The organism is Frigoribacterium sp. CFBP 13729 (assembly GCF_014841875.1).
Lineage (GTDB): Bacteria > Actinomycetota > Actinomycetes > Actinomycetales > Microbacteriaceae > Frigoribacterium.
In genome coordinates, this window is the sequence record NZ_JACYUR010000002.1 from 652947 (window position 1) to 710617 (window position 57671).

The 57671-nt window shown below is 72.2% G+C and carries 49 protein-coding genes and 2 tRNA genes (2 of these 51 cut by a window edge); 33 read left to right on the forward strand and 18 right to left on the reverse strand.

All coding sequences use genetic code 11. The features are described from left to right. The 4 genes from IFT77_RS09455 to IFT77_RS09470 form a co-directional block, all read left to right on the forward strand. Positions 1-74, forward strand: the final stretch of a protein-coding gene (locus IFT77_RS09455; protein ID WP_192169824.1) for a single-stranded DNA-binding protein. Its footprint begins 511 nt before the window's first position; 74 of the gene's 585 nt are visible here — the last part of the coding sequence; its start codon lies off the left edge, out of view; its stop codon occupies positions 72-74. 84 nt (positions 75-158) lie between these two features. Continuing rightward, positions 159-620, forward strand: coding sequence for a hypothetical protein (locus IFT77_RS09460; protein WP_192169825.1), 462 nt, complete (start codon positions 159-161; stop codon positions 618-620). A gap of 27 nt (positions 621-647) precedes the next feature. Then, positions 648-2333, forward strand: a complete 1686-nt coding sequence (gene ettA, locus IFT77_RS09465; RefSeq protein WP_192169826.1) for an energy-dependent translational throttle protein EttA — start codon at positions 648-650, stop codon at positions 2331-2333. Between the two features lies 1 nt (position 2334). After that, positions 2335-2808 carry a thioesterase family protein gene (locus IFT77_RS09470; RefSeq protein WP_192041228.1) on the forward strand — a complete coding sequence of 158 codons (474 nt, stop codon included), beginning with the start codon at positions 2335-2337 and terminating at the stop codon, positions 2806-2808. A gap of 48 nt (positions 2809-2856) precedes the next feature. On the opposite strand, the gene IFT77_RS09475 is transcribed toward IFT77_RS09470, so the two are convergent. Continuing rightward, a complete protein-coding gene (locus IFT77_RS09475) occupies positions 2857-3729 on the reverse strand; it encodes an acyl-CoA thioesterase II (protein WP_192041229.1) in 873 nt (290 codons plus the stop codon). A 21-nt stretch (positions 3730-3750) separates the two neighbouring features. On the opposite strand from IFT77_RS09475, the gene IFT77_RS09480 reads away from it, so the two are divergent. Next, the gene (locus IFT77_RS09480; RefSeq protein WP_192169827.1) at positions 3751-4416 is read left to right on the forward strand and encodes a hypothetical protein; all 666 of its coding nucleotides are present in this window, start codon (positions 3751-3753) and stop codon (positions 4414-4416) included. Here the strand turns inward: IFT77_RS09480 and IFT77_RS09485 are convergent. The 3 genes from IFT77_RS09485 to pepN form a co-directional block, all read right to left on the reverse strand. Then, a complete protein-coding gene (locus tag IFT77_RS09485; protein ID WP_123548365.1) occupies positions 4397-4804 on the reverse strand; it encodes a globin in 408 nt (135 codons plus the stop codon). The two genes, IFT77_RS09480 and IFT77_RS09485, sit on opposite strands and share 20 nt — an antisense overlap. Positions 4805-4854: 50 nt before the next feature. Then, on the reverse strand, positions 4855-5868 hold the full coding sequence (locus IFT77_RS09490) for a mechanosensitive ion channel family protein (RefSeq protein WP_244638617.1): 1014 nt from the start codon (positions 5866-5868) through the stop codon (positions 4855-4857). A gap of 141 nt (positions 5869-6009) precedes the next feature. Next, entirely contained in the window at positions 6010-8550 is a 2541-nt protein-coding gene (gene pepN / locus IFT77_RS09495; RefSeq protein WP_192169828.1) for an aminopeptidase N, read from the reverse strand. Between the two features lie 94 nt (positions 8551-8644). On the opposite strand from pepN, the gene IFT77_RS09500 reads away from it, so the two are divergent. The 12 genes from IFT77_RS09500 (at position 8645) to IFT77_RS09555 (ending at position 22029) form a co-directional block, all read left to right on the forward strand. Beyond that, on the forward strand, positions 8645-9271 hold the full coding sequence (locus IFT77_RS09500) for a DsbA family protein (protein WP_192041232.1): 627 nt from the start codon (positions 8645-8647) through the stop codon (positions 9269-9271). Positions 9272-9309: 38 nt separating this feature from the next. After that, positions 9310-9795 (forward strand): ribose-5-phosphate isomerase, encoded by a 486-nt coding sequence (locus IFT77_RS09505; protein ID WP_192041233.1) that lies wholly within the window; start codon positions 9310-9312, stop codon positions 9793-9795. Positions 9796-9895: 100 nt separating this feature from the next. After that, positions 9896-10870, forward strand: coding sequence for an Fpg/Nei family DNA glycosylase (locus IFT77_RS09510; protein ID WP_192041234.1), 975 nt, complete (start codon positions 9896-9898; stop codon positions 10868-10870). Positions 10871-10938: 68 nt separating this feature from the next. After that, positions 10939-11562: an FMN-binding negative transcriptional regulator gene (locus IFT77_RS09515; RefSeq protein WP_192169829.1), complete on the forward strand. Its 624-nt coding sequence runs from the start codon at positions 10939-10941 to the stop codon at positions 11560-11562. After that, complete coding sequence (locus IFT77_RS09520) at positions 11559-13106, forward strand: amidohydrolase (RefSeq protein WP_371741004.1); 1548 nt, start codon at positions 11559-11561, stop codon at positions 13104-13106. The genes IFT77_RS09515 and IFT77_RS09520 overlap by 4 nt, the downstream gene beginning before the upstream one ends. A gap of 178 nt (positions 13107-13284) precedes the next feature. Continuing rightward, positions 13285-14877 carry an ABC transporter substrate-binding protein gene (locus IFT77_RS09525; RefSeq protein ID WP_192041236.1) on the forward strand — a complete coding sequence of 531 codons (1593 nt, stop codon included), beginning with the start codon at positions 13285-13287 and terminating at the stop codon, positions 14875-14877. Then, complete coding sequence (locus tag IFT77_RS09530) at positions 14874-16394, forward strand: M14 family zinc carboxypeptidase (protein WP_371741005.1); 1521 nt, start codon at positions 14874-14876, stop codon at positions 16392-16394. The genes IFT77_RS09525 and IFT77_RS09530 overlap by 4 nt, the downstream gene beginning before the upstream one ends. Continuing rightward, positions 16391-17320, forward strand: coding sequence for an ABC transporter permease (locus tag IFT77_RS09535; protein WP_192041237.1), 930 nt, complete (start codon positions 16391-16393; stop codon positions 17318-17320). The genes IFT77_RS09530 and IFT77_RS09535 overlap by 4 nt, the downstream gene beginning before the upstream one ends. Continuing rightward, on the forward strand, positions 17317-18210 hold the full coding sequence (locus IFT77_RS09540) for an ABC transporter permease (protein WP_192041238.1): 894 nt from the start codon (positions 17317-17319) through the stop codon (positions 18208-18210). Before IFT77_RS09535 ends, IFT77_RS09540 begins: the two co-directional genes overlap by 4 nt. A 20-nt stretch (positions 18211-18230) precedes the next feature. Beyond that, positions 18231-19664: a serine hydrolase gene (locus IFT77_RS09545; protein ID WP_192169830.1), complete on the forward strand. Its 1434-nt coding sequence runs from the start codon at positions 18231-18233 to the stop codon at positions 19662-19664. Between the two features lie 80 nt (positions 19665-19744). Further along, the gene (locus IFT77_RS09550) at positions 19745-20332 is read left to right on the forward strand and encodes a GbsR/MarR family transcriptional regulator (protein WP_192169831.1); all 588 of its coding nucleotides are present in this window, start codon (positions 19745-19747) and stop codon (positions 20330-20332) included. After that, positions 20329-22029: an ABC transporter ATP-binding protein gene (locus tag IFT77_RS09555; protein WP_192169832.1), complete on the forward strand. Its 1701-nt coding sequence runs from the start codon at positions 20329-20331 to the stop codon at positions 22027-22029. The genes IFT77_RS09550 and IFT77_RS09555 overlap by 4 nt, the downstream gene beginning before the upstream one ends. A 112-nt stretch (positions 22030-22141) precedes the next feature. On the opposite strand, the gene IFT77_RS09560 is transcribed toward IFT77_RS09555, so the two are convergent. Continuing rightward, a complete protein-coding gene (locus IFT77_RS09560) occupies positions 22142-22633 on the reverse strand; it encodes a Dps family protein (protein WP_192169833.1) in 492 nt (163 codons plus the stop codon). 182 nt (positions 22634-22815) lie between these two features. Here IFT77_RS09560 and IFT77_RS09565 point away from each other — a divergent pair, with 182 nt between their 5' ends. Next, a complete protein-coding gene (locus IFT77_RS09565; RefSeq protein WP_192169834.1) occupies positions 22816-24240 on the forward strand; it encodes a sensor histidine kinase in 1425 nt (474 codons plus the stop codon). A gap of 36 nt (positions 24241-24276) precedes the next feature. Beyond that, complete coding sequence (locus IFT77_RS09570) at positions 24277-24915, forward strand: response regulator transcription factor (protein WP_192041457.1); 639 nt, start codon at positions 24277-24279, stop codon at positions 24913-24915. Positions 24916-24937: 22 nt separating this feature from the next. Here the strand turns inward: IFT77_RS09570 and IFT77_RS09575 are convergent, their stop codons facing one another. Both IFT77_RS09575 and IFT77_RS09580 read right to left on the reverse strand, forming a co-directional pair. Next, positions 24938-25741 (reverse strand): SGNH/GDSL hydrolase family protein, encoded by an 804-nt coding sequence (locus IFT77_RS09575; protein ID WP_192169835.1) that lies wholly within the window; start codon positions 25739-25741, stop codon positions 24938-24940. A gap of 167 nt (positions 25742-25908) precedes the next feature. Continuing rightward, a tRNA-Gly gene (locus IFT77_RS09580) sits at positions 25909-25979 on the reverse strand. A 152-nt stretch (positions 25980-26131) separates the two neighbouring features. Here IFT77_RS09580 and IFT77_RS09585 point away from each other — a divergent pair. The 5 genes from IFT77_RS09585 to clpX all read left to right on the forward strand — a co-directional run bounded on the left by IFT77_RS09585 (position 26132) and on the right by clpX (position 30539). Next, positions 26132-26204 (forward strand) — tRNA-Pro (locus IFT77_RS09585). 62 nt (positions 26205-26266) lie between these two features. After that, positions 26267-27589, forward strand: coding sequence for a trigger factor (gene tig / locus IFT77_RS09590; protein WP_123548228.1), 1323 nt, complete (start codon positions 26267-26269; stop codon positions 27587-27589). A gap of 217 nt (positions 27590-27806) precedes the next feature. Then, positions 27807-28394 carry an ATP-dependent Clp protease proteolytic subunit gene (locus tag IFT77_RS09595; protein WP_123548229.1) on the forward strand — a complete coding sequence of 196 codons (588 nt, stop codon included), beginning with the start codon at positions 27807-27809 and terminating at the stop codon, positions 28392-28394. A 40-nt stretch (positions 28395-28434) separates the two neighbouring features. Then, positions 28435-29097 carry an ATP-dependent Clp protease proteolytic subunit gene (locus IFT77_RS09600; RefSeq protein ID WP_123548230.1) on the forward strand — a complete coding sequence of 221 codons (663 nt, stop codon included), beginning with the start codon at positions 28435-28437 and terminating at the stop codon, positions 29095-29097. Between the two features lie 161 nt (positions 29098-29258). Beyond that, positions 29259-30539: an ATP-dependent Clp protease ATP-binding subunit ClpX gene (clpX, locus tag IFT77_RS09605; RefSeq protein WP_123548231.1), complete on the forward strand. Its 1281-nt coding sequence runs from the start codon at positions 29259-29261 to the stop codon at positions 30537-30539. 87 nt (positions 30540-30626) lie between these two features. Here the strand turns inward: clpX and IFT77_RS09610 are convergent, their stop codons facing one another. Then, a complete protein-coding gene (locus IFT77_RS09610; RefSeq protein WP_192169836.1) occupies positions 30627-32699 on the reverse strand; it encodes a M3 family metallopeptidase in 2073 nt (690 codons plus the stop codon). A 35-nt stretch (positions 32700-32734) separates the two neighbouring features. On the opposite strand from IFT77_RS09610, the gene IFT77_RS09615 reads away from it, so the two are divergent. Further along, the gene (locus IFT77_RS09615) at positions 32735-33589 is read left to right on the forward strand and encodes a methyltransferase domain-containing protein (protein WP_192169837.1); all 855 of its coding nucleotides are present in this window, start codon (positions 32735-32737) and stop codon (positions 33587-33589) included. 49 nt (positions 33590-33638) lie between these two features. Here the strand turns inward: IFT77_RS09615 and IFT77_RS09620 are convergent, their stop codons facing one another. Both IFT77_RS09620 and valS read right to left on the reverse strand, forming a co-directional pair. After that, entirely contained in the window at positions 33639-33893 is a 255-nt protein-coding gene (locus tag IFT77_RS09620) for a hypothetical protein (protein ID WP_192169838.1), read from the reverse strand. After that, positions 33893-36517, reverse strand: a complete 2625-nt coding sequence (gene valS / locus IFT77_RS09625) for a valine--tRNA ligase (protein ID WP_244638618.1) — start codon at positions 36515-36517, stop codon at positions 33893-33895. The genes IFT77_RS09620 and valS overlap by 1 nt, the downstream gene beginning before the upstream one ends. A gap of 270 nt (positions 36518-36787) precedes the next feature. On the opposite strand from valS, the gene proP reads away from it, so the two are divergent. Then, positions 36788-38317, forward strand: coding sequence for a glycine betaine/L-proline transporter ProP (proP, locus tag IFT77_RS09630; RefSeq protein ID WP_192041247.1), 1530 nt, complete (start codon positions 36788-36790; stop codon positions 38315-38317). A 145-nt stretch (positions 38318-38462) separates the two neighbouring features. Here the strand turns inward: proP and IFT77_RS09635 are convergent, their stop codons facing one another. From IFT77_RS09635 to IFT77_RS09650, 4 genes are read right to left on the reverse strand one after another with little or no spacing between them, the layout of a single operon-like run. After that, the gene (locus tag IFT77_RS09635) at positions 38463-40094 is read right to left on the reverse strand and encodes a dipeptide ABC transporter ATP-binding protein (RefSeq protein WP_192041248.1); all 1632 of its coding nucleotides are present in this window, start codon (positions 40092-40094) and stop codon (positions 38463-38465) included. Then, positions 40091-40960, reverse strand: a complete 870-nt coding sequence (locus tag IFT77_RS09640) for an ABC transporter permease (protein WP_371741012.1) — start codon at positions 40958-40960, stop codon at positions 40091-40093. Before IFT77_RS09640 ends, IFT77_RS09635 begins: the two co-directional genes overlap by 4 nt. Before the next feature lie 5 nt (positions 40961-40965). Further along, positions 40966-42033: an ABC transporter permease gene (locus tag IFT77_RS09645; protein ID WP_192169839.1), complete on the reverse strand. Its 1068-nt coding sequence runs from the start codon at positions 42031-42033 to the stop codon at positions 40966-40968. Next, positions 42011-43648 carry an ABC transporter substrate-binding protein gene (locus tag IFT77_RS09650; protein WP_192169840.1) on the reverse strand — a complete coding sequence of 546 codons (1638 nt, stop codon included), beginning with the start codon at positions 43646-43648 and terminating at the stop codon, positions 42011-42013. The genes IFT77_RS09645 and IFT77_RS09650 overlap by 23 nt, the downstream gene beginning before the upstream one ends. 89 nt (positions 43649-43737) lie before the next feature. Between IFT77_RS09650 and IFT77_RS09655 the strand changes: the two genes are divergently transcribed. Continuing rightward, positions 43738-44370, forward strand: a complete 633-nt coding sequence (locus IFT77_RS09655; protein WP_192041252.1) for a TetR/AcrR family transcriptional regulator — start codon at positions 43738-43740, stop codon at positions 44368-44370. Here IFT77_RS09655 and IFT77_RS09660 read toward each other — a convergent pair. Beyond that, positions 44367-44867 carry a GtrA family protein gene (locus IFT77_RS09660; protein ID WP_123548367.1) on the reverse strand — a complete coding sequence of 167 codons (501 nt, stop codon included), beginning with the start codon at positions 44865-44867 and terminating at the stop codon, positions 44367-44369. The genes IFT77_RS09655 and IFT77_RS09660 overlap by 4 nt on opposite strands. A gap of 266 nt (positions 44868-45133) precedes the next feature. Between IFT77_RS09660 and IFT77_RS09665 the strand changes: the two genes are divergently transcribed. Then, on the forward strand, positions 45134-46387 hold the full coding sequence (locus IFT77_RS09665; RefSeq protein WP_192169841.1) for an LPXTG cell wall anchor domain-containing protein: 1254 nt from the start codon (positions 45134-45136) through the stop codon (positions 46385-46387). 67 nt (positions 46388-46454) lie between these two features. Here the strand turns inward: IFT77_RS09665 and IFT77_RS09670 are convergent, their stop codons facing one another. Beyond that, a complete protein-coding gene (locus IFT77_RS09670) occupies positions 46455-47459 on the reverse strand; it encodes a cation diffusion facilitator family transporter (protein WP_192169842.1) in 1005 nt (334 codons plus the stop codon). Between the two features lie 281 nt (positions 47460-47740). Here IFT77_RS09670 and ileS point away from each other — a divergent pair, with 281 nt between their 5' ends. From ileS to ndk, 4 genes are all read left to right on the forward strand, one after another. Then, positions 47741-51022: an isoleucine--tRNA ligase gene (gene ileS, locus IFT77_RS09675; protein WP_192169843.1), complete on the forward strand. Its 3282-nt coding sequence runs from the start codon at positions 47741-47743 to the stop codon at positions 51020-51022. Then, positions 51019-52422 carry a glutamate ligase domain-containing protein gene (locus IFT77_RS09680; protein ID WP_192041256.1) on the forward strand — a complete coding sequence of 468 codons (1404 nt, stop codon included), beginning with the start codon at positions 51019-51021 and terminating at the stop codon, positions 52420-52422. Before ileS ends, IFT77_RS09680 begins: the two co-directional genes overlap by 4 nt. Then, a complete protein-coding gene (locus tag IFT77_RS09685) occupies positions 52419-52829 on the forward strand; it encodes a DUF4233 domain-containing protein (RefSeq protein WP_192041257.1) in 411 nt (136 codons plus the stop codon). Before IFT77_RS09680 ends, IFT77_RS09685 begins: the two co-directional genes overlap by 4 nt. A gap of 76 nt (positions 52830-52905) precedes the next feature. Continuing rightward, positions 52906-53322: a nucleoside-diphosphate kinase gene (ndk, locus tag IFT77_RS09690; protein ID WP_123548247.1), complete on the forward strand. Its 417-nt coding sequence runs from the start codon at positions 52906-52908 to the stop codon at positions 53320-53322. Positions 53323-53409: 87 nt separating this feature from the next. Here the strand turns inward: ndk and IFT77_RS09695 are convergent, their stop codons facing one another. Beyond that, positions 53410-54333, reverse strand: coding sequence for a thioredoxin domain-containing protein (locus IFT77_RS09695; protein ID WP_192169844.1), 924 nt, complete (start codon positions 54331-54333; stop codon positions 53410-53412). Positions 54334-54403: 70 nt separating this feature from the next. Then, positions 54404-55036, reverse strand: coding sequence for a vitamin K epoxide reductase family protein (locus IFT77_RS09700; RefSeq protein WP_371741006.1), 633 nt, complete (start codon positions 55034-55036; stop codon positions 54404-54406). Between the two features lie 442 nt (positions 55037-55478). Here IFT77_RS09700 and IFT77_RS09705 point away from each other — a divergent pair, with 442 nt between their 5' ends. Then, positions 55479-57671, forward strand: the 5' portion of a protein-coding gene (locus IFT77_RS09705; protein WP_192169845.1) for an Rne/Rng family ribonuclease. The gene runs 723 nt beyond the window's last position; only the first 2193 of its 2916 coding nucleotides appear in the window; it begins with the start codon at positions 55479-55481; its stop codon lies beyond the right edge, outside the window.

A 57671-nucleotide genomic window follows, 5' to 3' on the forward strand; every position in this document is an offset into this window, starting at 1 on the left:
CCGGCACCACCGGGGAGGCCGCCCGCCACGAACCCGCCGACGCCGTCGACCGGGTGGGCGTGCCGCCCTTCTGACCCGCCGGGGGCGTCGGCATCCGACCCCGGCCCGCGTCGTAGGATCGTCACGGCCCTGACCGGGCCCGCCGAGGAAGGCCCCCCGTGACCCGTCTCCCACTCGTCGCCCTGCGCGCGGGCGCCGTCGTGCTCGTCGCCGTCGCGCTCGCCGGCTGCACGTCGGGCGAGACCGCCCCGAGCCCCGCGCCGACCACGGACGGCGCGACGCCCGCGCCCGACCCGACGCTCACGGCCGACTCCACGACCGACGAGGCGAAGGCGTTCTTCGACATGACGGTGTCGCGCCACCTCGACGGCGGCGGAGCCGGCGACGGCCGCACGATCGTCGACACGCTCACGGCGGCGGGCTTCGACAAGGCGGCCATGCAGGTGACCCCGGACTCGACGTCGATCGGGCGCGCGGCCGACACCGTGCAGTTCTCGGTGCTGTGGGGCAGCGACTGCCTCGTGGGCCAGACCGGGGCGACCGGGTTCGCCAGCGAGGTCGCGCCCGTCCTCGGCACCGGGTCCTGCCTGGTCGGCACCACCCGCACGATCGACTGGTGACGGCGCCCCACCGATAGACTGGTGGGCATGGCCGAATACATCTACTCCATGGTCCGTGCCCGCAAGGCGGTCGGCGACAAGCTGATCCTCGACGACGTGACCATGTCGTTCATCCCCGGCGCCAAGATCGGCGTCGTCGGCCCCAACGGTGCCGGCAAGTCCACGATCCTCAAGATCATGGCCGGGCTCGACACCCCCAGCAACGGCGAGGCCAAGCTCTCGCCCGGCTACACCGTCGGCATCCTCATGCAAGAACCGGAGCTCGACGAGACGAAGAGCGTCCTCGAGAACGTGCAGGAGGGCGTCGGCCCGATCAAGCAGAAGCTCGACCGCTTCAACGAGGTGTCGGCCGCGATGGCCGAGCCCGACGCCGACTTCGACTCGCTGCTCGCCGAGATGGGCACCCTGCAGGAGGAGATCGACGCGGCCGACGCGTGGGATCTCGACTCCCAGCTCGAGCAGGCCATGTCGGCCCTGCGGACGCCTCCGGGCGACGCCGAGGTCGCGAACCTCTCGGGCGGCGAGAAGCGCCGCGTCGCGCTCTGCAAGCTGCTGCTGCAGAAGCCCGACCTGCTGCTCCTCGACGAGCCCACCAACCACCTCGACGCCGAGAGCGTGCTCTGGCTCGAGCAGCACCTCAGCAAGTACCCCGGCGCCGTCCTCGCCGTGACGCACGACCGGTACTTCCTCGACCACGTCGCCGAGTGGATCGCCGAGGTCGACCGTGGTCGCCTCTACCCCTACGAGGGCAACTACTCGACCTACCTCGAGAAGAAGGGCGAGCGCCTCCAGGTGCAGGGCAAGAAGGACGCGAAGCTCGCCAAGCGCCTCTCGTCCGAGCTCGAGTGGGTGCGCAGCAACGCCAAGGGCCGCCAGGCCAAGTCGAAGGCGCGTCTCGCCCGCTACGAGGAGATGGCGACCGAGGCCGAGCGCACGAGGGTCCTCGACTTCGAGGAGATCGTGATCCCCGTCGGGCCGCGTCTCGGCTCGCAGGTCATCGACGCGAAGAAGCTGCGCAAGCAGTTCGGCGAGCGGGTGCTGATCGACGACCTCACCTTCACGCTGCCCCGCAACGGCATCGTCGGGGTCATCGGCCCGAACGGCGTCGGCAAGACCACGCTCTTCAAGACGATCGTCGGCCTCGAGCCCCTCGACGGCGGCGACCTGCGGGTCGGCGAGACGGTCGACATCTCGTACGTCGACCAGAGCCGCGGCGGCATCGACGCGAACAAGAACCTGTGGGAGGTCGTGTCCGAGGGCCACGACTACATCACGGTCGGCAAGACGGAGATCCCCTCGCGGGCCTACGTCTCGCAGTTCGGCTTCAAGGGCCCGGACCAGCAGAAGAAGGCCGGGGTGCTCTCCGGCGGTGAGCGCAACCGCCTCAACCTGGCCCTGACCCTCAAGCAGGGCGGCAACCTCCTCCTGCTCGACGAGCCCACCAACGATCTCGACGTCGAGACCCTGGGCAGTCTCGAGAACGCGCTGCTCGAGTTCCCCGGCTGTGCCGTGGTCATCACCCACGACCGGTGGTTCCTCGACCGGATCGCGACGCACATCCTCTCGTGGGAGGGCCTGAACGACGACGGCACCCCCAACTGGTACTGGTTCGAGGGCAACTTCGAGTCCTACGAGGAGAACAAGATCGAGCGTCTCGGCGCCGACGCGGCGAAGCCCAGCTCCGCCACGTACCGCAAGCTGACGCGCGACTGAGATGACCCGACTGCACGTGCCGACCCGGGTCCGCTGGAGCGACCTGGACGCGTACCGGCACGTGAACAACGCGTCGATGCTGCGCCTCCTGGAGGAGGCGCGCATCGACGCGTTCTGGGTGTCGGACGGCACGGTCGGCGAGACGTCGGGCGCCGCCGTGCTCGACGGCCGGCCGGACGCCGCCACGATGACCCTCATCGCGCGACAGGAGCTCGAGTACCTGGTACCGGTGCCGTACCTCCGCGCGCCCCTCGACGTGCAGATCTGGATCGGCCGTCTCGGCGGTGCCAGCCTCGAGGTCTGCTACGAGGTCTGGTCGCCCGCGGCGGTCGAGCCCGCCGTGCTCTACACGAAGGCGTCGACCTCGATCGTCCTCGTCGACACGGCGTCGGGGACGCCGCGACGCATCACGGACGACGAGCGCGCCGCCTGGACGCCGTTCGTCGAGGACCCGCTGACGTTCCGACGTCGCTGATCCGGGCCGTGAGCCGCTGATCGTTGCCGTCGGCCGCGCTCGGCCGGGTCAGGCGCGGGGGACCCGCACCATCCCCTCCTGGGCGACGCTCGCGACGAGCGTCCCCGAGCGGTCGTAGATGCGCCCGAGGGAGAGCCCGCGGCCGCCCACGGCTGTCGGCGACTCCTGCACGTAGAGCAGCCACTCGTCGACGCGGGCCGGGCGGTGCCACCACATGGCGTGGTCGAGGCTCGCGACCTTGAGCCCGGGCGTCACGAGCGGCACGCCGTGGCGCCGGTAGATCGGCTCGAGCAGCGTGTAGTCGCTGGCGTACAGCAAGGAGGCGCGGTGCAGGTCGGGGTCGTCGGGCAGGGCGCCCGTCGCGCGCAGCCACACGGCCTGGTGCTCGACGCGGGCGCCCTCGACGCTGAAGTAGACCGGCGACGGCACGTGACGCATGTCGAATGCACGATCGGCCGCCCAGGCCTGGGCGATCGGGTGGTCGACGGCGCCGAGCAGCTCGGCGTCGCTCGGCACGTCCTCCGGCTCGGGCAGGCCGTCGGGCATGGCGACCTGGTGCTCGAGGCCGTCGTCCGGCGTCTGGAAGGACGCGATCATCGAGAAGATCGGCAGTCCGTCCTGGGACGCCTGCGTCCGGCGGGTGGCGAAGGACCGACCGTCGTGGATGCGGTCGACCGTGAACGTGATGGGGATCGTGAGGTCGCCCGGCCGGAGGAAGTACCCGTGCAGCGAGTGGACGGGTCGGTCGCCGACGATGGTCCGCTGGGCGGCGACGAGCGCCTGCGCCATGACCTGCCCGCCGAAGACCCGGCCGAGCGGCTCGGGCTGCGACGTGCCGGTGAAGACGTCCTGTCCTCCGACGATGCCGGCCGGGGCGAGGTCGAGGGTGGCGAGCAGGTTCTGCAGGGGATCGGCGCTCATCCGATGTAGTTTAGGGGGCCGATGAGCCGTACATTCGCCCTCCCCGATTCCCTGTCCCTCAGCGACCTCGCGACCTTCCTGGGCCGTGCCGGCCGCGTCGAGGACGGCTCCGTGCGCCTCGTCGCCGGCTCCGGCGTCCTCGCGGTGTACGCCGCCGTCTTCTACCCGCTGGGGCTGCTCGACTCGAGCCCGACGGTGCTGGGCCTCCGCACGTTCCAGCTCGACGACGCCCCCGACTTCGACGCCGTGGTCCCCGTCCGCTCGCTGAAGGAGCGGCTCGTCCGGCTGCAGAACGACGTCGTCGACCCGACGGCACCCGTGACGGTCACGCTGCCGATCGAGGTCGCGACGGTCACCTGGGCGGCGATCTCGCCGCCCCGGGGCGGCTGGGTGCCGAAGGGCGCTGCCGACGCCCCGGCGCTCGACGCCGCGGCCACGGCGGGCATCGCCGAGATCGCCTCCGCCCTGCCCGAGAACGCGGGCGAGCAGATCGTCCACCGCGTGCGGTCCGACGTGTGGTCGCGCCCGGTCGAGGGCGTCGAGACCGTCCCCGCCGGGGCCGCGTTCGCCGCGCTCAGCCTCGGGTTCCTCGGCGAGGGCGAGGCGGTGTCGCTCTACGAGACCGGTGCCTGGACCCGGCTGACGACCAGCCGCGGCCACGTGCTGGTCAAGCGCCGGGGGCGTTGACCATGGCGTGGGCCGCCCGGTCGAGGTAGGCCCACAGCGTCGCGTCGTGGAGGGGCGAGAGCTCGAGCTCGTCGACCGCGGTGCGCATGTGGTGCAGCCACCGGTCGCGCGCCTCCGGCGTGACGGTGAACGGCATGTGCCGCATCCGCAGCCGCGGGTGGCCGCGCTCGTCGCTATAGGTGGTCGGGCCGCCCCAGTACTGCTCGAGGAACCCGGCGAGGCGCTGGATCGCGCCCTCGAGGTCGTGCTCCGGGTACATCGGCCAGAGCACGTCGTCGGTCTGCACGCCCTCGTAGAAGCGGCGGACGAGCCGCTCGAAGGTCGGCCGCCCGCCGATCTGCTGCCAGAAGTTGCCCTGGGCGTCGTCACGCCCGGCGCCGCTGCGCAGGGTGATCGGCTGGGAGGCGCCCGCAGGAGGCGGGCCGAGGGGGAGGTCGGTCACGAGCGCTTGCCCTTCGTGGGTCGGACGTGCGGGGTCGGCACGGTCTGCGGCGGGCGGGCGCCCTGCACCGAGGAGGCGCCGTCGAAGCCCGTGAGGACCACGCTGCTGAGCGAGGGGAGCGTGATGCCCAGCTCGTCCGTCGCCTTCTTGAGGCGCGATCGGAGCTCGCGGTCGACGTTGTCGCGCTCGGACGACCGGGTCTTGGACACGATGCGGATGACGACGTGCTCCTCGGCGATCGACTGCAGGCCCCAGACCTCGGGGGCGTCGATCATGCTGCGCCCCCACTTCGGCAGCGCCGCCATGTCGGTGGCCGCCTTGAGCATGGCCGCCTGGACCGTGTCGACGTCGGCCTCGTAGGGCACGGCGAGGTCGATGACGACCCGGGTCCAGCCCTGGGACATGTTGCCGACCCGGAGGATCTCGCCGTTCCGGACGAACCAGAGCACCCCGTTGACGTCGCGGATCTGCGTGACGCGGATGCCCACGGCCTCGACGACACCGGTCGCCGGGCCGACGTCGACGACGTCGCCGACCCCCAACTGGTCCTCTGCGACCATGAAGATGCCGTTGAGGAGGTCCTTCACGATGTTCTGGGCGCCGAACGCCAGGCCGGCGCCCACGACGCTGGCCGCGCCGACGATGGCGACGACGTCGAAGCTGAGCTCGCCGAGCACCAGCACGAGCGCGACGCCGGCGATCAGCACCGTCACGACGTTGTTGAGCACGCTGCCGAGCGTGCGCGTGCGCTGCACGACGCGGACCGCCTGCAGGGGCGACGCGATCAGGGCCTGGGTGTCGTCGACGTTCTGCTTGCGCTTGATCCCGCTGACGACCTGGTCGACCACGCGGCGGATCATGAAGTGCAACGCGACCCGCAGCAGCACGGCCACGACGACGATCGCGAGGATGCGGATCGGCACGCCCCACATCGCCCAGAAGGCGGCCCAGTCGAAGGGGTCCGTGACGACGGTGGAGTCGGTGGCAGGCGCGGCGAAGTAGTCGATCATCTCGTCAAGCTTCGCACGAGCCGCCGACGCCGCCCGGGAGCAGCCTGGACGCGAGAACGGCGGACCCTGTGAACAGGGTCCGCCGTCCGACGGTGATGCGGGAAGCGCGCGCGGCCCCCGAGGGACGCCCGCGCCTCGTGACTAGCGGGCGTCGACCGCCTGCACGCGCAGGGCGCGCTCGACGCCCGAGAGGCTCTCGACCACGATGCGGCGGAGCGCCGGCACGTCCGGGTTCGCGTCGAGCCAGGCGCGCGTCGCGTCGACCAGCTGCTGGTCGGCGAGCCCAGCCGGGTAGAGGCCAGAGACCAGCGTGTCGGCGATGTGGTAGCTGCGCGACTCCCAGATGCCCGTGATCGACGAGAAGTAGCGCTCGACGACGGGCCGCAGCACGGCAGGGTCGTTCGTGTGCTGGAAGCCCTGGGCGGTCGCGCGCACGATGGCGTTGGGCTGCTCGGCGCTGTCGACCACCGACGCGAAGGCGGCGAGCTTGCCCTCGGCCGTTGGGATCGCCGCGCGGGCGCGTGCGGCGGCCTGGGCGCCGTTGGCGGTGTTGTCCGCCTCGAGCGCGGCGTCGATCTCGGCCTCGCCGGCGGCGCCGACGAGCACGAGGCCCTCGAGCAGCTCCCAGCGCAGGTCGGTGTCGACCTCGAGCCCGTCGAGGGCCAGCGACCCGTCGTGCAGGGCGCGGAGGGCCTCGGCGTGCGCCGGGGTCGACGCGGCGGCGGCGAAGAACTTCACGAACTGGAACTGCGCGTCCGACCCGGCCTCCGCCTCCTTCGCCAGCTCGAGGAGGCGGTCGCCGACCTCGGCGAGCACCTCGGCCCGGCGGGACGGCGCCACGTAGCTGCGGGCCGTCTGCACCAGCTGGGTCAGGGTCGTGCGGATCGTCGTCGACTCGGTCTCGCTCGCGATGTTCGACAGCACGAGGCGGACGTAGTCGGAGGGCGAGGTCTCGGCGTCGCGCGTGGCGTCCCAGACGGAGCCCCAGACGAGGGCGCGGGCCAGCGGGTCGGAGATCGCCGCGAGGTGCTCGATCGCGGTGGCGAGCGACTGCTCGTCGAGGCGGATCTTCGCGTAGGCGAGGTCGTCGTCGTTGGTGAGCACGAGGGCCCCGCGGTGCTGGCCCACGAGCTCTGGCACCTCGGTGCGGGTGCCGTCGACGTCGATCTCGACCCGGTGCGTCCGCACCAGGGCGTCCCCGTCGAAGTCGTAGAGGCCCACCGCGAGGCGGTGCGGGCGGATCGTCGGGTAGTCGGCCGGCGCCTCCTGCAGGAGGGCGAACGACGTGATGACGCCGTCGGCGTCCGTCTCGATCTCGGGACGCAGCGTGTTGACGCCCGCGGTCTCGAGCCACTTCTCGCTCCAGCTGGTCAGCTCGCGGCCCGAGGTGGCCTCGAGCTCGACGAGCAGGTCGCGCAGCTCGGTGTTGGAGTGGTGGTGCTTCTGGAAGTACGCGGCGACGCCGGCGTAGAAGGCGTCGATGCCGACCCAGGCGACGAGCTGCTTCAGCACCGAGCCGCCCTTGGCGTAGGTGATGCCGTCGAAGTTCACCTGGACGTCTTCGAGGTCGTTGATCGTCGCGACGACGGGGTGCGTCGAGGGCAGCTGGTCCTGGCGGTAGGCCCAGCTCTTCTCCATCGCCTGGAACGTCGTCCACGCCTCGGTCCACTCGGTGGCCTCGGCCGTCGAGATGGTCGACGCCCACTCGGCGAACGACTCGTTCAGCCAGAGGTCGTTCCACCACTTCATGGTGACGAGGTCGCCGAACCACATGTGGGCGAGCTCGTGCAGGATCGTGACGACCCGGCGCTCCTTGATCGCGTCGGTCACCTTGCTGCGGAACACGTAGGTCTCGACGAAGGTGACGGCGCCCGCGTTCTCCATCGCGCCGGCGTTGAACTCGGGCACGAAGAGCTGGTCGTACTTGTCGAACGGGTACGGGAAGCGGAACTTCTCCTCGTAGTAGGCGAAGCCCTGACGCGTCTTCTCGAAGATGTAGTCGGCGTCGAGGAACTCGGTGAGCGAGCGACGCGTGAAGATGCCGAGCGGGATCGTGCGGCCGTCCGAGCTCGTGAGCTCGCTGCGCACGACGTCGTAGGGGCCCGCGACGATCGCCGTGATGTAGCTCGAGAGCACCGGGGTGGGCGAGAACGTCCAGGTGGCGACCTCGCCGTCGACGGAGGGCTCGGGCGTCGGCTGGTTCGAGACGACCTGCCAGCGGGAGGGGGCGGTCACGGTGAACTGGAACGTCGCCTTCAGGTCGGGCTGCTCGAAGACCGCGAAGACGCGGCGGCTGTCGGGCACCTCGAACTGCGAGTAGAGGTAGACCTCGTCGTCGACCGGGTCGACGAAGCGGTGCAGGCCCTCGCCGGTGTTCGTGTACTCGGCGTCGGCGACGACCTCGAGCACGTTCTCGGCGGCGAGGTCGTCGAGCTGGATGCGGACGCCGTCGTTCACGGCCGCCACGTCGAGGGCCGTGCCGTTCAGCGTGGCCGAGTGCACGGTGCGCGTGAGGGCGTCGATGAACGTCGAGGCGCCGGCCGTCGCGGTGAAGCGGACGGTCGTCGAGCTGCCGAAGACCTCGGCCCCGCGGGTCAGGTCGAGCTCGATCTCGTACGACTGCACGTCGACGACGCTCTTGCGCTCCTGCGCCTCGAGTCGGGTCAGGTTCTCTCCGGGCACGCTTGCTCCATCCGTCTTCAGGTGTCGTTGCGGGACTCGTGGTCCCCGGACGAGCCTAGACCGGCCCCCCGACGCCGGGGTGTTCACTGGGGGCATGACCGACACCGTCGCCCCCGCGCCCCACACCTCCGTCGACTTCTGGTTCGACCCCTCCTGCCCCTGGGCCTGGATGACCAGCCGCTGGGTCGACGAGGTCGCCCGTCACCGCGACCTCGACGTGACGTTCCACATCATGAGCCTGGCGGTGCTGAACGAGGACAACGACGTGAGCGACGAGTACAGGGCCGCCTTCGCCCGGATGCTGCGCTACACGCGGCTCGTCACCGCCGCCGGCGAGCTGCACGGCCAGCAGATCGTGAAGCCTCTCTACGACGCCCTCGGCACCCGCATCCACCCGGGCGGCGAGACCGACGCCGACGTCGTCATCCCCGCCGCGCTCGCCGAGGTCGGCCTGCCCGCCGAGTTCGCCGCCCACGCCGACTCGGACGAGTACGACGAGCAGATGCGGGCGAGCCACTTCGACGGCATCGGCCGCGTCGGCCAGGACGTCGGCACGCCCGTGATCGCCGTGAACGGCACCGCCTTCTTCGGTCCCGTCATCTCGCCGGCGCCGAAGGGCGAGATCGCACTGACCCTGTGGGACGGCGTGGTCGCCGCCGCCTCGTACCCGGGCTTCTTCGAGATCAAGCGCACGCGCACGGTCGGCCCGATCTTCGACTGACGCAGGGCCGTGGCCCGGGCCGTCCTAGGATCGACAGCATGCGCATCCACGTGGCGACCGATCACGCCGGTCTCGACTTCAGCAAGACCGTCATCCGTCACCTCTCCGACGCCGGCCACGACGTCACCGACCACGGCCCGACCAGCTACGAGCCGCTCGACGACTACCCGTCGTTCTGCATCGCGGCGGCCCGGTCCGTCGTCCGTGACCAGCGGGCCGGCCACGAGGCCCTCGGCGTCGTCTTCGGCGGCTCGGGCAACGGCGAGCAGATCGCCGCGAACAAGGTCGAGGGCGTCCGTGCCGCCCTGGTCTGGAACGACTCGACGGCGAAGCTCGCCCGTCAGCACAACGACGCGAACGTGATCGCCATCGGCGCCCGTCAGCACACGGAGGCGGAGGCGCTGGCCTTCATCGACGCGTTCGTCGCCGAGCCCTTCAGCCACGACGAGCGTCACGTCCGTCGCATCGCCCAGGTGGGCGAGTACGAGACCACCGGGGCGATCGCCGGGCACCCGGTCGACTGACGACGTAACGTCGGGAGCGGCGGGACCTCCGGGCCCCGCCGCTCCGTCGTCCCCCGTCGGATCGGCTCCGCCCGATCGACCCAGCCAGTGAGGTGCCGCCGTGCCCGAGGGCCATTCCGTCCACCGCATCGCCAACCAGTTCGAGCAGACCTTCGTGGGGAGCCGGTGCGAGGTGAGCTCGCCCCAGGGGCGGTTCGCCGCCGGGGCCGAGAAGCTCGACGGCGCGACGATGGTCGACGCCAAGGCCGTCGGCAAGCAGATGTTCCTCGAGTTCGACAACGGCCTCTGGCTGCACGTGCACCTCGGCCTCTACGGCGCGTGGGACTTCGCGGGCGACATCGCCACGGGCCACTCGATGGCCGAGTCGCGGACGCGTCGGGCTCGCACCCGCAAGGCGGAGGCGGCCCCCGACGACGACGGCGAGGACTCGATGGCGAGCATAGGGGCGCCGCGTCGCAGTCGCGTCCGGATGGCCGAGCAGGAGAAGGCCGAGGACGACATCGAGTCGTTCCCGCCCGAGCCCGTCGGCCAGGTGCGCGTGCGCCTGCTCACCGACACGGCCGTCGGCGACCTGCGCGGCCCCACGAAGTGCGAGGTCCTCGACGCCGCCGGGGTCGACACGGCCATCGCCAAGCTCGGCCCGGACCCCCTCGTGGACTCGCCCAAGAAGGGCAGCGACCGCTTCGTGACGACGGTGCGGAAGAAGCGCACCCCGATCGGCCTGCTGCTGATGGACCAGAGCGTCGTGAGCGGCATCGGCAACATCTACCGCGCTGAGCTGCTCTTCCGCGCGCGGCTCGATCCGCACACCCCCGGCAACCAGGTGCCCGAGGACGTGCTGAAGGCGATCTACAAGGACTGGACGAAGCTGCTCAGGAGCGGCGTCGAGCTCGGGCAGATGATGACGATGGACGGGCTCACGAAGGCACAGCACGCGAAGGCCCTGCGCAGCCGGGCCGACCGGCACTGGGTCTACCACCGTGAGGGCCTGCCCTGTCGGGTCTGCGGCACCAACATCGTGATGGAGATGGCCGCGGGTCGGAAGCTCTACTGGTGCCCGGTCGACCAGGTCTGAGCGCCGTGCCGTGTTACGTGCGTGTCACAGCTTTCAATCGAGGCTGAAACCTGTGCCAGGGTGGCTCCATGCGGCACACCCCCACGTTCGTCCTGTCCGACGTCGACGAGGTCAGGCGGCTCGTCCGCGAGAACCCCTGGGCCACGATCGTCGCGTCGACGGCTGACGGCATCGTGGCCTCGCACTACCCGGTGGTGCTCGAGGACGACCCGGCCGACCCCGACGCGATCGTGCTGGTCAGCCACGTCGGCCGGCCCGACGAGCGCTCGCTCGAGCTGGGCACCTCCGAGGTCATGGTGATCGTCCAGGGGCCTCACGGCTACGTGTCTCCCGGGTGGTACCCCGCCGAGCAGATCATCCCGACCTGGAACCACGTCACGGCGCACCTCTGGGGCACGCCCGAGATCCTGTCGGACGACGAGAACTTCCGCGTGCTCGGCGAGCTCGTCGACCACTTCGAGCGCGTCATGCCCGAGCCGTCGACCCTCACGCTCGACGAGGAGGGCTCGCGCCGTGTCGCGAAGGGCACCGTCGGCATCCGGCTGCGGGTCACCCGGTTCGACGCGCGCGCCAAGCTGAGCCAGAACAAGGCGCCCGAGGTCGTCGACCGCATCGTGGACGAGCTCGAGCACGGCGAGCACTACGCGCAGCCGGCCCTGGCCGCCGAGATGCGTCGGGTCCGCGACCGGTGAGCGCGGTCCTGCCCGGCACCGGCACCGATGCCGGACCCGAGAAGGCGCGTCCCGTCCTCCTGAGGAACGCCCGCCTCGCCGGCGTCCACAGCCCCGAGGACGCCGCCCGGGTCGACGTCCTCCTCCGTGGAGGTGTCGTCGCCGAGATCGGCCAGGGGCTCGTCGCGGTCGAGGGTGCCGACGTCGCCGACGTCGTCGACCTCGCCGGCCGGTGGCTCGGGCCGGGCCTCTGGGACTCCCACGTGCACATGGACCAGTGGGCGCTCGTGCGTCGTCGCCTCGACGTGTCGGCGGCCGGGTCGGCCGCCGAGGCCGCGTCGCTCGTGGGGGAGCGCCTCCGCTCGCAGCCCCCGGCGCCCGGTGAGCCCCTGATCGGCTACGGGTTCCAGGACGCGCTCTGGGCCGACGAGCCCACCAGGGCCCTGCTCGACGCCGTCTCCGGCGACGTCCCCGTCGTGCTCGTCAGCAAGGACCTGCACTCCGTCTGGCTCGACTCCCGGGCCCTCGCGGCCCACGGTCACGCCGGCCACCCGACGGGCCTGCTGCGCGAGGCGGACGCCTTCGCCGTGAGCACCGCGGTCAGCGCCGTCTCGGAGGACCAGCTCGACGAGTGGGTGGCCGAGGCCGCCGAGGCCGCCGCCGCGCGAGGCGTCGTCGGGATCGTCGACCTCGAGATGACCCTCTCGGTCGACCGCTGGGCCCGCAGGGTGGCGGCGGGCACGACGTGCCTCCGCGTGCGCGCCGGCGTCTACCCGGCCGACCTCGACGAGGTCGTCGCCCGCGGCCTGCGCACCGGCGACGTGATCCCCGGCACGCACGGCCTCGTCGAGATGGGGCCGGCCAAGATCATCACCGACGGCTCGCTCGGCACCCGCACCGCGTGGTGCCGGGACGCCTACGTCGGCATGGAGGGCGACCCCGCGGCGCGGGGCGTGGCGACCTACGGGAAGGAGGCGCTCGTCGCCTACCTGAGACGCGCCTCCTCGGCGGGCCTGGTGCCCGCGGTGCACGCGATCGGCGACGCGGCGAACGCGTCGGCCCTCGACGCCCTCGAGGAGGTCGGCTGCGGCGGCTCGATCGAGCACGCACAGCTGCTCGACGCGGACGACGTCGCGCGGTTCGCGCGGCTCGGCATCGTGGCCAGCATCCAGCCCGAGCACGCCATGGACGACCGCGACGTCGCCGACCGGCTGTGGGCGGACCGCACCGGGCGCTCGTTCGCGTGGGGGAGCCTCGCCGAGGCGGGGGTGCGCCTCCAGCTCGGCTCGGACGCGCCGGTGGCGCCGCTCGACCCGTGGGTGGCGATCGCCGCGGCCGTCTGGCGGGCGCGTGACGGCCGCGACCCGTGGCACCCCGAGCAGCGGCTGGCGGCGCGCACCGCGCTCGCCGCGTCGACCGGCGGCCGGACCAGGGTCGAGGTCGGCTCGGCGGCCGATCTCGTCGTGACCGAGTGCGACCCGCTCACCGCCTCCGACGACGAGCTGCGGCACCTGGCCGTCTCGGCCACGCTGCTCGGCGGGCGCTGGACGCACCGGGCGCTCTGACCGACGCCTGTCGTGTGTCTTCGGTGTTTCGTCGTGATGAAGGTTTCAAAAAGTAGTGAAACTTTTGAGCGCGAAGTCTTCCGCTCGACCGTGTCCGCTCCCTAACGTGACAGCACGCCGTCCCGTCACGGCATCGGAGTGCACCACCCGAACCGCCCCAGGGCGCTGGAGGACACACATGAGAGCCACCCGAACGACCCTTGCCGCAGCCGTCACGGTCGCCGCCCTCGCCCTCGGCGGCTGTGCCGCAGGAGGCGGCTCCTCCGGCGCCGACGCGGGCGGGACCCTCGTCTACGCCACGGCCGAGCCGGACCACCTGACGCCCGGGCGCCAGACCGTCGCGTTCACGCAGGTGATGAGCCTGTTCGCGCCGCTCGTCTCGGTCGACGCCGACAACGCCGTCACGTACGTGCAGGCCGAGTCGGTCGAGTCGGACGACGCGACCACGTGGACGATCGTCCTGCGCGACGGCTGGACCTTCCAGGACGGCACGCCGGTCACGGCCCAGAGCTACGTGGACGCGTGGAACTACACGGCCGACGCCGCGAACGCCTTCGAGAACAGCGGCCAGCTCGCGGGGATCGCCGGCTACGACGACCTGAACCCGGCCGAGGGCGACCCGACCGCGAGCACGATGAGCGGCCTCTCCGTCGTCGACGACACGACCTTCACGGTGCAGCTGTCGCACGCCGACAGCCAGTTCCCGCTGCAGCTGAGCCAGGCGCAGACCGGCTTCTACCCGATGCCCGAGTCCGCCTACGACGACATGGAGGCGTACGACCGCCAGCCCGTCGGCAACGGCCCCTTCGAGATGACCGAGCCGTGGGTCGACGACGCCGAGTTCACGGTGTCGAAGTACGACGGATACCAGGGCGACGACGCGGCCCAGGTCGACGACATCACCTACCGCAGCTACAGCGACCAGAACACGGCCTACACCGACGTGCTCGCGGGCAACGCCGACGTGCTGTTCCTGCCCGCGTCGAAGATGACGTCCGCCGAGGCCGACTTCGGCGACCGCCTGTACTCGTTCGACGCCCCCGGCATCGACTACCTCGGGTTCCCCCTGACCGACGAGCGCTACTCGGACGTCCGGGTGCGCCAGGCGATCTCGATGTCCATCGACCGGGACGCCGTGAACACGGCCATCTACGGCGGCCTCTACGAGCCCGCGACGGCCTTCACCCCGTCCGCGATGGACGGCACGCCCGAGGGCCTCTGCGGCGAGTTCTGCGAGTTCGACCCCGACGCGGCCCAGGCCCTGCTCGAGGAGGCCGGCGGCTTCGACGGCACGATGGAGATCGTCTACCCGGGCGGCAGCGGCCTCGACTCGCTCTTCGAGGCCTACGCGAACCAGATCCGGCAGAACCTCGGCGTCGAGGACGTCGTGGCGAAGCCGAGCACCGACTGGGCCGAGTACTACCAGGGCCTCGTCGACCGCACCACGTCCGGCCCGCACTTCGGCCACTGGGGCGCGCTCTACGTCAGCCAGCAGAACACCCTGCGGTCGCTCTTCACCGAGGCGGGCGGCTGCTACGACTGCACCTGGTACAGCTCGCCCGAGGTCGACGCGCTGCTCGACGAGGCGGACCAGGCCGCGACGCCGGAGGCGGCGACCGACGCCTACCGCGCGGTCCAGGAGGAGGTGCTCGCGGACTTCCCCGTCGCGCCGACGTTCTCGGACAAGTACTCGTACGTCACCAGCGAGAAGGTCGCGACCCTGCCTCAGGCCGCCGGCAGCCCGATCGTGCAGGGGATCACCCTGAAGTGACGATCGACGACCGCGCCACCCGCCCCGCCCCCGCCGTGGTCGGCTCGACGGACGACATCGTCCGCCGGGCCGGCTCGGTGCCCCCGCTCGACGGCTTCCCCACGCTCGACGCCCTGGCCGAGCGCTTCGCCCGGATCGAGCGCGAGAACCCCGGTCTCGTCGCCAGCCGCCGCGTCGCGACGAGCCGCCTCGGCGAGCCCATCCGGATGTATTCCATAGGCACAGCCTCGATAGGTGCAGCCTCCAGCGGTGCAGCTTCGACGGGCACCGCCTCCCGGAACCACCTGATCGTCGGCGGCGTCCACCCCAACGAGCCGATCGGCTCGTGGACGGCGATCCACCTCGCCGAGACGCTCTGCGCCGACGCCGAGCTGCGCGAGTCGCTCGGCGCCGTCTGGCACATCGTGCCGAGCATCGACCCGGACGGCGGGCGCCTCAACGAGGGCTGGTTCGCCGATCCGGGCGACCGCGGCCACTACGCGCGTCGCTTCTACCGCCCGGCGCCGGACGAGCAGGTCGAGTGGACCTTCCCCACGTCGTACGGGGACGCCTACTTCGATCGCGTGATGCCCGAGACCCTCGGCCTCATGCGCCTGATCGACGAGCTGAGGCCCGAGCTCTACGTCAGCCTGCACAACGGCGAGATGGGCGGCGTCTACTACTACCTGAGCCGGCCGGTGCCCGAGCTGACGGAGGCGCTGCACGCCGTCCCTGCCTCGCTCGGCCTGCCGCTCGACACCGGCGAGCCCGAGTCGCCGTACCTCGAGCAGTACGCGCCGGCCGTCTTCGGCACCGGCACGATCGCCGACGCCTACGACTACCTCGAGTCCCTGGGGGTCGAGGCCGCGGTCGAGATCGGCGGGTCGTCGTCGAGCGAGTACGCGAGCCGGCACGGCACCCTCGGCCTCGTGGCCGAGCTGCCCTACTGGAAGCACCCCGACGCGGACGACACCTCGCCCACGGACGAGGCCTACTCGGCCCTGCTGCTCCGCACCAGCGCCCGGATGACGGAGACGGGGGAGGCGCTGGCCGGCCTGCTCGCCCGTGCCGAGCCGGCCCTCACGATCGAGTCGCCGTTCCTCCGCGCCTCACGCGCCTTCGTGCCGATGCTGATCCGGATGGGAACGGTGGATCGCACCCGGGCGGCCGATCCGGCGTCGGCACGACCCGCGACCGTCACCGAGCGCTTCTCGTGCGAGGACCTCGTGCACTGCTTCCGCCTGCGCTACGGCGGGATGCTGCTGCGCGCGCTCGAGGTCGAGTCCGCCGCGGGGACGGCGTCCGCGCCGCTCCGCCGGCTCGCCGAGGAGGCGGCCGTCCTCTACGCCACCTGGCAGGCCGAGGCCGCGGCCGACGACCGTGCCGAGGTGATCCCGATCGCGAGCCTCGTCGGCGTGCAGTACGGGGCCGTCCTGGCCGCTGCCGCCCACCTCGCGGGCACGGGCCGGCCGGCCGCCGCCGCCGCCGCCGACCCTGCCCCGACCCCGACCCTGCCGCCCGCCGAGGGCTCGCGATGAAGACCGCGCTGGCCGTCGTCGAGCGCGTCGGCGGACTCGCCGTCGTCTTCGTCGGGGTCACCTTCGTCATCTACTTCACGGTGTTCGCGCTGCCCGGCGACCCGATCCGGGCGCTGGGCGGCGACCGGCCCCTCAGCGACGCGGTCGTCCGAGCGCTCCGGGCCGAGTACCACCTCGACGAGCCGCTCTGGCAGCAGTACACCCGGTACATCGGCGGGCTGTTCCGCGGCGACTTCGGCACGACGTTCACCGGCCAGTCGGTGGGCGACCAGATGGCCAGCCGCTGGCCCGTCACGGTCACGCTGGCGCTGTCGGCGTGGCTGCTCGAGATCGTCGTCGGCATCGGGCTCGGCGTGCTGTCGGCGCTGAGGCGCGGCACGCTGGTCGACAAGGCGATCCTGGGCGGCACCATCGTGGCCAGCGCGATCCCCGTGTTCGTCGTGGGGGTCACCCTCCAGCTCGTGTTCGCGGTCCGGCTCGACTGGTTCCCCGTCGCCGGCGTGACGGCCGGCTGGCCGGCCGCCTACGCGCTGCCCGCGATCGTGATCGCCCTCTTCGGGCTGGCCTCCGTCTCCCGCCTGACCCGCGCCTCCGTGCTCGAGAACCTCAGCTCCGACTACGTGCGGACGGCCAGGGCCAAGGGGCTCGCCCCCCGACGGGTGATCGGCGTGCACGTGATGCGGAACTCGCTGATCCCCACCGCGACGTTCCTCGCGACCGACCTCGGCTACCTGCTCGGCGGCACGGTCATCATCGAGGGGATCTTCAACCTGCCGGGGGTCGGCAACCTCCTGTTCGGGGCCATCCGCAGCCACGAGGGCGCGACGGTGGTCGGCATCTCGACCGCGCTGATCCTCGTCTTCCTCGTCACCAGCCTCCTGGTCGACGCGATCCACGCCCTGCTCGACCCGAGAGTCCGACGATGACCGAGAGCTTCACGACCCCCGTCGCCCCGTCCCTCGCCGGCGGGCGTCGTCATCCGCTGCGGCGGGCCGTCCGTCGGCCCGGCTTCGTCGTCCCTGCGGTCGTCGTCCTGCTGCTGACGCTGATCGCGGTGTTCCCCGGCCCGTTCGCCGGGCTCTTCGGCAACGGCGACCCCCGGGTCTGCGACCTCGGCCTCAGCGGCGCCGACCCGACCGGCGGGCACCCGTTCGGGTACGACCTGCAGGGCTGCGACGTATGGGCCAACGTGATCCACGGCACCCGCGCCTCCTTGTCGGTCGGCCTGCTCACGACGGTGCTCTCGATGGTCGTCGCGATCGTGGTCGGGACGATCGCGGGGATGCGCGGCGGGATCGTCGACGCCGCGCTCTCGCGCCTCACCGACGTGTTCCTCGGGTTCCCCCTGCTGCTCGGCGCGGTCGTCGTGCTGAACAGCGCCGGCGAGCGGTCGGTCCTCACCGTCTCGCTCGTGCTCGCCCTGTTCGGCTGGCCGACGATGGCCCGCCTGGTGCGCGGCTCGGTCCGGTCGGTGCGCCAGGCGGACTTCGTCCTCGCGGCACGGACGATGGGGCTCTCGACCTGGCGGATCGTCACGCGCTACGTGCTGCCGAGCTCGCTGTCGCCCGTCTTCGTCGTCGCCACCATCACGGTGGGCGGGGTCATCGTGGCCGAGAGCTCGTTGACGTACCTCGGCATCGGCCTCGAGGCACCGGCGATCTCGTGGGGCCTGCAGCTCGCGAGCGCGTCGAGCCAGTTCCAGAACGCGCCCCACCTCCTCGTGTTCCCGGCCCTGTTCCTGGCCGTGACCGTGCTCAGCATCATCAGCCTGGGCGACACCCTCCGTGCCGCCCTCGACCCTCGTCGCCAGCAGTGACGCCGACCACCGGAGGACCCATGACCACGACGCCCGAGGCCCCCGAGGTCCCGACCGCCCTCACCGCTCCGCAGATCGCCGACCTCCGGGCCGCCCTGCCCTACGTCGACGGCTGGCTCGCGTACCGGCGCTGGCGCGAGCGCGTGCCGGGCGTCCAGGCCGCCGTCTGGTTCGACGACGCGCTCCAGCTCTCGTCGGCGCACGGGCTGGCAGACGAGGAGGCGGGCGCCCCGTTGACGACGGAGCACCTGTTCCGCATCGCGTCGCACTCGAAGACCTTCACGGCCACGGCGGTGCTGCAGCTCGTCGAGCGCGGAGCCCTGCGCCTCGACGACCCGGTCGGGCAGCACGTGCCGCGCCTGGCCGAGGCCGGGTCCCGCCTCGCCGACGCCACCGTCCGCGAGCTGCTCGAGCACGGCGCGGGCGTGATCCGCGACGGCCTCGACGGCGACTACTGGCAGCACGGCCGGCCGTTCCCCGACGAGGCCGAGCTGATCGAGATGCTGCTCGACCGGGGCGACAAGGCGCCCGCGGGGGCGGGCTTCAACTACAGCAACCTCGGCTACTCGCTGCTCGGGCTGGTGGTCGCCGCCGTGTCGGGCCGGTCGTACGGCGACTTCGTCACCGAGTCGATCGTCGAGCCGCTCGGGCTGCGGCACACCGGCCCGGAGTGGGACGAGTCGCGCGCCGACGAGTACGCGGCCGGCCACAGCGGCCGGCACGTCTCGCAGACGCGGGTGCGGCTCGCCCACGTCGACACCCGCGCCATGGCCGCGGCGACCGGGTTCTACGGCACCGCGTCCGACCTCGTGCGGTACGCGTCGGCGCACTTCGACGGCGACGAGCGCCTGCTCGGCGAACACAGCAAGCGGCTCGCCCAGCGGGAGGCCTGGCAGTCCGACGCGTCGCAGCCGGAGTCGGCGCACTACGGCCTCGGCTTCGTGATCGACCGCGTCGGCGGCCACCGGGTCGTCGGCCACTCGGGCGGGTACCCGGGCCACATCACCCGCACGCTGTTCGACCCGGCCCTGGGGCTCGCCGTCTCGGTGCTGACCAACGCCGTGGACGGGCCCGCCACCGCGCTCTCGTCGGGCGTGCTGCGACTCCTCGACCTGGCGCTCGAGCCGGCGCCGCCCGGCCTCGCGACCCGCGCCTCCTCGTCGGGCGTCGACCCGGCCCGCTTCACCGGCCGGTTCGCGGGCGAGTTCGGCATCGTCGACGTGGCGCTGCTCGGCGAGAACCTCGTGGCGCTGCACCCGTCCGGCGCGGACCCGGTCGACGGCATGGACCGGCTGCGCGTGGCCGGGCCGGACGAGCTCCTGATCGCCCGGGGCAACGGCTTCGGGGCGGTGGGCGAGACGATGCGCTACGAGTTCGACGCCGACGGTCGGGTCTCGCGGCTGCGGGGCGCGGGAGGCATGAGCATGCGCCCGGTGACGGAGCTCGAGGGATGACGACCGTCACCGCCGCCGATCTAGGCTGGCCGGGCACCGTTCGCCCTGCCGAGGCGACACCTCACGGATCGAGAGAACGCATGCCGCGCCACGACCCCACGACGACGACCTCCTCCTCCTCCGGGCCTGAGGTCACGGCCGACGAGGCCGCCCGACGGGACTTCGTCGAGCAGTTCGCCGTCATGTGGGAGATGGCGGGCTCGGCGCTGATGGACGGCCGCATCCTCGGTTACCTCATGATGATGCGCGAGCCGTACATCTCGTCCGCCGACCTCGGCTCCGCCCTGAGCGCGAGCGCCGGGTCGGTCTCGATGTCCACCCGCCGCCTGGTCGACTCCGGCTTCATCGCCCGCCACGTCGTGCCGGGCGACCGCAGCCACTACTTCCGGGCCGAGGACGACATCTGGGGCAGCTGGCTCGCCGGCGAGCGTCGGTACCTCGACCGCCAGCGCGTCACCATCGAGCAGGGCCTCGCCGTGCTCGACCCGGCCGACGAGCGGGACGAGGAGGTGCGGCACCGGCTGGTGAACGGCCGCGACTACATGACCTGGGTCTCGAGGTACCACCGCAAGATGCTCGCCGACTGGGAGGCGTTCAAGGCCGACCGCGACGCGGCCGCCCCGGCACGGGGCGACTCCCCGACCGACGACGACCAGGAGCCCCGATGACCGACCCGCTGCTGAGCGTGCACGACCTGACGATCCGGTTCGACGTCGACGGTGACGACCAGGTCGCGGTCGAGGGCGCCTCCTTCGAGGTCCGCCGCGGCGAGGTGCTCGCGGTCGTGGGCGAGTCGGGCTCGGGCAAGAGCGTCAGCGCCATGTCGGTGCTCGGCCTGCTGCCGGCGAACGCGACGGTCGAGGGCTCGGTCGTCTTCGACGGCCAGGAGCTCGTCGGGCTGCCGGACGCCGCCGTGCGGCACCTCCGGGGCGAGCGGATCGCCATGATCTTCCAAGATCCCACGGCGGCCCTGAACCCGGTCTTCACGGTCGGGTTCCAGATCGAGGAGGCGGTCCGCCGGCACGAGCCGGAGCTCGGCCGTGCCGCGGTGCGGGCCCGCGCCGTCGAGCTGCTGAGGAGCGTCGAGATCCCCGAGCCGGAGGCCCGGCTGCGGTCGTTCCCGCACCAGCTCTCCGGCGGCCAGTGCCAGCGGATCATGATCGCGATGGCGCTGGCCTCCGACCCTGCCCTGCTGATCGCCGACGAGCCGACGACCGCGCTCGACGTGACCGTGCAGGCCGAGGTGCTCGACGTGCTCCGCCGACTCCAGCAGGGCTCGGGAACGAGCATCCTGCTCATCACCCACGACATGGGCGTGGTGGCCGACCTCGCCGACCGCGTCGTCGTGATGCGGTCGGGCCGGGTGGTCGAGACGAACGACGTCGGGGCCCTCTTCGCGGCCCCCGTGGCCGAGTACACGGGCGCCCTGCTCGACGCGGTGCCGCGCGTGGGCGACCGCCTCGTCGTGGCGGGCCCGGCTTCGGGCGCGGGCGCGGGCGCGGCTGCGGCTTCCGCCGTGCCCGCCGCTGCGCCTGCTGCCGCCGCGGCTGTGCCGCCGCCGGCGCTCGTCGTGCGCGACCTCGTAGTCGAGTACGGCAACCGGGTCGTGGGCCGCTTCCGTGCCGTCGACGACGTGAGCTTCACGGTCGGCCGCGGCGAGATCCTCGGCCTCGTGGGCGAGTCGGGCAGCGGCAAGACGACGATCGGGCGGGCGGCCGTCGGGCTGGCGCCGATCACCTCGGGCGTCGTCCAGGTGGCGGGCGTCGACCTCGCCACGGCGGGTCGACGTGAGCAGCGGGCGATGCGCGAGCGGGTCGCCGTCGTCTTCCAGAACCCGTCGACCTCGCTGAACCCGAGGTACAGCATCGCCCAGACCCTCGGCGAGCCGTTGCAGGTCAGGCGCGGGCTGCGCGGTGCTGAGCTGACGGACCGGGTCGACGCGCTGCTGGCCGACGTCGGGCTGGGCGGGGCCTGGCGCGAGCGCTACCCGCACGAGCTCTCCGGAGGGCAGCGGCAGCGCGTGGCGATCGCGCGCGCGGTCGCGCTCGACCCTGACCTCCTCATCGCCGACGAGCCCACCAGCGCCCTCGACGTGTCGGTGCAGGCCAAGGTCCTCGACGTGTTCCGGTCGCTGCAGGGCCGGCTCGGGTTCGCGTGCCTCTTCATCAGCCACGACCTGGCCGTCGTCGACTCGCTCTGCGACCGCGTCGCCGTCCTGCGGTCGGGCCGGCTGGTCGAGCTCGGCGACCGCGACTCCGTCCTGACGGCGCCGTCGGACGACTACACGCGACGGCTGATCGCCTCGGCGCCGGTGCCCGACCCCGTCGAGCAGCGGCGTCGTCGGGAGGAGCGGCTCAGCGCCTGACGCCCTGACGCCCTGGGTGCGGGCACGACCCCCCCGGTGCACGACAGCCCGGGACACGACGGAGGCCGCCGCCCCGAGGGCGACGGCCTCCGCGCGTCAGGAGGGAGCGGACTCAGCCGGCGACGTGCGCGGCGAGGAACCAGCGGTCCTTCTCGAGGCCGCGCGAGATCTCGATGGCGACGTCCTGGCTGGACGCGTCGAGCTCGCCGAGCTCGTCGATGGCCGTGCGGACGGCGCCGAGGGCGGCGTCGATCTGGGCGACCAGCTCGGCGATCGTGCGGTCGATCTGGTTGAAGCCGGGCGAGGTCGTCGGGATGCTCGTCTTGGCGGCGACGGTCTCGATGCGGGCGTCGACGGGCAGGCCGAGGGCGACGACGCGCTCCGCGGCGAGGTCGGCCCACTCGCGGGCGTGGTCGACGACCACGTCGATCAGCTCGTGCACGGCGACGAACGCGATGCCGCGCACGTGCCAGTGCGCCTGCTTGCCGTTGACCGACAGCGCGGTGAGGTCGGTGACGATGGGGCTGAGGAACTGGGCGACGCCGGCGGCGACGTCGGGGTCGACGGAACCCTGGGGGACGGTGATGGTGGTGGCGTCGGTCATGGCGGTGTCCTTTCCTAGACGATCTACCCCACGGTAGAGGGCTGAGCGGATTCCGCAAGCAAGCTGAGGCTCGGCTCACCGAGGCCAGCCTGGCCTCACCTGGCCGTGCGGGGGATAACCCCACCGCCCTCTCGGGCGCTGGCACCATGGGACGGTGCCCGCGCCTCCGCGAGGCTCGAGGCATGACCCAGGAGAGCACCATCAGCGCCCCCACGAACCCCTACCTCTCGCCGCCGCCCCCGCCCGGCGGCTACGGGCGTCGCTGGCGTGCCCTGCCCCGCGAGCTCGGCTACGTCGCCCTGTCGGCGGTGCTCGTCGTCGTGATCGGCGGCCTCTCCACCCTCTTCTTCCGGTCGCTCGGCCAGGCCGACAACTCGGTCGTCGGGTTCGTCTTCCTCGCCGTCGTGGTCTTCGCGAGCCTGTGGCTGGCGCGCTGGTTCGGCACGTTCGAGGTGATCCGCCTGCGCTGGGCGATCGACCGTCCCGTGCGTCCCGTCGACTGGACGCCGAACACGACCTGGGGCCGCTCCGACAACCGCGGCGTCCGCGCGCTCTCGGCGTTCGCGAACCCGCACTACTGGCTCTACCTGCTCTACGGCCTCGTGGTGTTCCCGGCCGCGGCCGCCCTCACGACGATGGTCATCGTGCTGCTCGTCGCGGGCCCCGCCCTGCTGTTCGTCTTCGGCGGCGTGGTCGTCGGCAGCGTGCCCGGCGGCGACGGCCTGCACGCGGTCGTCGGGGGCGGCGGCGGGCTCCTGCTCCTCCTGCTCGGGGCCGTCGTGCTCGCGGGCGTCGTGCTGCTGATGCCCTTCGTCGTGCACGGCTTCGTCGTGATGCACCACGCGATCGCCGCCGCCATGCTCGGAGGCTTCCGCAGCGACCAGCTCGCCGTCGAGCTCGCCGACCGCGAGATCTCGCGCACCGCGGCCCTCTCGGCCGAGGGCACGGCCCTCCGCCGCCTCGAGCGCGACATCCACGACGGGCCGCAGCAGCGCCTCGTGCGCCTGCAGATGGACCTCGCCGCGGCGGCCAGGGCCGTCGACTCCGACCCCGAGAAGGGCAAGGCCCTGATCGAGGAGGCGCGGGCCCAGTCCCGCGAGGCCCTCGAGGAGCTGCGCGCCCTGTCCCGCGGCTTCGCGCCTCCCCTGCTGCTCGACCGCGGGCTGGTCGCGGCGCTCGAGTCGCTCGTCGACCGCGCGGTCATCCCCACGGCCTTGCTGAACCGGGTGCCCGCCCACGTCGTGCTGCCCACGGAGATCCAGCGGAACGCCTACTTCATCGCCTCCGAGCTCGTGACCAACACGGGCAAGCACTCGTCCGCGATCTCGGCCGACCTCGTGCTCCGCACGAGGACCGCTCCCGACGGCCGCGGCACCCTGCTCGAGCTCGTCGTCACCGACGACGGCCAGGGCGGCGCGGGCCTCCGCGACGGACACGGGCTCGCCGGCGTGCAGGAGCGGCTCGTGGGCCTGGGCGGGTTCCTCGACATCTCCAGCCCGACGGGCGGGCCGACCATCGTGACGGTGAGCATCCCGCTCGTCGACGACTCGCCGGCGGAGGTCGGTGCGACCGGTCCGGCTGCTCCCGCCGCGCCGCCCGCTCCCTAGACTGGCGGGGTGCCCGAGCGACCTGTGACCCCCGCCCTGCGCGTCGTCGTCGCGGACGACTCGGTGCTGCTCCGCGAGGGCCTCGTCCGCCTCCTCGACGAGATCGGCGCCGACGTCGTCGGTGCCTACGGCGACGCGGACTCCCTCCTGGCCGAGCTCGACGAGAAGGCGCCCGACGTCGCGGTGCTCGACGTGCGGATGCCCCCGACCCACACAGACGAGGGGGTCCGTGCCGCGATCGAGGCCCGACGCCGCCGTCCCGGGCTCGGCATCCTGCTGCTCTCGCAGTACGTCGAGGTGGCGTACGCCCGCGACCTGCTCGAGGCAGGCAGCGGGGGAGTGGGCTACCTGCTCAAGGACCGCGTCGCCTCCGTGGACGAGTTCGGCGACGCGCTCGGCCGGGTCGCCGACGGCGGCACGGTGCTCGACCCCCAGGTCGTCTCGCAGCTGCTCGGCCGGCGAGGCGACCCGCTCGCCGCGCTGACGCCCCGTGAGCGCGAGGTGCTCGGCCTGATGGCCGAGGGGCGCACCAACGCGGCCATCGCCGCCGCCCTCGTCATCGGCACCGGTGCGGTGGAGAAGAACGTCACCTCGATCTTCCAAAAGCTGCTGCTCGAGGACAGCGGGAGCGACCACCGCCGGGTGCTCGCCGTCCTCGCCTTCCTCCAGCGGTGAGGTCGTCGCGGCGGTCGACCGGCTAGCTGGTCCGCGACCGGTCGCCCTCGGCCGTGCCGTCCGCCGCCGGGCCGGCCTGGAGCAGGTCGCCCCGGGTGCCGCCCACCTCGAGGATCGTCTCGCGCAGCGACTCGCCGACGCGCTGGTACCCGACCGTCGTGGGGTGGATGCCGTCGGGCGAGGTCCCGGCCGCGAACACGAGGCCGTCGCGGGCGAAGCCCCAGGGATCGGTCCAGGTCCAGCCCCTCTCGAGCACGTGCCGCTCGAGGGCCCTCTGGTACACGGCGGCGGCGGCGGGCGCGCGGTCGTAGGGCGGGATCGCCGCGACCACGACGTGGCGCGGGGCGACGGTGGCGACGACGGCGTCGTACGAGGCGGCGGACTCGGCGAAGCCGATCCCCCTGCGCACGTCGTTCGTGCCCGACATCAGCACGAGGACGTCGACGTCGGCGACCGGGGTCACCGCTGCGGCCTGCTCCTGGATGGTGCTGCCGCCCTTGGCCCACCCGCCCACCCACTCGACGCCGTCGCCGCGCGCGTACGTCATCCAGGTGTTCGCGTCGAGGCCGTCGCTGAGCAGTCGCGCGCCGCCGGCCGTCAGGGAGTCGCCCACGATCGCGACGCGCACGGCGTCGTCACGGCGCACGTCGTCCTCGCCGGTGCCGCCTCCCGTGACGTCGCCCGGTGCGGCGGAGGTGGCGGCCTGCGGGGGCCCGGTGGGGGCAGACACGGGGGAGGCGGTGGCCACGCCGGCGCTGCACCCCGTCACGAGCAGGGCGAGGGCCGCGCCCACGAGCGCGGCCCGGGCGATCTTCGCGCGATCCATCCTCAGATCATGAGGCATCGCGGCAGTCGCTCAGTACCGAGACGGCACCGAACGCGCCCCCTCTTCGGGGATGCAACGTCGAGGGCGTCGAGAGCCGAATGACATCGGGAGGAGGATCCATGCACGGTGCCTGCGGCACCGGACGCCGGAGGCGTCGAGCGATCGAGAGGGGATGACGGGAATCGAACCCGCGCCATCAGTTTGGAAAACTGAGGCTCTACCATTGAGCTACATCCCCGGAGTGGCCTGGGCCACATGGGTGTCCTCAACTATAGGGCATGTCGTCGACCGGCCCGGTACGGGCGCTCCCCAGGTCGGCTAGACTCCCTCGAGGCTTGTCTCCACCCGACCTCAACGGGACCAACGGAGCTCGCCGTGCCAGGTGATATACGGGGCGTAGCGTAGTGGCTAGCGCGTCCGTTTTGGGGGCGGAAGATCGCAGGTTCGAGTCCTGTCGCCCCGACGATCGTCTACCTGCTGTCTCGGACGTGAGTTCAGCACCACCAACACAGGAGAAGCCCCACATTGGTCCAGACCACCGTTGAGAAGCTCAGCCCCACGCGCGTCAAGCTCAACATCGTCGTCAGCCCTGACGAGCTCAAGCCCAGCGTCACGCACGCCTACGGCCACATCGCGGAGTCGATCAACATCCCCGGCTTCCGCAAGGGCAAGGTGCCGCCGCCCATCATCGACCAGCGCGTCGGTCGCGAAGAGGTCCTGAACCACGCCGTCAGCGAGAGCCTCGACAAGTTCTACCGCGAGGCCGTCTCCGAGACCGAGATCCGCGTCCTGGGCCGCCCCGAGGCCGACGTCGTCTCCTGGCCCGACGTGAAGGACTTCTCCGGCGACCTGACCATCGCCGTCGAGGTCGACGTGCGTCCCGACTTCGACCTGCCCGACTACGAGGGCATCGAGCTCACCGTCGACTCGGTCGAGATCAGCGACGACGAGGTCGAGGAGGAGCTGTCGAACCTGCGCACGCGCTTCGGCACGCTCGTCACGGTCGACCGTCCCGCCACCACCGGCGACTTCGTCCAGATCGACCTCACGGCCACCATCGGCGACGACACCGTCGACACCGCCCAGGGCGTGTCCTACGAGCTCGGCTCCGGCGAGCTCATCGAGGGCATCGACGAGGCGCTCGAGTCGCTCACCGCCGACGAGAGCACCACGTTCGAGTCGAAGCTGCTCGGCGGCGACCGCGAGGGCGAGACCGCCCAGATCGCCGTCACCGTCACCGCCGTCAAGGAGCGCGAGCTCCCCGAGGCCGACGACGACTTCGCGCAGATCGCCAGCCAGTTCGACACCATCGACGAGCTCAAGGGCGACCTGAAGGAGCAGCTGGCCAAGTCGAAGACGTTCGGCCAGGGCGCCCAGGCTCGCGACCAGGTCGTCGAGAAGCTGCTCGAGTCCGTCGAGATCCCCGTGCCCGAGAAGCTCGTCGAGGACGAGGTGCACCGTCACCTCGAGCAGGAGAACCGCCTCGAGGACGCCGAGCACCGCACCGAGGTGACCGAGAGCAGCGAGAAGGCCTTCCGCAACCAGATCCTCCTCGACGCGATCGCCGAGAAGGAAGAGGTCAAGGTCGAGCAGGACGAGCTCACCCAGTACCTGATCCAGGGCGCCGCCCAGTACGGCATGGAGCCCGGCGAGTTCATCAAGGTGCTCGACCAGAACGGCCAGATCCCCGCCATGGTCGGCGAGGTCGCCCGCAGCAAGGCCCTGGCCGTCGTGCTGTCGAAGGCCAAGGTCGTCGACGGCGAAGGCAAGGAGGTCGACCTGTCGGCCTTCACCGCCACCGCGGGCGTCGGCGGCGACGACGACCACGAGGGTCACGACCACGCGTGAGCTGAGCTGACGCGTCGGCGCCGATGAGGCGCTGGCGTCGAGAGGGCCGGGTGCTGGTGCACCCGGCCCTCCGTCGTTCCCGGACTGCACCCGCGCCTCCTCGGCTCGGTCACGTCGCCGTGCGGAGCGGAAGTTATTGCCGTGGGCGAACAGCCCGGAACCCGTGCGTCCCACCGGATAGATTCGACGACAAGCGACAACGAATGGGAGCTCCACCATGGCCGACGTGACACTGCCCAACAGTGTTTTTGACCGACTTCTCAAGGACCGCATCATCTGGCTCGGTTCCGAGGTGCGGGACGAGAACGCCAATGAGATCGCAGCGAAACTCCTGCTCCTCGCCGCTGAGGACAGCGAGAAGGACATCTACCTCTACATCAACTCGCCCGGCGGGTCGATCACGGCCGGCATGGCGATCTACGACGCCATGGAGTTCGTGCCGAACGACATCGTCACCGTGGGCATCGGGATGGCGGCCTCGATGGGCCAGCTGCTCCTGACGGCCGGCACCAAGGGCAAGCGCTACATCACGCCGAACGCGCGCGTGCTGCTGCACCAGCCGCACGGCGGCTTCGGCGGCACCAGCTCCGACATCCAGACGCAGGCGCAGCTCATCCTCTCGATGAAGCAGCGCCTGGCCGAGATCACCGCTGCCCAGACGGGCAAGACCGTCGAGCAGATCAACGAGGACGGCGACCGCGACCGCTGGTTCACCGCCGAGGAGGCCCTGGAGTACGGCTTCGTCGACCACATCCGCGGCTCGGCCACCGACGTCGTCGGCGGCGCCGGCACGGACCAGTCGTAGACCTCCCTCCCCGATCGTCAGCAGAGAAAGAGACACACTCATGGAACTCCCGATGATGGGCGGCGCGGGCCGACTGCAGACCCCCAGCTCCCGGTACATCCTCCCCAGCTTCGAAGAGCGCACGGCCTACGGCTACAAGCGCCAGGACCCCTACGCCAAGCTCTTCGAGGACCGCATCGTGTTCCTCGGCGTGCAGGTGGACGACGCCTCGGCCGACGACATCATGGCGCAGCTCCTCGTGCTCGAGAGCATGGACCCCGATCGCGACATCACCCTGTACATCAACTCGCCCGGCGGCTCGTTCACGGCCATGACGGCGATCTACGACACGATGCAGTACATCCGTCCGGAGATCCAGACGGTGTGCCTCGGCCAGGCCGCCTCGGCGGCCGCGGTCCTGCTCGCCGCCGGCCAGCCCGGCAAGCGCCTCGCCCTGCCGAACGCCCGCGTGCTGATCCACCAGCCCGCGACCGGCGGCAGCAGCGGCGGCCAGGCGTCGGACATCGAGATCCAGGCGAAAGAGGTGCTGCGCATGCGCACCTGGCTCGAGGAGACGCTGTCGAAGCACTCGAACAAGACGCCCGAGCAGGTCAACCGCGACATCGAGCGCGACAACATCCTGGGCGCCGACGAGGCCCTGGCCTACGGCCTGGTCGACCAGGTGCTGACCTCGCGCAAGAACCAGCCGGCGCTCACGCGCTAGCCGGCCACGCGTCGCGAGCACGACGACGGAGCCCCGGGCGAGCTGCCCGGGGCTCCGTCGCGTCCGGGCCGCAGGTCGGTCCCGGAGTGTCGGGGGATCGGGTTAGGCTCGGTGCACGACGTCCGACAGGGGGCGACGACGATCTCGTAGGGAGGCCGGGCATGGCACGCATCGGTGAGAGCGCTGATCTGCTCAAGTGCTCGTTCTGCGGCAAGAGCCAGAAGCAGGTCCAACAGCTGATCGCCGGCCCCGGCGTCTACATCTGCGACGAGTGCGTCGAGCTCTGCAACGAGATCATCGAAGAGCGCCTGGCCGAGGCGGGCGACGAGCCCACGAGCGAGTTCGACCTCCCCAAGCCCCGCGAGATCTACTCGTTCCTCGAGGAGTACGTCATCGGGCAGGACGCCGCGAAGCGCGCGCTCTCCGTGGCCGTCTACAACCACTACAAGCGCATCCGCGCCGCGTCGACGCTGACGGCGGCCGAGTCCCTCGCCGACGAGGTCGAGATCTCGAAGTCCAACATCCTGCTGATCGGCCCGACGGGCTGCGGCAAGACCTACCTCGCCCAGACCCTGGCCAAGCGGCTCAACGTCCCGTTCGCCGTCGCGGACGCGACCGCCCTCACCGAGGCGGGCTACGTCGGCGAGGACGTCGAGAACATCCTGCTCAAGCTTGTCCAGGCGGCCGACTACGACGTCAAGCGCGCCGAGACGGGCATCATCTACATCGACGAGATCGACAAGATCGCTCGCAAGGCCGAGAACCCGTCGATCACCCGCGACGTGTCGGGCGAGGGCGTGCAGCAGGCGCTGCTCAAGATCCTCGAGGGCACGGTCGCCTCCGTGCCTCCCCAGGGCGGTCGCAAGCACCCGCACCAGGAGTTCATCCAGGTCGACACGACCAACGTGCTCTTCATCGTCGCCGGTGCGTTCTCCGGCCTCGAGGACATCATCTCGAACCGTGCGGGCAAGCGCGGCATCGGCTTCGGCGCCCCCCTGCACAGCAAGGAAGACGAGGCGGCCCTCTTCAGCGAGGTCCTCCCTGAAGACCTGCACAAGTTCGGGCTGATCCCCGAGTTCATCGGGCGCCTCCCTGTCGTGACGACGGTGACGCAGCTGGACCAGGCCGCCCTGATGCAGATCCTCACCGAGCCGAAGAACGCCCTCGTGCGGCAGTACCAGCGCATGTTCGAGATCGACGGGGTCGAGCTGCAGTTCGAGCACGAGGCTCTCGAGTCGATCGCCGACCTCGCCGTCCTGCGCCAGACCGGTGCTCGTGGCCTCCGGGCGATCCTCGAAGAGGTGCTCGGGCCGATCATGTTCGACGTCCCCTCCGACGACACCGTCGGCACGGTCGTCGTGACCCGCGCCTCCGTGCTCGAGAACGCGGCGCCGACGATCGTTCCCCGTCTCGTGGACGAGCGCGTCGAGAAATCGGCCTAGTCCGACGGCCTCCACGCACCTCCTGAACGCCCTGGACACCTGTCGTCCAGGGCGTTCTCCCCTGCGAGGGGCACCGATGCGGAAGGGTCAGACGAGGCCGCGGCGCTCCAGCAGCGGCTCGACCCGAGCGTCGCGGCCACGGAAGTCGCGGTAGGCCTCGAGGGGGTCCTTCGACCCGCCGACGCCGAGCAGACGCGCCCGGAACCGGTCGCCCGCCTCGCGGCTCAGCCCGCCGTTCTCCTCGAACCACTCGACGGCGTCGGCGTCCAGCACCTCGCTCCAGATGTACGAGTAGTAGCCCGCGTCGTAGCCGCCTGAGAAGGTGTGCGCGAAGTACGTGCTCGAGTAGCGAGGGGGCACCTGCGCGAGGTCCAGGCCGACCGCGGCCAGCGCCTCCTGCTCGAACGCCTCGACGTCGTCGACCCGGTCGGCCTGCTCGGGCGAGAGCCTGTGCCACGCCTGGTCGAGCAGGGCGCTGGCGAGGTACTCGCTCGTCGCGAAGCCCTCCCCGTAGGTGCGCGAGGCGACGAGCTTCTCGACCAGCTCGCGCGGCATCCGCTCACCCGTCACGTGGTGGACGGCGTAGTTCTCGAGCACCTCCGGCCAGAGCATCCACATCTCGTTGACCTGGCTCGGGAACTCCACGAAGTCGCGGAACACGTTCGTGCCCGAGAACGACGGGTAGGTGACCCGGGCGAGCAGGCCGTGCAGGGCGTGGCCGAACTCGTGGAACAGCGTCGTCACCTCGTCGAGCGTGAGCAGGGTCGGCGAGCCGGCCGGGGGCTTCGAGACGTTGAGGTTGTTGACGACGACGGGCGGAAGCCCCAGCAGGTCCGACTGCGACACGAGCGGGTTCATCCACGCCCCGCCGCGCTTCGAGTCGCGGGTGTAGAGGTCGAGCACGTACAGGCCGACGGGCGCGCCGCCGTTCTCGGTCACCTCGAAGACCCGAGCCTCCGGATGCGGGCCGACGAGGTCCCGCCGCTCGGCGAACTCGAGGCCGTAGAGGCGGGAGGCGGCGTGGAAGACGCCGTCGTGCAGCACGCGGTCGGCCTCGAAGTAGTCGCGCATCGCGGCCGTGTCGACGTCGAAGCGCTCGGCACGGACCTTCTCGGCCCACCAGGCCCAGTCGGAGGCGCGGACCTGGTCGGTGTCGGTGTCGGTGTCGCTGTCGCTGCCGCTTCCCGCCTCGCTCGCGGCGAGCTGGCGCAGATCGGCGAGCTCGGCGGCGGTGTTCCGCGCCGCGGGCACCGCGAGCCGGCCGAGCAGCTCGGCGACGGCTGCCGGGCTGCCGGCCGTCTCGCCCGCCGTCACCCATGAGGCGTGGTCCGGGAACCCGAGCAGGACGGCGCGCCGGGCCCGGAGCCGGGCGATCTCGAGCACGAGCGCACGGGTGTCGTGCTCGCCGCCCCGCCGTCCGCGCGACCGGGAAGCGACCATCACGCGCTCCCGCAGCGCCGGGTCGTCGAGCGACGCCAGCAGCGGGTGCCCGGTGGGCAGCACGAGCGACACGACCCAGGCGTCCTCGAGCCCGCGCTCCCGTGCCGCCTCGGCTGCCGCCCCGAGCTGGCCCTCGGTGAGGCCGCGCAGCTCGGCAGGGTCGCGCACGACGACCGCGAGGTCGTTCGTGTCGGCCAGCAGCGCCTTCTCGAAGCGGGTGGTCAGGGTCGACAGCTCCTGGTTCAGCTGGCGCAGCGCCTCCTTGTCGTCGTCGCCCAGCGCGGCGCCGGCACGGACGAAGTCGGCCACGGTGCGCTCGAGCAGGTACCGCTGCTCGGCCGTGAGGTCGAGCTGCTCGCGTCGGGCGTGCAGCGCGTCCAGGCGTCGCCACAGTCGCGGGTCGAGGCGGATCGCGTCGGCGTGCTCGGCGAGCCGCGGGGCCAGCTCGAGCTCGAGGGCGTCCGTGACGTCGTTCGAGTCGCTCGACGCCTTGTCGAAGAACGCGTGCTCGACGCGGGCGAGGATCCGCCCGCTGTGCTCGAGCGCCTCGAGGACGTTGGCGAACGTCGGCTCGGCCGGGTCCGTCGCGATCGCCTCCAGCTCGGCGCGCTGCTGCTGGAAGCCGGCCTCGAAGGCGGGCAGCCAGTCGCCGTCCGTGATCTCGGCGAAGGGCGGCAGCGCATACGGCAGGGAGCTCGGCTCGAGGAACGGGTTCGTCATCCGCCCACACTAGGAGGCTCGCTAGGGTCGGGCACATGAGCGAACCGACCGCACGGCGCGAGCCGACCGCACCGGGCGGACCCACCGCACCGCGCGCGACGTACACCCACGGGCACCACGAGAGCGTGCTGCGGAGCCACGCGTGGCGCACGGTCGAGAACAGCGCCGCCTACCTCGTGCCGCACCTGCGCCCCGGGCTGTCGCTGCTCGACGTCGGGTGCGGGCCGGGCACGATCACCGTCGACCTCGCCGAGCGGCTCGCCCCGGGGCGCGTCGTCGGGGTCGACGCGGCGGCCGGGATCGTCGCGCAGGCCGCCGAGCTCGCAGCCGAGCGTGGCGTCGAGAACGTCGAGTTCGTCACGGCCGACCTGTACGAGCTGCCCTTCGACGACGACACGGTCGACGTCGTGCACGCGCACCAGGTGCTCCAGCACGTGGCAGATCCCGTCGGCGCGCTCCGCGAGATGCGTCGGGTCGCTCGGCCCGGGGGAGTCGTCGCCGTGCGCGAGGTCGACTACCACGGCACCGTCTGGGCCCCGGAGTCGCCCGGCCTCGACCGGTGGATGGAGGTCTACCAGCAGGTGCACCGCGGCAACGGCGGCGAGCCCGACGCCGGGAGGCGCCTCAAGGGCTGGGCGCTCGAGGCCGGCCTCGAGGCGGTCGTGAGCACCGCCTCCTCGTGGTGCTTCGCCTCGGACGAGGAGCGCACCTGGTGGGGCGACAGCTGGGCCGCGCGCGCCACCGAGTCGGCGTTCCACGGGGACGCGATCGCGAAGGGCGTCGCGACCGACGCCGAGCTGCACGCGATCGCGGACGCGTGGCGCGCGTGGCGTGACGCGCCCGACGGGTGGCTGCTCATGCCGCACGGCGAGATCGTCGCCCGAGCCTGACCCGAGTCTCGGCGAGCTCGAGAACGCGGAGGTGGGTGCTCGGCCCGGGCTAGTCCTCGTCGGGGCCGTCGTCGGGGGCGTGCACGCGTGCCTCGCCCGTGACGGCGTCGACGCGGATCACCGTGCCGTCGTCGAGCTCGACGACGGGCCGGTGCTCGAGGTACGTGAGCGTCCAGCGCCAGGACGACGCGTCGACGCCCTCGTCGGCGAGCTCGCGCTCGACCTGGGCGACCGCGCCGAGCACGGGGGCGAGGAGGCTGGCCGGAGCCGCGCCTCCCACGCTCCAGCGCGTGCCGAGCTGCATCAGGCGCCCGCAGCCGGGGTCGGGGCGCCGGCCGCCGCAGGGGCCTCCGGCAGCTCGCCCAGCTCGATCGCGGTCACGGCCAGCGACTCGCCCTCGACGAAGTCGAGCGACTGGATCTTGCCCACGGCGGCCAGGTCGGAGGCCGCCCCGCGGAGCACCTCGAGCTGCGCGGCCGGGGCCGAGATCGTCGCCGAGACGACCGGCGTCTTCTGCGAGGCCTTGGCGTCGGACTTCGCCCGGCGGACGCCGATCAGCGCCTCGCCGACGAGGCCGAGCAGGCCGGTGGGCGACCCCACATCGCCGAGCTCGTCAGCCGTGGGCCAGGAGGCGCGGTGGACGGAGTCGTCGTGCGTCCACGACCACACCTCCTCCGTCGCGAACGGCAGGTACGGCGCGAGCAGGCGCAGCAGGCCGTCGATCGTCGTGCGCAGGGCGAGCACGGCCGAGGCCTGCTCGGCGGGAGTCGTCGCCCCGTAGGCGCGCTCCTTGACGAGCTCGAGGTAGTCGTCGCAGAAGGTCCAGAAGAACTTCTCGGTGACCTCGAGCGCACGGGCGTGGTCGTAGCCCTCGAGCGCCTCGGTCGCGGTGTCGACGACCGCGGCGAACGACGCGAGGAGGTCGCGGTCGAGCGGCTCGGTGATCGAGAACTCGCCCGACGGGAGCTCGAACGAGTACACGAACTTGGCCGCGTTGAGCACCTTGATCGCCAGGCGTCGGCCGATCTTGATCTGCTTCGGGTTCTGCGGGTCGAAGGCCGCGTCGGTGCCGAGCCGGCTGGAGGCGGCCCAGTAGCGGACCGCGTCGGAGCCGTGGTCGTCGAGCATCGCGGCGGGCGTCACGACGTTGCCCTTCGACTTCGACATCTTCTTGCGGTCCGGGTCGACGATGAAGCCCGAGATCGACGCGTCCGTCCACGGCACCGTGCCGTGCTCGAGCTGCGACCGGAGCGCCGTCGAGAACAGCCAGGTACGGATGATGTCCTGGCCCTGCGGGCGCAGGGAGTACGGGAACACGAGCTCGAACAGCTCGGGGTCGGCCTCCCAGCCGCCGGCGAGCTGGGGCGTGAGCGACGAGGTCGCCCAGGTGTCCATGACGTCGAGCTCGCCCTGGAACCCGCCGGGCACGCCGCGCTGCGACTCGTCGTAGCCGGGGGCCGGGTCGCTCGACGGGTCGACGGGCAGCGACGCCTCGTCGGGCACGATGACGTCGTCGAAGACGGGGTTGCCGTCGGCGTCGAGGGGGTACCAGACGGGCAGGGGGACGCCGAAGAAGCGCTGGCGAGAGATGAGCCAGTCGCCGTTCAGGCCGTTGACCCAGTTCTCGTAGCGCACGCGCATGAAGTCGGGGTGGAACCCGACCTCGCGGCCGCGCTCGAGCAGCGACTGCTGCAGGGCCTCGTCGCGGGCGCCGTTGACGATGTACCACTGGCGGGTCGAGACGATCTCGAGCGGCTTGTCGCCCTTCTCGAAGAACTTGACGGGGTGCGAGATCTTCCGGATCTCGCCGATCAGCTCGCCCGAGGCGGTCAGCTGCTCGACGATGGCGGCCTTGGCGCTGAAGACCGTCTTGCCGGCGAGCTGGGCGTAGGCCTCTCGGCCCGCCTCCGACTCGATCGCGGCGGGGGCCTCGCTGACGAAGCGGCCGTCGAAGCCGATCACGGCACGGTTCGGCAGCTGCAGCTCGCGCCACCACACCACGTCGTTGGTGTCGCCGAAGGTGCAGACCATGGCGATGCCCGAGCCCTTGTCGGGCTGGGCGAGGTGGTGCGCCACCACAGGGACCTCGACGTCGAAGAGCGGCGAGCGCACGGTGGTGCCGAAGAGGGCCTGGTAGCGCTCGTCGTCGGGGTGCGCGACGAGGGCCACGCAGGCGGGGAGCAGCTCGGGACGCGTCGTGTCGATGAGCACGTCGCCCTCGCCGTCGGTGCGGTGGAAGGCGAGCTTGTGGTAGGCACCCGGCACCTCCTTGTCCTCCAGCTCGGCCTGCGCGACCGCGGTGCGGAAGGTGACGTCCCACAGGGTGGGAGCGTCGGCCTGGTAGGCCTCGCCGCGGGCGAGGTTGCGGAGGAACGCCTTCTGCGCCATCGCCTGCGAGCGGTCGTCGATGGTGCGGTAGCTCTGCGTCCAGTCGACCGAGAGGCCGAGCTTGCGCCAGACGTCCTCGAACTGCTTCTCGTCCTCGACGGTGAGGCGCTCGCAGAGCTCGACGAAGTTGCGGCGCGAGATCGGCACCTGGTCGGCGGCCTTGGCCGACTTGCCGTCGCCGCCCTCGAAGGGCGGCGTGAACGACGCGTCGTAGGGGAGCGACGGGTCGCAGCGCACCCCGTAGAAGTTCTGCACGCGACGCTCGGTCGGCAGGCCGTTGTCGTCCCAGCCCATCGGGTAGAAGACGCTGGCGCCGCGCATGCGCTCGAACCGCGCCTTGACGTCGGTGTGCGTGTAGCTGAAGACGTGGCCGATGTGCAGGCTGCCCGACGCGGTCGGCGGCGGGGTGTCGATCGAGAACACGGAGGCGCGCGTCGCCTGGTCACGGTCGAACCGGTAGGTGCCCGACTCCTCCCAGACCTGGCCCCAGCGGGCCTCCAGCCCCTCGAGGGCGGGCTTCTCGGGCATCGGTGACGTCATGGGCTGCTCCGGTTCTGTGGGCGGCGCCGTGTCGGTGGGGAGGCGCCTGGTTGTGGGACTGCCCCAGTGTACGCGCGGCGGGGGCCGCGACCGGGGTGGCCACGAGGCGGCAGCGCAGGAGGCGTCGTGGTCGTCGGCGAGGAAAGATGCGGTCAGGGCACTGTTGCGAGCACTGCACTGGATCTGACATGCCGGTCTCTGTTAGCCTCGTCCGGTTTTGCCCGACACCGTGGTCGCGCTCCGTCCGACCACCCGGAGGTATCCCGACACATGTCTGCCCGCAAGAACAGCCCGAAGGCCGCGCGCCGCGAGCTCACCACGGACGACGTCACCGTCGTCGAGGAGTCGATGCTCAAGCGCGCCGTCAGCGCCGCCGCGCTCGGCAACGCCATGGAGTGGTTCGACTTCGGCGTCTACGCCTACATCACGACGACCATCGCGCAGGTCTTCTTCCCGCCCGGGAACGACGCTCTCAACATCCTCTTCACCTTCGGCACCTTCACCGCGGCGTTCGTGGTCCGCCCGATCGGCGGCGCGTTCTTCGGCCCGCTCGGCGACCGCATCGGCCGGCAGAAGGTGCTCGCGATGACGATGATCCTCATGGCCGCGGGCACCCTCGCGATCGGCCTCATCCCCTCGTACGCGACCATCGGCATCTGGGCCCCGATCCTGCTGCTGCTGGCGCGCCTCCTGCAGGGCTTCTCGACCGGCGGCGAGTACGGCGGCGCCGCGACCTTCATCGCCGAGTACTCGCCCGACAAGCGCCGCGGCTTCATGGGCTCGTGGCTCGAGTTCGGCACCCTCGGCGGCTACGTGCTCGGCGCCTCCCTCGTGACCGCCCTGCAGCTCGGCCTGAGCGAGGAGGCGTTGCTCGGCTGGGGCTGGCGCATCCCGTTCATCGTCGCCGGGCCGCTCGGTCTGATCGGCCTCTACCTGCGCCTCAAGCTCGAGGAGACCCCCGCGTTCCAGAAGCAGCAGGCGGAGGCGTCGGAGCGCGAGCACCAGAAGGTCCCGTTCCTGAAGCTGTTCCGCGAGAACTGGCGTGCGCTCATCGTCTGCGTCGGCCTCGTGCTGGTCTTCAACGTGACCGACTACATGCTGCTGTCGTACATGCCGACCTACCTGACCAACACCCTCGGCCGCGACGCCACGAGCGGGCTGCTCTTCATCATCGTGGTGATGGTGCTGATGATGCTCGTCATCACGTTCGGCGGGCGGCTCAGCGACCGCTTCGGTCGCCGGCCCGTGCTCTTCGCCGGCTGCATCGGGTTCCTGGTGCTGTCGTTCCCGGCGCTCCGCATGGTGCAGAGCGACAACGGCGTGCTGTCGTTCGCGGGCCTGCTCGTGCTCGGCCTCGTGCTCGTCACCTTCACGTCGACGATGCCCTCGACGCTGCCCGCGCTGTTCCCGACGATCATCCGCTACGGCGCCCTCGCGATCGCGTTCAACGTGTCGGTGTCGCTCTTCGGCGGGACCACCCCCCTCGCCACGGAGGCGCTGGTCGTCTGGGCGGAGGGCCGCGGCTTCGGCTGGGCCCACGACATCCCCGCGTTCTACCTGATGGCCGCCGCGGTGATCGGCCTCGTCGCCGTCTCGTTCACGAAGGAGACCGCCAACGAGCCGCTGCTGGGCTCGGGCCCGTCCGTCGCCACCGACGCCGAGGCCCAGGAGCTGATCGCGGCGTACTCGGACGAGTCGAGCGACGTGTCGAAGTCGGACTGGGCGCTCGCGTTCGCGGAGTCGGGGCCGATCCAGGTCGTCCGCCCGCCGGTCGACGACGAGGCGTCCGCGAAGGCCTAGCGCCCCGCGCCCCCGTCACGTCGAGACCCCTCGGACCCGCGCGCACCCGTGCGCGCGCCGAGGGGTCTCCGCGGTTCTCGGGGGTGTCGGCGCAACGGCGCGGCCCTGCGCGGCAGGGCGGCCTGCGCGGCAGGGCGGCGCGGCGCTAGGGGCGCCCCGCGAGCAGGGCGCGCGTGTGCTCGTGCCGGGGGGCCGCGAACACCTCGGCCGTCCGGCCCTGCTCGACGACCCGCCCGTGCTGCATCACCGCGACGCGGTCGGCCATGTGGCCGACGACGTCGAGGTCGTGCGAGATGAGCAGGTAGGCCAGGCCCTCCTCGCGCTGCAGGTCGTCGAGCAGGTCGAGCACCTGCGCCTGCACCGAGACGTCGAGGGCCGACACCGGCTCGTCGCAGACGATGACCGTCGGGCGCGCGGCCAGGGCGCGGGCGATCGCCACGCGCTGCCGCTGACCTCCCGACAAGGAGGCGGTGCCCCGGTCGGCCAGGTCGGCCGCGAGCCCGACCCGGTCGAGCAGCGCCAGCACGTCGCGACGCAGGGCATCGCTGCCGACGCGCGTGCGGTCGCCGCCCGTCAGCGCGTCGGCGAGGAGCCTGCCCACCGGCAGCCGGGGGTCGAACGAGCTCGCCGGGTCCTGGTAGATCGCGCCCAGCAGCGGACGTCGGGCACGGCGGTCCCGCTCGTGCAGGGGCGCCCACGGCTCGCCCAGCAGCTCGACCGTGCCGGCGTCGGGGGCGTCCAGCCCGAGCAGGAGGCGCGCGGTCGTCGTCTTCCCGCTCCCGGAGGCGCCCACCAGGCCGAGCGTCTCGCCCGCGCACAGCTCGAGGGAGACGTCGTCGACGGCGACCCGGTCGGGCACGGCGCCGCGCGCCGGGAAGACGCGGCGGAGGCCGCTCGCGGAGAGCACGACGGGGGCGTCGTCCGCCCGTGCCGCCGCCGCCTCCCCGTCCGGCGGCGTGCCGGCGCTCGCGGTAGCCGGCACGGACAGCCGCGCGCCGCGGGGCGCCCCGGCAGGCAGGGCCGCGACGAGCATGCGCGTGTACTCGTGCTGGGGTGCGTCGAGCACCTCGGCGGTCGGCCCGGTCTCGACGACCTCGCCCGCCCGCATCACGACGACCCGGTCGGCGAGACGGCGCACGACGCCGAGGTCGTGGCTGATCATCAGCACGGCCGTCCCCCCGTCGCGCAGCGCGCGCAGCCGGTCGACGACGACCCGCTGCACCTCGGCGTCGAGCGCGGTGGTCGGCTCGTCCGCCACGACCAGCTCGGGCCGGACGGCGAGGGCGGCCGCGATCAGCGCCCGCTGGCGCAGCCCGCCCGACAGCTCGCCCGAGCGGGAGCCGAGCCGCGCCTCCGGATCGGGCATGCCCACCTCGACCAGCGCCTCCAGGGCCCGCTCCCGCCGCTGTCGGGGCGTCAGGCGGGTGTGCAGCCGGAGCGCGTCGTCGATCTCCCGGCCGATCGGGCGGAGCGGGTCGAGCGACACGAGCGCGTCCTGCAGCACCAGGCCCACCCGGGCGCCGCGCACGCGACGCCAGGCGCGCTCGCCCAGGTCGACGAGGTCGGTCTCGCCGAGCGTCAGCCGGCGGCAGGCGACCGTCCCGCCCGTGAGCCCGAGCAACGCCCGCGCCGTCACGCTCTTGCCTGACCCCGACTCGCCCACGATCGCGACGCACTCGCCGGCCGCGAGCGTGAACGAGACCCCGTCGACGACCGGGCCGGAGCCGAACGAGACGCGGAGGTCGTCGACGACGAGGAGGGGAGCGGAGGCGGTCACGAGGCTCCTCCGCCCCGGCGCGCGAGCCCCCGGCCGAGCACCGTCGCCGAGGCGGCGGTCAGCACCACGGCGAGCCCGGGGAACACCGTCATCCACCACGCGCTCGTGACGTACAGGCGGCCCGCCGAGAGCATGGCGCCCCACTCCGGGGCGGGCGGCGGCGCACCGAGGCCGAGGTAGCTGAGCGACGAGGCCCAGACGACGGCCTGGCCGAGGCCCAGCGTCGCGAGCACGACGACGGGCGCGAGGGCGTTCGGCAGCACGTGTCGCCAGAGCACGGTCGCGGGGCGACGGCCCAGCACGACGGCGGCCTCGACCATCGCCGAGCGTCGGACGCGGACGACCTGGCTCCGCACGATGCGCGCGTAGCCCGGCGCCGTGGCGAGGCCGACGGCGACGGTCGCGGGGAGGGCGCCCGGCCCCGTGAAGGCGATGACGACGAGCGCGAGCAGGAGGCCCGGCAGCGCGAACATGACCTCGAGGAGGCGCGACACCGCCACGTCGGCGACGCGCCCCGGCAGGCGCCCGCCCCCGAAGCCCGCGGCCACGCCGAGGAGGACGCCGAGGCCCGTGCCGATCACCGTCGCCGCGGCGCCGATCGCGAGGCTCGCGCCGGCTCCGTGGACGATGCGGGTCCAGATGCCGCGGCCGGACTCGTCCGTGCCGAGGGGGTGCGCGAGCGAGGGGGCCGTGAACGCGTCCGTCGGCGAGACGGCCAGGGGATCGGCGGGGGCGAGCAGCCCCGGGGCGACCGCCGCCACGACGACGAGCGCGAGGGCGACGGCGGCGACGACCTCGGGGACGCGGAGGCGCGTGCGAGGCGACCGGGTGCGGCGCGGGTCACGCGCCGGCCGCGTGCTCGACACGACGCTCACGACGCCCGCACCCGAGGGTCGACGAGCCGCTCGGCCAGGTCGCCGAGGGCCACGACGACGACGTACGAGAGCGCGGAGACGAGGGCGACGCCGGTGACGAGCGGGATGTCCCGCAGCGTCACGGCCCCGAGCAGGGTGCGGCCGAGGCCGGGCCGGGCGAAGACCGACTCGACGACGACCGCCCCGCTCAGCAGGGAGCCGAAGGCCCAGCCGGAGAGGGCCAGGCCGGGCAGGGCGGCGTGCCGCAGCAGGTGTCGCCCGAAGAGCCCGGAGGTCGACTCGCCCCGGGCGCGGGCGGAGAGGGCGAACGGCGACGACGCCGCGTCGAGCAGGGAGTCGCGCGTCACCTGGCCGAGGAACCCGGCGACCGGCACGGCCAGCGTCACCACCGGCAGCACGAGGCCGATCGGGGTGCCCGTGCTCACCGGGGGCAGCAGGCCGAGCTGGGTGCTGAGCACCAGCACGAGCACGCTGCCGAGCCAGAAGTGCGGCACCGCGGCCGCCACCACCTCGAGGCCGGACGAGACGGCGGCGGCGACCCGGCCGCCCAGGGTGGCCCACCAGGCGGTCCCCAGCGCGATCAGCCAGGCGACGGCGAGCGCGCACGCCGCCAGCACGACCGTGCCGGGCAGCTGGGCGAGCAGCAGCGCGCCGACGTCCGTGCGGAGCGAGTACGAGGTGCCGAGGTCGCCGGTCGCGAGACGGCCGAGCTGGGCCAGGTACTGCAGGAGGAGGGGGTCGTCCAGCCCGTACTGCTCGCGCACCAGCGCCAGCGCCTCGGCCGACGCCTGCGACCCCGGACCCCCGATGATCGCCTCGGCGGGGTCGCCGGGCACCAGCCGGATCGCGAAGAAGACCATGGTCGCGACCGCCCAGAGCACGACCACGCCGCCGACGACCCGACCGGCGAGCCACCGGGCCGCCGCTGCCGCGCGCCCGCGCCTCCTGCGCTCCGGCCTCGTGGGCGACGGGGAGGACGCGTCGTCGGTGGTGGGGGGAGCGGTCGAGGAGGCGCGGCCCGCCGCGGCGTCGCGCCCCGGCTCAGTCGGTACGGGAAGCGTCATACAGGGTGACGGCCGAGACCGGCGGCAGGGCGCGGACGCCGGTCACCGACGAGCGCACGAGGTAGTGGTTCTGCTGGTCGTAGAGCGGCAGCACCGTGTAGCTCTCGAGGACGATCTGCTGAGCCTGCTGGTAGAGGTCGGCCCGCTCGTCGGGGTCGCTCGTCTGCGCGGCGTCGGTCAGCAGCTGGTCGAGGGCAGGGTCGCTCAGCTGCGCCAGGTTGGCGAAGTAGCCGCTCGGCGCGGGCGTGATGCCGGCCGTGTCGTAGAGGATGCGCAGCACGTCGGGTCCGACCTTCGTGTACGGAGCGCTGACCAGGTCGTAGTCGTTCTCGGCGAGGGCGCCGTACCAGCTCGACAGGTCGAGGGGAGACAGCACGACCTCGATTCCCAGCTGCTTCGCGCCGGCCTGGATCTGCTCGAAGAGCGACTGCTCGGCGGGGATCGACTGGTTCGTGCTCACGGGGAACTCGAGGGAGAGGCGCTCGCCGCCCTTGGTGCGGTAGCCGTCGGAGTCGCGCTCCGTCCAGCCGGCCTCGTCGAGCAGGTCGCCTGCGGCGTCGGGGTCGACGTCGAACAGCGACTCGTCCGAGTACGCGAGCGGCTCGACGCTCGAGAGGGGCGAGTACGAGCGCTCCGCCGTGCCGAAGAAGAGCGAGTCGATGCCGTCGTTCACGTCGACCCCGGTGATGAAGGCCTGTCGCACGCGCTCGTCGTCGAAGGGCGCCTTGCCCGAGTTCAGCTCGATCCGGTTCGCGGCGCCGGGGCGGGGCGCGTCGATCTCGTCGAGCGAGTCGTCCTTCTCGGCCGCGACGAGGGTGTCGGGCTGGACGTTGTCGATCACGTCGACCTGGCCGGCCTGGAGGGCCGCGTAGCGGGCGGCGGAGTCCGGGATGAAGCGCCAGACGACCTCGTCGAGGTGGGCGGGGCCGTCGTGGGAGGCGTCGGCGGGCGGCGACGAGTAGTCGTCGTTGCGGCTCAGCACCACGCGGTCCTGCTTGGTCCAGGACTCGACCACGAAGGGGCCCGTGCCGACCGGCGACTCGCAGTTCGCCTCCTGGGAGCGCTCGAGCGCCTCCGGCGACTCCATGGCGAGCCACGGCTGGGTCAGCGACTCGAGCAGCGCGCTGTCGGGCTCGCTCAGGTCGAAGCGGGCGGTCCGGGCGTCGACGGCCTCGACGCCGGTGACCTTCTGCAGGGCGAGGTAGCCGGTCGACGAGAGCGTCTCCGGATCTTGCAGGTGCGCGACGTTCGCGGCGACGGCTGCGGCGTCGAACGGCGTGCCGTCGGTGAACGAGACGCCGTCGCGCAGGGTGAAGGTCCAGCTGAGGCCGTCGTCCGACTCCTCCCACGAGTCGGCGAGCCACGGCACGATCTCGCCTTCCGAGTCCTTCGACACGAGCGACTCGAGGTACTGCGTCGAGACGAGGGCCTGAGGGTAGTTGCCGCCGACGTGGGGGTCGAGGCAGGTGGGCTCGGCGTCGCCCGTGGCGTAGGTCAGGGTGCCGCCGGCCCGCGGGGTCCCGTCGTCGGACGAGTCGCCGCCGGGGGCACAGCCCGCGAGCAGCAGGGCGCCGGCCGAGGCGAGGGCGAGCAGGGGCAGTGAGCGCGTGCGCATGGGGCTCCGGAGGTGTGGGGCGAGGTGGGGTGGCTTGTTGAACTGGGTACAACAAAGCCGTGGACGAGTCTAGCGGCATGATTGACCCCATGTCAGACGAGACGACGTCCCGCATCGCCCGGCCCTCGGGACGGCCGCGACGGTCGTCGGCCGACGTCCTCGCCGACGCCGCGGCCGAGCTGTTCCTCGAGCAGGGCTGGTCCCGCACGACGGTGGACCAGATCGCGCAGCGGGCAGGGGTGAGCCGCGGCACGTTCTTCAACTACTTCGAGTCGAAGGCGGACACGTTCTGGCTCGACCTGGACGCGACCGCGGCGGGCCTCGGGGACGCCCTCCGCGCCTCCTCGGGCACGTCGCCCGTGCGGAGGGTCGAGTCGGCGCTGATGCAGCTGGCGGCCGCGCACCCCTCCGACCGTGTGCCGTGGGCCCTCACCCAGTCGGACGCGATGGGCCTCGGCGACGACCTCGTGTCGTCGGCGGCGGTGCGCCTCGTGCGGATCCGCGCGACGGTGGCGTCGTTCCTCTGCGAGACCGCCGACGTGCCGCGCGGGGACGTCGGGGCCGAGGTGGCGGCGTCGGCGCTGCTGGCGGCGGCGGCCACCGCCGTCGTCAGGTGGGCGCGGGCCGGCGTGCGTCGACGACCACTCGACGAGGAGGTGGCGGCGGCCCTGGCGCCCGTGGCCGACGGCCTCGCGCGCGCCGACCGCCTCGCCGACGGCTAGGCCGTGGGGGTGGAGGCGGTCGAGGGCGAGACGGGGGACAGCACGTCGTCGAGCTGGGCGCGCTTCGGGAACACCCACTTGTTCATCGCCCAGTAGCGGAAGACCATCGCGAGCATCGTGCCGATGACGGGACCGCTGACGAAGTCCGCGATCTCCTGGGTCGTGCGCGAGACCTGGGGCACCTCGAAGCCGAGACCGTAGCGCGACAGGTACAAGGGAGCCGAGTTGATCGCGACCCCGATGACGCTGACGACGACGAAGAGCAGCATCTCCTGGCCGGTGTGGCGGTCGCCGCGGTCGTCGAACGACCACTTCTTGTTCATCCAGTACGACACGACGGTCGCGACGATGATGCCGAGCGACAGCGCGGTCACGGGGTGCTGGGGGATGACGAAGAGCTTGAGCCCGTAGTTGATCACCATGGTGATGACGAAGCCGATGCCGCCGACCACGAGGAAGCGGAGGGCGGAGGGGTGGGCCTTGGCCAGCCGGATCATCGTGCGCACGGATCGACGCTACAGGGGCTCCCTAAGAAGGCGCCGGGCGTTGTCCCCTCCGCGCAGGCGAGTGGTCCGGTCGGCCGGGGAGATGAGGCGGGTCGGTCGGGAGGATGACTTACGGCAACGGTCCGGTCACGGCATGAGGATCGCTCGTCACGTGCCCCTACTGTGAGCGGAGGACGGCCTCACGAGGCCGGGAGCGCCGTGCTCGGGGGTGGGTCGAGGGCACGGCGGCCACCTCGACTCACACGAGAGAGAAGATCATGAAGAACACTGTGTCGGCCGCCGTGGCGCTGCCGACTGCCATCGTCATCGCCCTGGGGGGACTCCTGATGACGACGCCCGCGGCACATGCCGAGGCGGCGCCCGTCGAGCAGGTCGACGGGGCGGCCGCCGCCGTCGCGGTCGACGCGCCCAGCGTCGCCGCGGAGCCGGACGCCGCGTCGGACGTCGGGGACGCGACGCCCGCCGAGCCGTCCCCGGAGGCGGGCGACGCAGGGACCGCCGTGGAGGCGCCGGACGCCGGGGAGGTACCCGACGGCGAGGTCGCGCCTCCGGTCGTCGAGGCGCCTGTCGCCGAGGCACCGGTCGCCGACGGGGGCGTCCTGACGCCCGCGGAGGTACCGGTCGTCGAAGACGAGGCGGCAGCCGACGAGGCAGCCGCCGCGCCCGGCTTCGAGGTCACGTCCCCGACTGCGCAGGGCGAGCTCGCGTTCCGCGGCGGCGTCGTCGTCACCGGGACCGTCCCGGAGGGCAGCAGCGTCAGCATCGTCGTGAGCAACGGGACGTCGCTCCGGGCTGCGGTCACGGGGACGACCTTCCGCGAGGCGATCGCCATCGACCCCGCTCCGTTCATGGTCGACTACCAGGTGACGGTCACGGCGTCCGCGGCCGACGGGAGCCCGCTCGGCTCGATCGTGCGCGAGGTCCTCGTGCTCGGGCAGCTGGCCTCCGACGCTCCCGTCATCACGTCGCCCGTCGACGGATCGCAGGTGGACGGGGACGTCGTGCCCTTCGGGGACACCGACACGCGGAGGTTCGTGGTCTCGGGGACGGGGACGCCGGGAGAGCTCCTGGACATCGAGCTCCTGATGCTCGACCCCGAGAGGGGCTGGGGCTACGGACACGACCCCGTCTCCGTCGGGGCGGACGGCACCTGGTCGACCCCGGTGTGGCTCCCGGTGGGTCTCGCACGCGTCTCCATCGCCCAGCAGTCCTACGACGAGGACGGATTCGCCACGACGCTGCCGTCGGCGTTCGCGAGCATCGACGTGCGGGTCGGGCCGGCACCGGCGCCCGTCGTGCTGGCGCCCTCGGCACCGGCGCCCGTCGTGCTGGCGCCCGTCGTCGCCCCGAGTGCCGTCCGCCCGGTCGCCGTGGTCCCGCGGACGACGTCCTCGCTGGCCCACACGGGCACGGACGAGGCGACGCCGTGGGCGGGAGCGCTCGGCCTCGGGCTGATGCTCGCGGGCCTCGGCGGAGTCGGCGTGGCCCGGCGTCGAGCGCGTCGCGCCTGACGCACGGACACCACGGAGGGCCCGTCTCCTGCTCGGAGGCGGGCCCTCCCGTGTGGCGGAGCAGAGGTCAGCGACGCGGCTGCAGGCTCGGCTCGTCCGGTGTCGAGAGGGTGAGCACCGCCTCCTCGACGACGTCGTGCTCCTCGAGCTCGCGCTCCACGCGGCGGAGGGCGACGGCGACGTGCTCCTCGGTGTCGTCGCCCGTCATGTCGACGGCGGCGACCAGGTACAGGCGGCTCGGGCCGACGAACTCCGTGTGCAGGTAGGTCACGCGGGCGATCTCGGGCCGGGCGAGGAGGCGCTCGAGCACCGTCGTCTCGAGCTCGTCGCTCGGGCTCTCACCGACGAGGAACCGGCGGTTGCGGTCGACCAGCACCAGGGCGACGACCCCGAGCAGCACGCCGACGAGGATCGAGCCGACCGCGTCGAAGACGGCCGAGCCGGTCACCTGGTGCAGGAAGATGCCGAGGAACGCGATGAGCAGGCCGACCAGGGCGGCGGCGTCCTCGGCGAACACGGCGCGCAGCGTGGAGTTCGAGCTGCGCAGCACGAAACGCAGGGTGGGCACCTGCCCGGCCCGGGCGCTGCCGCGGGCCTGGCGGAAGGCCTGGAGGAACGACGTGCCCTCGAGCAGGAAGGCCACCCCGAGCACGACGTAGTTCACCAGGTAGTCCTCGGCCTCCTCGGCCGCGCCGAGCTGCGAGATGCCGTGCTGGATCGACACCACGGCGCCGACGGTGAACAGCCCGAACGCCGCGAACATCGACCAGACGTAGGTCTCCTTGCCGTAGCCGAGGGGGTGGTCGTCGTCCCGCTGCTTGACGCCGCGCTTGTCGGCGATGAAGAGGAAGATCTCGTTGCCCGTGTCGGCCCACGAGTGCGCCGACTCGGCCACCATCGACGCGGAGCCGGTGAGGAACGCCGCGACGGTCTTCGCCACGGCGATCAGCAGGTTCGCGAGGAACGCCACGATCACCGTCGTCGTGCTCTCGGGCTTCAGCGCGGACCCGGCACCGGGTTCGGTGGGCGGCTCGGTCGCCGCGGGCGGCGCCGCGGAGGGCTCTGGTGTCATGCTGCTGATTCTGCACTGCCTGCACCTGATCGCGTCCCGCCTCCACGGCTCGTATGATGGACGAGCATTGATCCGGCCATCACCGGGGAGCACTCGGCAGAACCCGTCGATCGTCCCGACACTGGGGCAGGAGGCGTCACTAGACCCGAGCGGGGCAGGCCCGTCACAGCCGCAGCAGAGAGGTCGTCCCGCCAGGGGCGGCAAGCGAGGTGGTACCGCGCCGACCGAGAACCCTCGGCAGGCGTCCTCGTGGACGGACATCCGCAGCACCTGGAGCCCCCATGGCCTACAAGCCGGTACCCGCATCGCCCCGGTTCCCCGACGTCGAGCAGGGCGTGCTCGCCTTCTGGCGTCGCGACGACACCTTCCAGGAGTCGATCCGCGCCCGCGAGGGCAGCGACGAGTGGGTCTTCTACGACGGACCGCCCTTCGCGAACGGCCTGCCGCACTACGGCCACCTCCTCACCGGCTACGCCAAGGACGTGTTCCCGCGGTACCAGACCATGCGCGGCAAGCAGGTGCACCGCCGGTTCGGCTGGGACACCCACGGCCTGCCCGCCGAGCTCGAGGCCATGCGCCAGCTCGGCATCACCGAGAAGCACCAGATCGACGACATGGGCATCGGCGCGTTCAACGCCGCGGCGCGCAGCTCGGTGCTGCAGTACACCGACGAGTGGCAGGGCTACGTCACCCGCCAGGCCCGCTGGGTCGACTTCGACGACGACTACAAGACCCTCGACGTCAGCTACATGGAGAGCGTCCTCTGGGCCTTCAGACAGCTGTGGGACAAGCAGCTCGCCTACGAGGGCTTCCGGGTGCTGCCGTACTGCTGGCACGACCAGACGCCGCTGTCGAACCACGAGCTCCGCATGGACGACGACGTGTACAAGATGCGCCAGGACCAGACGGTCACCGTCGCGTTCCCCCTCGTCGGGGCCAAGGCCGAGTCTCTCGGCCTGACCGGCGTCGAGGCGCTCGCCTGGACGACGACCCCGTGGACGCTGCCGACCAACATGGCGCTCGCCGTGGGGCCCGAGATCACGTACGTGACGGTGCCGCACGCCCTGCTGCCCGGCGAGCGCACGGGCGACCAGCAGCTGCTCACGGGCAGCGTGTTCCTGCTCGCCGCCGACACCCTCGCGGCCTACGCGAAGGACCTGGGCTACGACTCGCCCGAGGCGGCCCAGGCCGCCGTCACGGCGACCTTCGCCGGGGCCGAGCTCGAGGGCGTCGAGTACGACCGCATCTGGGACGTCTACGCCGACACGGAGGCGTGGGGCACCGAGAACGCCTGGCGCCTGCTCGTCGCCGACTACGTCGCGACCGGCGAGGGCACCGGCATCGTGCACCAGGCGCCCGCCTACGGCGAGGACGACCAGCTGGTCTGCGCCGCCGCGGGCATCCCCGTCATCGTGTCGGTCGACGAGGCCGGCCGCTTCCTGCCGATGTTCGACGAGCTCGGCGTCGCCGGGCTGCAGGTGTTCGACGCCAACAAGGTGCTCGTGCAGCGCCTCCGCGCCGACGGCCGCCTCGTGCGGCTCGCGAGCTACGAGCACAGCTACCCGCACTGCTGGCGCTGCCGCAACCCGCTGATCTACAAGGCCGTCTCGAGCTGGTTCGTCCGCGTCACCGACGTGCGCGACCGGATGGGCGACCTCAACCAGGAGATCACCTGGGTGCCCGAGAACGTCAAGGACGGCCAGTTCGGCAAGTGGGTCGCGGGCGCCCGCGACTGGTCGATCTCGCGCAACCGCTACTGGGGCTCGCCGATCCCCGTCTGGCGCAGCGACGACCCGGCCTTCCCGCGCACCGACGTCTACGGCTCGCTGGCCGACCTCGAGGCCGACTTCGGCCGCCTGCCGACGAACGAGCAGGGCGAGCCCGACCTGCACCGTCCGTACATCGACGACCTGACCCGGCCGAACCCCGACGACCCCTCGGGGCAGAGCACGATGCGCCGCATCGAGGACGTCTTCGACGTCTGGTTCGACTCGGGCTCGATGCCGTTCGCGCAGGTGCACTACCCGTTCGAGAACCAGGAGTGGTTCGAGTCGCACGCCCCCGCCGACTTCATCGTCGAGTACATCGGGCAGACGCGCGGCTGGTTCTACGTCATGCACGCGCTCTCGACGGCGCTCTTCGACCGGCCCGCGTTCTCGAACGTGATCAGCCACGGCATCGTGCTGGGCTCGGACGGCCAGAAGATGTCCAAGAGCCTCCGCAACTACCCCGACGTGTCCGAGGTCTTCGACCGGGACGGCGCCGACGCGATGCGCTGGTTCCTGATGTCCAGCTCGGTCATCCGCGGCGGCAACCTCGTCGTGACCGAGGAGGGCATCCGCGAGGGCGTCCGGCAGTTCCTGCTGCCGCTCTGGAGCACCTACTACTTCTTCACCCTGTACGCGAACGCCGCCGACGGCGGCAGCTCGGGAGGCGAGGGCCGGCACGTCGCGGACGGCCTGGTCGCGACCTGGCGCACCGACTCGACCGACGTGCTCGACCGGTACCTGCTGGCCAAGACGCGCCTCCTCGTCACCGACGTCGAGCGGCACCTCGACGCGCTCGACTCGCCGCTCGCGGCGGCCGCCCTGCGCGACTTCGCCGACGTGCTCACCAACTGGTACGTGCGCCGGTCGCGCGACCGCTTCTGGGCCGGCGACGACCGCGACGCCTTCGACACGCTCTTCACCGTCCTCGAGACGGTCACGCGCGTGGCCGCGCCCCTGGCGCCCCTCGTGACCGAGGAGATCTGGAAGGGCCTCACCGGCGGTCGCAGCGTGCACCTCACCGACTGGCCCGACGCCTCCTCGTTCCCCGAGGACGACGCCCTCGTCGCCTCGATGGACGCCGTCCGGGCGATCGCGTCGTCGGGCCTGGCGCTCCGCAAGGCGACCGGCCTGCGCGTGCGCCTGCCGCTGGCCCGCCTCACCGTCGTCGCGCCCGACCCGGCCGGCCTCGAGCCGTTCGGCTCGATCCTCCGCGACGAGCTGAACGTCAAGGAGGTGGCGTTCACGCCCCTGACGGAGGAGAGCCTCGGCGAGTGGGGCGTCACCCGCAAGCTGACCGTCAACGCCCGTGCGGCAGGGCCCCGCATCGGCAAGCAGGTGCAGCAGGTCATCCCGGCCGCGAAGAAGGGCGACTGGGCCCCCGTCGGCGAGAACGTCGTCGTCGGCGGCGTCGAGCTGCTGCCGGGCGAGTTCACCCTCGAGCTGGCGGTCGACGACCCGTCGGCGGCGATCGCCTTCGTCGGCGACGGCGGCTTCGTGCTGCTCGACACGGCCACGACGCCCGAGCTCGAGGCCGAGGGCCTGGCCCGCGACGTCGTCCGGGCCGTGCAGCAGGCACGCAAGGCCGCGGGCCTCGACGTGTCCGACCGGGTCGTGACGACCGTGGCGACCGACGCGGCCGCGGCCGCGGCGCTCGGGACGCACCGCGACATGGTGCAGGCCGAGACCCTGACGACCGAGCTGGTCGTCGACGTGCAGGACGACGTCGCGGGACGCGACGGGAAGGTCGCGGTCGGCTCCGGCTCGGCCGTGACGGTGGAGGTGCGACGAGCGTGAGCCCGAAGAAGAACGAGAAGGACGACGGCGCGGGCCAGGGCGACGGCGAGTTCGCCGCCGAGGCGACCCGGGTGCACGACGAGCTGCTGGCCCGCGTGGGGGAGTCCGCCCCCGAGCCGCGCCTGTCGGCCACGCGCCGCGCCGTCGAGCTGCTCGGCGACCCGCAGCGCGCCTACCCCGTGATCCACATCACGGGCACCAACGGCAAGACGTCGACGAGCCGCATGATCGAGAGCGTCCTCCGGGCCCACGGGCTGCGGACCGGGCTCATGACGAGCCCCCACCTGGTGCGCCTCAACGAGCGCATCGTCGTCGACGGCGAGCCGATCAGCGACGAGCGCCTCGTCGCCAACTGGGACGACATCCAGCCCTACCTGACGATGGTCGACACCGAGCTCGAGGCGGCGGGCGAGCCGACCCTCACGTTCTTCGAGGCGCTCACCGCGCTCGCCTTCGCGTGCTTCGCCGACGCCCCGGCCGACGTCGTCGTGCTCGAGGTCGGCATGGGCGGCGAGTGGGACAGCACGAACGTCGCCGACGGCCAGGTCGCCGTCTTCACGCCGATCGCGCTCGACCACCAGGCCCGGCTGGGGTCGACCGTCGAGGCCATCGCCCGGACCAAGGCCGGCATCGTGAAGCCGGCAGCGTCAGTCGTCAGCGCGGCCCAGCTGCCGGAGGCGCTGGCCGAGCTGCAGCGCGCGGCCGAGCTCACCGAGTCGTCGCTGGCCGTCGAGGGCGTCGCCTTCGGCGTCGAGTCCACGACGGTGGCGGTGGGCGGCCAGGTCGTCACGATCCGCGGCGTCGCCGGCCGCTACGAGGACCTGCTCCTGCCGCTCTTCGGCGACCACCAGGCCCAGAACGCGGCCGTCGCCGTGGCCGCGGTCGAGTCGTTCCTCGGCAGCGGCAGCCAGGCGCTCGACCACGACGTGCTCGCCGAGGGGCTCGCCGCGGCGACGTCGCCCGGGCGGCTGCAGATCGTGGCCAACGAGCCGACCATCCTCGTCGACGCGGCCCACAACCCGCACGGCGCGCGAGCGCTCGCCAAGGCGATCGACGACTACTTCCAGTTCGGACGCGTCGTCGCGGTTCTCTCGGTCCTCGCCGACAAGGACGCGGCGGGCATCGTCCGCGCGCTCTCGGGCACGGTCGACCAGTTCGTCGTCACGCAGAGCGGCTCCGACCGCTCCGTGGACGCCGACGAGCTCGCGGCCGTGGCGGTCGGCGTCGTCGGAGCCGCACGCGTGGTGGTCGAGACCGACCTCGTGGCGGCGCTCCGCACGGCCCGTGACCTCGCGGACGAGGCCGAGGGCGACGAGCCCGGCGGCGTCGTGGTGACGGGGTCGATCACCCTGGTCGGCGACGTGCTCGCGCTCTCGCAGGCCGAGGGCGGGCTCTCGTGACCGAGGCGCCCCCTCCTGCGGACCCCACCGGCCCCGCGCGCCCGACGCGTCGGGCGCGTCGGCGCGGCGCGGCCGAGAGCCTGCTGTCGATCGTGCTCGTGCTCGAGGCCATGTCGTTGTTCTTCGTCATGCTCGTCGTGAACGGCCGCGACCTGGTCCCCCCGGGCGTGGCGTTCGGCGGCGGCCTCGGCGCCATCGTCCTGGTCCTCCTCGTGTCGCGCACCCTGCGCTGGCGGTGGGGGATCGCGCTCGGCTGGGTCGTTCAGCTCGGGCTCGTCGCCTGCGGGCTCCTCGACCCGGTCATGTACGTCGTCGCGGCCCTCTTCGTCGCCATCTGGACCTACTGCCTCGTCAAGGGCACCCAGCTCGACCGCATGAACGCGGCGCGTTTCGGCCCGCAGCCCTGACCGCCCGCGCCGTCGCGACCGGCCACGAGCCCTCCAGCCACCCGAACCACCACCCGCCCCACACGAAGGAGCACCAGTGACCGACCTCCAAGAGACCCTCGTCCTCGTCAAGCCCGACGGCGTCGCCCGCGGCCTCACCGGCGAGATCCTCCGCCGCATCGAGGCGAAGGGCTACTCGCTCGTCGACCTGCGCCTCGTCCAGGCCGACCGCGACCTGCTCGCCCAGCACTACGAGGAGCACGTCGGCAAGCCGTTCTACGAGCCGCTCGTCGAGTTCATGCAGAGCGGCCCCACCGTCGCGATCCGCGTCGCGGGCAACGGCGTCATCCCGGGCTTCCGCTCGCTGGCCGGCACGACCGACCCAACGACCGCCGCCCCCGGCACGATCCGCGGCGACCTCGGCCGCGACTGGGGCCTCGCCGTGCAGCAGAACCTCGTGCACGGCAGCGACAGCCCCGAGAGCGCCGCGCGCGAGCTCGCCCTCTGGTTCTGATCTTCCTGAACCCCTGATGAAGGAGGGGCGGTGCCGGTCCCAGGGGCCGGCACCGCCCCTTCTTCGTCGTTCACGACCGGGCGTCGGTCAGGGGGACGGCGTGGCCGTCGACCCGGGCAGCTCGCCCGTGCTCGTGTCGCCGGTCGGCTGGCCACCGGCGACCTCGGCCACGAACTGCGCGAACGCGGCGGCGTCGGTGGGCGAGCCCTGGTACTGCTGGCCGTTGACCAGCACGGTCGGCGTCGCGGACACCGCGGCGAGGTCGGAGTTCGGCAGCGGGTCGTTCAGCGCGCGCTCGGTCGCGGACGCGACCCAGTCGGTGAACTCGCCGTCGGTGATGCAGGAGGCGATGTCTGGGTCGTCGGCGCCGGCGCCCTGGACCAGCGTGACCAGCTCGTCGTTCGTCAGGCCGGTCGTGTTCTCGGCCGGCTGCTGCGCGAACAGGGCGGTGTTGACGTCGAGCGCCGTGTCGGGCTGGTAGTTCGCGACGCAGGCGAGGGCGTTCGCCGACCGGGTCGAGTACTTCGACCCGAGGCTCGCGTTGTCGAGGAACCCGAGGGGGTGGATCTCGAGGTCGGCCGCGCCCTGCGTGACCCAGGTCTCGAGCTGCTCGGCGTTCGTGGTGTCGAACTGGCCGCAATAGGGGCACATGTAGTCGAGGTAGACGACGATGCTCGGCTTCTCGGCCGTGCCGGCCGCGGACGGCGTGGGGGAGCCGTCGGCGGGCGTGGCGTCCGTCGTGACGGCGGAGACGGTCGTGCCGTCGCCCGAGAGCACGATGCCGTCGCTGGCCATGTTCAGGGGGCCGGGGCCCGCGGGCGCGAGCGATCGCGTGATCACCAGGGCCACGACGGCGAGGATCGCGAGCACGCCCACGACGAGGCCGCCCTGCAGGGCCCACTTGTTGCGGCGTCGGCGCTTGGCCTCCGCCTCACGCGTGACGCGCGCCTTCTCGCGGGCGGACTCCCGTCGCTCGCGCTTGGTCTCTCCTGGTCCGGCTGGTGGCGTCATGGTTCCTCGCTCGTCGGTGTCGGTGGCCTCGTCGACCCTCTCGCACCTCCCCATGGGGAGGCTGAGCGGCTCAGCGGAGCAGGGTGGGCAGGAGGAGCGGGAACTGCACGACGATCACCGTGGCGACGACGACGTAGTTGAGCACGGGCAGGATCCAGGAGAACGGCAGGAACGCCGCGGCGGCCCGCTGGAGCCGCCCGTGCGGGACGGTCACGCCGCGCGCGAGGCCCCAGACCAGCAGGATCCAGAAGAGCGGGATGGTCACCGACCAGACGAGCATGCACCACGGGCAGAGGGCCCCGATGACGAACACCGTCTGGGTGAACAGCCACGTGACGAACACCCAGGCCAGGAACACGCCCGCCGTGAAGGCGACCCAGAACCACCGGGCGAACCGTGCGCCGGCGAGCAGCCCGACGCCCACGGCGACGGGGGCCGCGAACCCGACGAGGCCGAGGATCGGGTTGGGGAAGCCGAACAGCGAGGCCTGCCAGCTGTTGATGACGGGCGAGCAGCCGACGAACGGGTTGACGTCGCAGCCGAGCGAGGCCGTCGGGTCCTCGAGCAGCCGGAACTTGTCGACGGTCAGCGCGAACGACCCGAGCAGCCCCACGAGCCCGACGATCACCAGGAGGACGGCGGGGACGACGACGGGTCGACCCGTCGACGGGTGGGTGCGCTGAGGCGCTCTCTGCTCGGTCACGACGACGATCATCTCACCGTCCCGATCGTGGTCCCGGGTGAGGCGTGCGATAATCGAGCCAGTCGCGGGGCGTGAGTCCCGGGATCAAGACTTTCCGGGCCGTGCTGCACCGCGGGGCCGTCGGCAGGTCGGCCTCCACGAGTGGCCGTCCTCGCGGGCGGGCACCGTCAGGTGGCAGCTAGATCCGGGCCAGGGCGCAGTCGCCCACCGCCGGACAGCCAGTTCCGGACAGAGCAACGAAGAACCTGACGTCGACGAACGACATCCGGGGAGACGCCCGCAGAGACGGGCGCCGGCTCCGGCTGACCGAACGCGACGTCGCTGACGATGCGCGCCGTGAGAGGGCGCGGTGGCCGCAGGCAGGTGCACGGCGCCTCCCGGCCACGACACGAGACCACCCGGCGACGGCGATGCCGACGGCGGGTCGAGGAGCACACCAGCAGTGGTGGACAAGAACGACAACGACAGAGACGGCCAGCCGAAGAAGAAGAGGGGCCTGTTCGCCGGGCTCCTGTCGCGCCAGGTGCCCGCACCGGCGACGACCGCGCGCCGCGCGCTCGGCGCCGCCCCCCACGACCGGAACGACGACGCCCAGGAGGCTTCCCCCGTGACCACCGAGAAGGAGGTCGGGGCCGAGGCCGCGACCAGCAGCACCAGCATCGACACCGCCCGCGCCGCGCAGCCCGAGGCCGTGGTCGACACCGAGGCCGTCCAGGCCGACATCGCCGCCGTCGCGCCGCCGCGCGCCGAGGCTCCGGCCGACGACGCGAGCGACGCCGCCGAGGCCGAGTCGGGGCCCATCCCGGCCCAGCTCACCACGACGAGCCTGATCTTCCACGCGCCCGAGATCCTCCCCCTGCCGGCCCGGCCGGGGCGTCGTCGCCACGACGACGAGTGGGACGACCGCGACGACCGTGACGACCGCGACGACGACGACCGTGACCAGCGTGACGACGACCGCGACGACGACGACCGCGACGAGCCGCAGCGCGGCACCTCCCGCCGCCGCCAGCGCGGCCGCTCGCAGGACAGGGAAGAGCGCGACTCCGAGCAGCGCCAGGGCGGCGACCGCGTCGACCGTCGCGAGCGCCCGCAGCGCCAGGTCGAGCTCATCACCGAGCCGCAGCGCATCAAGGGCTCGACCCGTCTCGAGGCCAAGAAGCAGCGTCGCCGCGACGGCCGTGACGCCGGCCGCCGCCGCACCGTCATCACCGAGGCCGAGTTCCTGGCCCGCCGCGAGAGCGTCGACCGCAAGATGATCGTCCGCTCCTCGGGCGACCGCATCGAGATCGGCGTCATGGAGGACGGCACCCTCGCCGAGCACTACGTCGCCAAGGCGCAGAACGTCTCGCTGATCGGCAACGTCTACCTCGGTCGCGTCCAGAACGTGCTCCCGAGCATGGAGGCGGCGTTCGTCGACATCGGACGCGGCCGCAACGCCGTGCTCTACTCGGGCGAGGTCGACTGGGACTCGCTGTCGAACGGCAACCAGCCCCGCCGCATCGAGCTCGCGCTCAAGCCCGGCGACCGCGTGCTCGTCCAGGTCACGAAGGACCCGGTGGGCCACAAGGGCGCCCGTCTCACCAGCCAGATCTCGCTGCCCGGCCGCTACCTCGTCTACGTGCCCAACGGCTCGATGAACGGCATCAGCCGCAAGCTGCCCGACACCGAGCGCGCGCGCCTCAAGAAGATCCTGAAGGAGGCGCTGCCCGAGAACGCGGGAGTCATCGTCCGCACCGCGGCCGAGGGCACCACGGAGGAGCAGCTCACCCTCGACATCACGCGCCTCACGAACCAGTGGGCCGACATCAGCAGCAAGGTCGAGGCCGGCAACGCCCCCGCGCAGCTGCACTCGGAGCCCGACCTGCTGATCAAGATCGTCCGCGACGTCTTCAACGAGGACTTCCACGAGCTCGTCATCGACGGCGACGACGCCTACGACACCCTGCAGTCGTACCTGTCGGCGGTCGCGCCCGACCTGCTCGACCGCGTGAAGCGCTACGAGGGCGACCGCGACGCGTTCGACGAGCACCGCCTCAACGAGCAGATCGAGAAGGCGCTCGACCGCAAGGTCTGGCTGCCCTCCGGCGGCTCGCTGGTCATCGACCGCACCGAGGCCATGACGGTCGTCGACGTCAACACGGGCAAGTTCGTCGGCTCCGGGGGCAACCTCGAGGAGACGGTCACGAAGAACAACCTCGAGGCAGCGGAGGAGATCGTCCGCCAGCTGCGCCTCCGCGACATCGGCGGCATCATCGTCGTCGACTTCATCGACATGGTGCTCGAGTCGAACCGCGACCTCGTGCTCCGCCGACTGGTCGAGTGCCTCAGCCGCGACCGGACCAAGCACCAGGTCGCGGAGGTCACCTCGCTCGGCCTCGTGCAGATGACGCGCAAGAAGCTCGGCCTCGGCCTGGCCGAGTCGTTCGCCGAGGCAGGCAGCGCCGCACGCGTGCAGGAGCAGCAGCCCCGCAAGGGCCAGGAGCAGCGCCGCCGTGGCGGGGCCCAGGCAGGCAAGCAGGGCGGCACGGCCGGCGCCTCCGGCGGCCAGGGTCGCGGCTCGGCCGGCCAGGGCGGCCAGGCGGGCTCGTCGGCACACCCGACGACCGGCACGCACGCCATCACCGACGACGTG

Excerpts from the sequence above, each read along its gene's own strand:
- ettA (WP_192169826.1), top strand. The coding sequence starts at position 648 with ATGGCCGAATACATCTACTCCATGGTCCGTGCCCGCAAGGCGGTCGGC.
- IFT77_RS09470 (WP_192041228.1), top strand. The coding sequence starts at position 2,335 with ATGACCCGACTGCACGTGCCGACCCGGGTCCGCTGGAGCGACCTGGAC.
- IFT77_RS09475 (WP_192041229.1), bottom strand. The coding sequence starts at position 3,729 with ATGAGCGCCGATCCCCTGCAGAACCTGCTCGCCACCCTCGACCTCGCC.
- IFT77_RS09480 (WP_192169827.1), top strand. The coding sequence starts at position 3,751 with ATGAGCCGTACATTCGCCCTCCCCGATTCCCTGTCCCTCAGCGACCTC.
- IFT77_RS09490 (WP_244638617.1), bottom strand. The coding sequence starts at position 5,868 with ATGATCGACTACTTCGCCGCGCCTGCCACCGACTCCACCGTCGTCACG.
- IFT77_RS09500 (WP_192041232.1), top strand. The coding sequence starts at position 8,645 with ATGACCGACACCGTCGCCCCCGCGCCCCACACCTCCGTCGACTTCTGG.
- IFT77_RS09505 (WP_192041233.1), top strand. The coding sequence starts at position 9,310 with ATGCGCATCCACGTGGCGACCGATCACGCCGGTCTCGACTTCAGCAAG.
- IFT77_RS09515 (WP_192169829.1), top strand. The coding sequence starts at position 10,939 with ATGCGGCACACCCCCACGTTCGTCCTGTCCGACGTCGACGAGGTCAGG.
- IFT77_RS09525 (WP_192041236.1), top strand. The coding sequence starts at position 13,285 with ATGAGAGCCACCCGAACGACCCTTGCCGCAGCCGTCACGGTCGCCGCC.
- IFT77_RS09535 (WP_192041237.1), top strand. The coding sequence starts at position 16,391 with ATGAAGACCGCGCTGGCCGTCGTCGAGCGCGTCGGCGGACTCGCCGTC.
- IFT77_RS09540 (WP_192041238.1), top strand. The coding sequence starts at position 17,317 with ATGACCGAGAGCTTCACGACCCCCGTCGCCCCGTCCCTCGCCGGCGGG.
- IFT77_RS09545 (WP_192169830.1), top strand. The coding sequence starts at position 18,231 with ATGACCACGACGCCCGAGGCCCCCGAGGTCCCGACCGCCCTCACCGCT.
- IFT77_RS09550 (WP_192169831.1), top strand. The coding sequence starts at position 19,745 with ATGCCGCGCCACGACCCCACGACGACGACCTCCTCCTCCTCCGGGCCT.
- IFT77_RS09555 (WP_192169832.1), top strand. The coding sequence starts at position 20,329 with ATGACCGACCCGCTGCTGAGCGTGCACGACCTGACGATCCGGTTCGAC.
- IFT77_RS09560 (WP_192169833.1), bottom strand. The coding sequence starts at position 22,633 with ATGACCGACGCCACCACCATCACCGTCCCCCAGGGTTCCGTCGACCCC.
- IFT77_RS09565 (WP_192169834.1), top strand. The coding sequence starts at position 22,816 with ATGACCCAGGAGAGCACCATCAGCGCCCCCACGAACCCCTACCTCTCG.
- IFT77_RS09575 (WP_192169835.1), bottom strand. The coding sequence starts at position 25,741 with ATGGATCGCGCGAAGATCGCCCGGGCCGCGCTCGTGGGCGCGGCCCTC.
- IFT77_RS09595 (WP_123548229.1), top strand. The coding sequence starts at position 27,807 with ATGGCCGACGTGACACTGCCCAACAGTGTTTTTGACCGACTTCTCAAG.
- IFT77_RS09600 (WP_123548230.1), top strand. The coding sequence starts at position 28,435 with ATGGAACTCCCGATGATGGGCGGCGCGGGCCGACTGCAGACCCCCAGC.
- clpX (WP_123548231.1), top strand. The coding sequence starts at position 29,259 with ATGGCACGCATCGGTGAGAGCGCTGATCTGCTCAAGTGCTCGTTCTGC.
- IFT77_RS09610 (WP_192169836.1), bottom strand. The coding sequence starts at position 32,699 with ATGACGAACCCGTTCCTCGAGCCGAGCTCCCTGCCGTATGCGCTGCCG.
- IFT77_RS09615 (WP_192169837.1), top strand. The coding sequence starts at position 32,735 with ATGAGCGAACCGACCGCACGGCGCGAGCCGACCGCACCGGGCGGACCC.
- IFT77_RS09620 (WP_192169838.1), bottom strand. The coding sequence starts at position 33,893 with ATGCAGCTCGGCACGCGCTGGAGCGTGGGAGGCGCGGCTCCGGCCAGC.
- valS (WP_244638618.1), bottom strand. The coding sequence starts at position 36,517 with ATGACGTCACCGATGCCCGAGAAGCCCGCCCTCGAGGGGCTGGAGGCC.
- proP (WP_192041247.1), top strand. The coding sequence starts at position 36,788 with ATGTCTGCCCGCAAGAACAGCCCGAAGGCCGCGCGCCGCGAGCTCACC.
- IFT77_RS09645 (WP_192169839.1), bottom strand. The coding sequence starts at position 42,033 with ATGACGCTTCCCGTACCGACTGAGCCGGGGCGCGACGCCGCGGCGGGC.
- IFT77_RS09650 (WP_192169840.1), bottom strand. The coding sequence starts at position 43,648 with ATGCGCACGCGCTCACTGCCCCTGCTCGCCCTCGCCTCGGCCGGCGCC.
- IFT77_RS09655 (WP_192041252.1), top strand. The coding sequence starts at position 43,738 with ATGTCAGACGAGACGACGTCCCGCATCGCCCGGCCCTCGGGACGGCCG.
- IFT77_RS09660 (WP_123548367.1), bottom strand. The coding sequence starts at position 44,867 with ATGATCCGGCTGGCCAAGGCCCACCCCTCCGCCCTCCGCTTCCTCGTG.
- IFT77_RS09665 (WP_192169841.1), top strand. The coding sequence starts at position 45,134 with ATGAAGAACACTGTGTCGGCCGCCGTGGCGCTGCCGACTGCCATCGTC.
- IFT77_RS09670 (WP_192169842.1), bottom strand. The coding sequence starts at position 47,459 with ATGACACCAGAGCCCTCCGCGGCGCCGCCCGCGGCGACCGAGCCGCCC.
- ileS (WP_192169843.1), top strand. The coding sequence starts at position 47,741 with ATGGCCTACAAGCCGGTACCCGCATCGCCCCGGTTCCCCGACGTCGAG.
- IFT77_RS09695 (WP_192169844.1), bottom strand. The coding sequence starts at position 54,333 with ATGACGCCACCAGCCGGACCAGGAGAGACCAAGCGCGAGCGACGGGAG.